The following is a 52,072-nucleotide window of genomic DNA, read 5'->3' as shown; positions in this document are numbered from 1 at the left end:
CCGAAATCTTTTTGTTTTTTTCATTTTATTGATAGGGTTTCACCCTATCCTCTTATAAGTCGTCCCTTCGGGACTCCACGTTTATTTTTTCAAGGTTTCTTTCAACACCTTTAATTTTCCGTCGATTGGCTGATCAATTTTTAATCCTAAAATATCAGCAACTAAAGGATAGACATTCACATTCGCAAATTCATCGATCACAACATTAGTTTTAAATTCCGGTCCCCATGCAAAAAAAACGGCTTTCATTTCCGGAACTAATTTTGGATCATAACCATGTTTTCCTATAGATGTAGATTTTCCTTTTGGCAAAAATACTTTCGGAGCTTTCGGAACTAAAAGAATTTGTCCTATTCTATCGTATTTATCATCTCTTGTTGCAAAATGAAGATATTTTGGAAGTTTTTTATCCAGATAAACTTCGTAATCATCTGTTTTATTGGCTTTCAATTCTTTATATGTGCTTTTGATATCAGCCGGATTTTTAACATAAACTCTTAACAAAGTCTGAGAATTGTAAATATCAAACTTATCCTTATTTAAAAGCATTGCCGGAATTTCTAAAGGATTTCCACCATCAACTTTTATCATTCCATGATCTGAAACAAAAACAAAATTTACATTTTTTAACCCTAAATCATTTACTTTCTTCACCAAATCTTCAATTGCTTTATCAATCAAATGAACAGCATCTTCTGTTTCTTTTGTGTCCGGTCCGAAATGATGCCCGCTTCCATCCACTTCAGGAAAATATAGAGAAATAAAGTGCGGTCTTTTATCCATCGGTAATTTCAGCCAATTGATTACTTTATCCACTTTTTCAGAAGGTGAAAATTTTTCGTGATAAGGATAATAATAAGTAGGTCTTTTTCCTCCAGCATCACTTGCAGAACCCACCCACATTAAAGAAGCAGAAATCATTCCCTGTTTTTCGGCCAGTCCCCAAAGTGGAGTTCCGCCGTACCAGCTTCCGTCTTCCGCATTTATTTTATCGCTCATCGCGTAAGCTTCTTTTCTTTTATAATCGTAAAAATAATTATCAACTAAACCGTGATGAGAAGGATACAATCCTGTAATCAAACTCCAGTGATTCGGAAAAGTGATACTCGGATAACTCGGAATCATTGCTTTTGCCTGAACTCCTTCATTTGAAAATTTTAAAAGATTTTCTGCATTGTATTTTTTAGCATAATCATAACGAAAACCGTCTGTAGAAATCATAATCACATAAGGCTTTGTTTGGGCCTCGACACTATTATATCGATTGGGAACAACAACCTGAGCCGTATCTGCATTCCCTTTTTGAGCAAAAACTGTCAACGAAAAAATCAACAGTAAAAATTGTAATCTTTGCTTCATTATTTAAATTTTCAGCAAAGTTACTTCCTGTACTCCTGACAGAAAAGTTTTACGGATTAAAATAAATTTAAATATGATAAATCCGTTCCTCATTTAAAAATTCAATCATTATTAATAAACACAAAAAAATGTTCATCAAATTGATTTAATAAACATTTTTATGATGATAGGATGTATGTTCTTAGAACTCAAATGAATTCGCTTCTAATTTATTAATTTTTCTCTGTTTAACAATCTGGTAAACAGAACCTGTGATAAAAAGCGCAAAAATAACCAGCAAAGTTTTACCAATCAGAGGGTCATTGATATCTTTAGCCAAAGGATGCCCAATCGGAATTCTGGTCAATGTTTCATTTACGGTAGGAAGCATCGACAAAAGAAAACTGAAAGACATCAGAAAGTTTTCAAAATAACGTGCCTTGTTATTTCCTCTTCTTTTGCGGTGAAGGTAAAATGCAACCGTTACCAGGGTCAGAATTATTAATGAAAGCACATGTCCTGCATTAAAACCACCATGCTTAGAAATTCCTAACGCGGTAAGCGAAGTAATAATGGTAAAATAAAAGTATAGTTTACCCGTAATATGGTCTAAATTAATTTTACCATATCTTATAAATGATATTAAAGCTGATACAATGGCAATAACGCCAATTATTGTATGGAAAATTCCCAAATTTGATAGTCCCATTTTAGTATTTTTTGAATTTGTAATGTTCTGAAGTAATTGTTGTGCTGGTCAGTACTTATTTAATTTGAGAGATCAAACGTGCTTCTGAACTGATGGGTATATTTAACACCTTAGAAATTAAACAATTCTGTTCTGCAGCTTTTGTGATTGCTTCAAATTCATCCGCGTTGATCCCGGAAACAGAACCTGTTATTGAAAGATGCACAGAGGTAATGCTAAAACCTTCCATTATTACAACAGCTTCAGTGTCTAAAGATTCAAGATTGAGCCCTTTTTCTGTAATGGCTAAACTTACTGCCATTGTAAAACAACCTGCATGTGCAGCCGCCAACAATTCTTCCGGATTTGTGCCTGTTGTATCTCCTTCAAAACGAGTTTTGAAGCTGTAATTTGTTTTATCTAAAATTTTACTTTGTGTAGTCAGTTCGCCTTTCCCTTCTTTAAGGTTACCCGACCAATGTGCTTTTGCTGTACGTTTCATTTTTTCTGTTTTAAAATTGACTGTCATTATTGACACTGCAAAATTGTAACAGATTCAAGAAAAGAACTTTGCGAATCAGCTCAATTATTTATCATTTTGGTTCAAACGGTATTTTGTGGGCGAAATATTGTATTTTTCGCTGAAACTTCTGGTGAAATTGGCAAGATCATTAAATCCGCATTCAAAGGCAATATCAGAAATACGTTCATTAGAAACCGAAAGCAATTCGGCAGCTTTTTCAAGCTTTTTGGTTTTAATATAATTGGCGGGTGTGTCGTTGTACAATTTTGCGAATTCCCGTTTGAAAGAAGAAACACTTAGATTATTATGCTGAGCCAGCTCTTCAATCGTTAACTGCGAAAATAAATGAGCTTCAATTATCTGCTTGAAGGTATAAGTGGTAGGTGAAAAAAGCTGTGATAATATAATCTGTATTGCTTCTACATTACTCGTTTGTGAAAGTAAAAGTATAATTTCCTTTAATTTCAGTACTAAAATCTCCTCATTTACCAAAGATGGGTTTTCGAAATAAAATAATAATCCTTCAATATATTTTTGAATTAAAAATTCATTGCTTATTTTTTCAATCGACTTATTTGAAACTATATTTTTTTGCGATTTGAGCAATAAAGGCAATTCTTTATCATAAATTTTTTTGAGAATATCCGGATGGAAATTAATAATCACGATCTCATTATTATTTTCCAAATTATCATTACTTATCTGCTTATCAGAATTGATACAATTTTGGAATAACGAATGTTTTCCGGGAAGGTTTATTTTTTCGTCATCCAGTTTGTACTGCATTTCACCTTCCAGCATATATAAAAAACAGGCATTATCCGTAATAGGAAAGTCAAATTTAAAGGGTGATTTTAAAACTAATTTGTGTAATAAAGGTTTTCCGAATAAGTCATATTTTTTATGGTCGATTATCATAATCCTATAATTTTAATTAGCATATTTCTTCTTGCAAACTTTATGAAAACAACAGATTGATATTGTAAAATGTGAGTAAATTTATTTAAATACTTTTAAACATAAAAACTTATATTTTATAACTTAAAAATCCTGAAAACCTTACGGTTTCCAGGATTCTTGATAATTTACAATATTGACTATAATTTATTCCTTGATTAATTGTTCAAATGAAGTTGATCCGTCTTTCAGCGTAATTTCCAGGTAATAATTTCCTGACTTAAGATCAGAAACATTAATATCTTTTCCTTCCACTTTTAATGTTTTCACTTTTCTTCCTGTTGATTCAAAAATATCGACAGATTTTATTTTATCTGCATTTTTGAAATTTACAATTTCTCTTGTCGGATTTGGATATAGAACAACTTTTTTGCTTTCTGCAACTACATCATCCGTTGCCAATACAGATCCCATTGTCAATGTAGCATATCCTCTGTTTCCACCACCATGATATCCTGATGATAGTGCTGTTGTAGGACCTTTAGCAAAGAATATATCAATTGAACCTGCAGCATTGGCAATTGCAGTGTCACCTGAACCACCTGTAAGAGATCTTGTAGCAACTACAGTTCTTATGCCGCTTGCTGTAGTGTTGGATGTTTGTGTCCAATCCTGAGATGCATCAGCAGAAGGTGTTACTCCTACTCCACTAAATGTATAATCTCTATTTGCAGAAGAATTATAAATAAATCCATCTGCTCCGGCTGCCATCCCACTGTTTCCAAAACCGATTCCAAGGTAAGATGTATCTGCACCAGTTAATGTAAGGGTTACCTGAGTTGGCGATGTTACCAACTTTACAGTCATCCCGGTTGATCCCAGATTCACTGTTCCTGATGAGAAAAACTGAGCTCCAAGTGAACTTGCAAGAGCCATTGATACGATTAGTAAAACTTTTTTCATATTTTAATTTTTAAGTAGGTTAATGATTTCTTTATTATTTGTTTGTAGAGCGTATTCAAAAGGGGTCATCCCTTGAGAATCTTTTATAGATTTATCGGCTTTATGTTTCAGTAATAATTCCGTTAATTCTTTATTACCGAATTTTACCGCCCAGAATAAAGGAGTCGATCCTGTGGCATCCGTGATATTTGGATTTGCATTTTTGTTTAATAAATGCTCCACCAAATTCTTATTATATTTCACCGAAAGCCCCGCCAAAGCAGTACCTTCCTGGCTTTTATAATTAACGTCTTTTACATTATCTATCAAAAAATCAGCCACTTCTACATTTCCTTTATAGCATGCTAAAATCAGTGGTGAGAAGCCGCTTTCATTGGTTTGATTGATAATATCCGGATTCTGTTTCATCAGTTCTTTTACTTCAGCGACAGTTCCGCTTCTTGCAATATCAAAAATAGATTTTGCCTTTTCCTGAGCATACATTACCGTAAAACTCAGAAAAATACTCATTAGTACAATCAGCTTTTTCATTGTTTTAACAGTACATAATTATATTGAACATTTACACTTTCGGCAATCTTTTTAGTTACCATTTTTGGAATCGTAACTTTATGATCTGCAGGTCTTGCTACAAATCCTCCAGCCATATAAATTTTCCCGTCTTTGGCATAAATTGCAGCAGTTGATGTGTAAGCTTTATCTACCCCATGAAAATTTAAAGTTCCCTGAACTGTATATTTTTGTGGTGAAGCAGAAAGTTTATTTTTATCAAAATTCACAATCTTACCTGTAAAAGTTGTTTTTGGATATTTCCCCGTTTCCGCATAGCTTTCGTTGAAATGCTCTTCCATTAATTTAGTTTTAAAATGAAAGTTTTTAACAACAGAAACCGATGCAAAATCTCCGGTATCAGCATTAATGACAGCCACATTGTTGTCATCCTGCGCAAAAACGTCTTCAAATAAAGGTACAGACGCTTCGAACGTTACTTTCCCTGTTTTAGCCACATATTTCTGAGCAAAAGCAAGATTAGTGAAAAATAATGCTACAATAATTAAAACTAGCTTTTTCATATTAATTCTTTTAATTTTCAGTAAGCCCGTCGGCTTTCCATTTTGTGAAAATATTGATTTGTGATGGTGATAAACTTCCGCCCTGAGGCATTTTCTGAGGATCTCCGTTTGGTCTTCCTATCCTGTCTATGATGTTGTCGATATTATTTTTCACCTGAGTATAGTTCGTCCATGGCTGATATGAAGCTGAACCTCCCGGTGCATGACAGCTAATACAATTGGCATCGATGATGGGTTTCACATCCTTGGTGTAAGTTACCTGCTCTGTAATAGGAGTGTTATCTGAGATTTCTTCATAGGTTCTGCTTTCACAAGCAACTAATAAAATCGCCGATGAAATGATGTACATAAACTTTTTCATAATTAAAAGACTCTATAAAGATTAAACCCAAAGAAAATCTGTCCCTTTTCCCACTTTCCGGATGCATTTGTTAAATAACCAATGTCTGAATTGAGCTGGGAATTCGTAAATAAAAGCTGGAAAACGTGTCCCCCGGTTTCTATATCCATCCCCAAAGAGAGAGGATTTTTATAAAAACTGTGATTGTCGAAATTTACAAAATATTCCGCATTGATGGAAATTCTTTTCGAGATCTTATAACGACCTCCCAATCCCGTTAAAAATTGATTTTTGTCTTCAATTAAAGGTTCGTAAAGATTTTTGTGAACATAAGAAGGCGTTAACTGTAAAGAAAAATCATCACTGAACCTTCTCGAAATTAATGCCTGAGTAAGATAAGAAAGCCTGTCCCCAAACTGAAGATGTGGATAATTGTCTTTGCTAAGATCTGTGTTCAAAGCCACAACATTGTATCCGACAATATTAACCGGGAAATTATCGCTTTGCTTAACTAAATTGTACTTTGCACCACCTTCAAAAGTTTTCTGATTGGTTTCCCGCGAAAAATTTAAAGAAAGTCCGTCTGTAACGCCGTAGATTACACCTAATTTTGTTGAGGCATCATCTAACCCGAAGAAATCTTTAAACCCTTTGCTTACATCCCCGAAACGGTGAGCTACAACAATATACCATTCATTTTTTGCAGAAAGCTTTGTAGATTGTCCTGTAACGATCTGCAGTGCCTTAAAGGCAGGTGGGGAAGTTTCGGTGTTTTTGGTTTGAATAGTGTCAATATCTTTCAGCAGATCTTCCTGTGCAAAGACAAGACCTGAGGCAAACATTGACAAAAATAAGAGAGTTTTTGTCATACACATTTATTTATAAAATATTAGTATGACAAACTTATAGACTTATGATTCCAAAATCGTGTGATAAAAGTCACCGACTAAATTGTTTTTATCAATGATAATCTTAAAACATTTAAAACTTTATTTATTAGTCTTGTCTAACATTTTCATTTACCCGTATTTTTATCCCTTCTTTTGTTTGCATTATTTCTCCTTCATTTTCAATTTTTTTCAAGACACGGCTCACCACTTCTCTTGAAGTACCCAAATTATTGGCAATTTCTTTATGAGTAATTTTAATGGGATTATTTCCCGTTAAAAAAATCTGTTGCTTAATGTAATTTAAAACTCTTTTGTCCAGCTTATGAAAAACCGCATCATTCACCATATTCATGACATCTGCAAATCTTTTTTCGTATTCGCTGTAAAAAAGTCTGTTGATCTGTGGAAATTTAATCAGCCACTCATGAATTACGGAAACAGGAATTAGCATTACTTCTGAATCTTCTTCCGCAACGGCATAAATCCTGCTTACATAATCGGTAAAAATTGATGAAAAGGTCATTAAACAGCTGTCATTTGTTCTTAAATAATAATAAATAAGCTCTCTTCCATCGTTTAAAGTAAACACTCTAATTGAACCTTTTATTAAAAATGGCACAAATTTGTTCTTTTGTCCTTCCCTTACAATTTCAGTTTTTGCTTTAACATCTGTAATTATGGCGTGCTTATTAAGTTCATCTAAAAAGTCGGCACCCAAAAAGCCAAATTTATTGAGAATAAATTGATTATTTATCATATCCGTTATATCATATCTAAAAACAAATTTAAAAAAATATCAATATAAAAATGACGAGAATGAATTAACAATTTTATTATATAAAGAAAAAACTGCTTCATTTTTCATGAAACAGTTTTTTTAAGTTATAATCTGTATTTTAAATTCAAGCCATAAAAGAAATAGGCTTTGTTTGGACCAGGATTGAGATCCGTTGCGAGTCCTTTCGGGTAACCATTCCCTGTATCCGAATCATTAATACTGTTTCCTAAGAACAGGAATGTATAATTGATCTGATTGGTTAAGTTATTTCCCATGATATAAGCATCAAGATCAAATTTTCCAAAAGATTTTTTATAACCTAATTTTGAATTAAGCAAGCCAAAACCTTTTACGAGATTGGTATTTGCAAAATCTGTGTATACATTGCCCAGGTAATTATATGTATTTATGAGATAAAAGCCTGGTTTTGTATATAAATCCAAACCGACAGCATATTTATTTCTAGGAACCCCGACAACAGTTTCATGATCATAAATTTGTTCACCACCCAATAATCTTGTTTTAAAATCTTTATATTTCGCATCATAATAAGAAAGATTCACAAAAGGTACGACTCTGCTAAGGAACGAATTATCGTTTTTATACTGGTATCCAATACTTACTTCCAAACCACTGTTTTTCTGGCTTCCTGTATTTGCCCAATACGTTTGGTTATTAGAATTAGGTATCGCCAATTGTGTTAATTTATTAGAATAATCTATTCTGAACAAAGAAACCTGATAATCCAGCTTGGTGTCTAATAATAATCCGTGTACACTGAAATCTAACATTTTAGCGCGTTCAGGCTGCAGATCATTATTAGCGGTATTTGTATAATTTATAAAAGATGAACTTGCTGTAGGAGCATTATACCCTTCACTGTAACTTAGATTAAAAATCTGATGCTTCCATTCTTTTTGTAAGGCAAAATGTGGAGTATAAGCTGTTTCATACTGTTTTCCGAAAGACTGATCTTTTTTTCCTGCAATTAATCCGGGAAGCGCATACAAATCCTTTCTGTCATAATTAGTTTTATTCGCGCTTATTCCTGCAAGTAAAGTTAGGCTCCAGGGTTTGTACGTTACATAATCTATTGCAAAATAAGTTGCCTGATTATTATTATACTTAAAATAAGAAGCTCCGGATATTCCAGTAGTTTCCAGCGGATTTGTAATCGACCCTGTAAAACGGTAGCTTGAAGTTGTAGACATTGAATTCTGGATCTCGGTACCAAAATCTAATCTGTTTTCGAAGTCTTTGAATTCATTTTTTAATGTAAATGTGGAGCGCAATCCTACGTTTGGTGAACTTGTTACTCCGTAAGCTCCTGCAGAAATACTTTCTGTATTTCCATTATAATAAAATAAAGTCGTATAATTTCTAAGGTTCGGAAGAATATTAACAGAGTTGCTAAGTCCCACTCTGGTAGATTTTATCTTTGTTCCCGAATTTTTACGAATATAGGCAGGATTTCCGTTATCAATTCCTGCGTAATAATCATCATAAGAAATCTGTCCCGATGTGTGTTCGTAAGAATAAGCCTGGCTTCCAAAGAAACTCAGTTGATCGTTTTTTCCAAGCTTCACAGTTCCGTTTACGTTAAAAAAGTTTTTTAAGCCACTTCCATTCGGTCTGTAGCCATCGGTTTCAAGATGACCGTAAGCTGCGTTAACCGAATAGTTTTCATCAGCGACATTCAGCTGAGTGCGGGACTGAAATGTTTTAAAAGCTCCCACTAAAGCATTTTCGGAAACTGTAACTCCTTTTGTAAAATCAGGACGTGTATAAAAACGAACCACTCCGCCTACTCCGCCGCCATACATTGTTGCTGCAGGACCTTTGATAACCTCAACATTATTTACATACGCAAAATCTACATCATCCAAAATGGTGATTCCTTCAGCATTCGTTAATGGCATATTATTCCAATATGCTTTTACTCCCCAGTTATTGAACTTCTGGTCGTTTCCATATCCACGAACAACTAACCTCTGACCTCCGAAATTAGTTCGCTTATCAACCTGTAATCCTGGCATTGTAGATAAAGTCTGATCAATTGCTGCCGGATTGTTTCTGTTTAATTCTTCTTCCGAAAGTGTTTCTACAGATTGTGCGTGTCTTTTAAATTCTGCACTTTCCTGTTTTATTTTTTTTCTTCCCTGGATAGCAACCTCCTCTATTTCTGATGATTGCTGGGCATTTGCGATTGCACAGCTTAATAAAGCTGCAATGCATATATATTTTTTCATTGATTAAAAATTAATTATTTGTCGATTAAAAGTTTTCTAAAAGTTTAAACCCATTCTTCCGGAGGCGGAATTATAATTGACAAGCAAGATGTATTTTCTAATCTTTGTAAATATTCTGATTTTAATTTTAAGTAAAAATTGAAAGACCACAATTCTTCACAACTAAGAAAAGCGAAAGAATTTGAGGTTTTCATTAGTTTTTCCCTTTGTAAAGGCACTTCGAAATGTCTCCATGCATATACTTTTTTGGTCACGAAAAACCCAGAGAATTTCAATATGGAATTAAGAACTATATCTTTTTTATCCAGATAACAATAAAAATATTTAGTTCCGTTTATAAAATTAATGTCGATGACATCATAAGAAAAACCGTTAAGTGTAAATTCTTTTTCTTCTTTCCATTCGGCTTTCATTAGATCTTTTTCAGAAAAGCAGATCGTTTCCGATGTGTTAAATGTATGTTTTAAAATATGATACTGTGTTTTTTCGTATACTTCACTTTTGATATAAGAAACAACAGGATGAATCATATTAAAAAATACGATAACTAAAGGAATAAATAAAAATATAAAGAATATTTTTTTATGCAAATGAAAAAAATTATTGTCTTCGAGGAATTAATTCTCCCTCAGGTTCTACCGAAACAAATTTCGGAATATTTATTTTGTACGTTTTTTTAGAATTGTTTATCGTATACACTATCCAATTATCTTTTGGATCCAGAATGAGAGATTGTTTCGGATTTTCGACAGTTGATCCGGAAGGCGCATTTTCAAAATTATCTGCCTGATCTGTACTTTGTAAATTACCTTTTATGGTAATCATATTTCCAGAATTGGTTTGAGTAAAACTGATGGTATTTCCTTCGGCTTTCAAAGATGTTACACTGATATTATCCCTGCTGTTTTTTGGTTTTAATGTAACCGTATAAACCGTTCCTCTCACTCCCGGTCTTCCTCCAAACCAATCTGTTTTTTGCGCAGAAACTACAATGACACGATCCTGATATAAGGAGGAAACCGGCGCTTTACAGGAAAACGCCAGTATCCAAAATATGATTATAAATAGCTGATTATTCATTTTTTAATCATCTTCTCCATCATCGCTTACTTTGCCTAAAACCAAATAATTTCCACTGTAAATAACTTCACCTTTGGATTCAGCTTTCAGGATGTAATTTCCGGGAGTTAATCTTTGTCCAAATTCTTCATCAGATTTTACATTTTTCTTGCTGTAAACTAATCTTCCTGAGGCATCAAAAATACTTATATCCACAGAATTGTATTTAGCAGAATCAAATCTTAAATGCGAAATCCCTTTTGAAGGATTCGGATATATTCTCGTTTCGTTTTTTTTAGATTTTACATCTCCGGTTGCTAGCGTAACCGTAGTGTTTTGGGTAGTCCAAGCTCCTCTTCCGTAAGTAGAAACCAAAACCGTTCTTGTTGCAGGTCTGTAATCTAAATTGGTAACTCTTACATTGCCAATATTTCCGCTAATGGAAGCCCAGGTTGGCGAAGCAGAAAGGAAATTTGTTGTTCCCCATACTCCCATTTCTGTACCTACGATTGCTTCATTGGCGTCATCAGGATTTCTTAAAACTGTTCTTACCGGCATATCAGGAAGATTTCCTTCTTTATTTTGCCATGTTGCCCCTCCGTCTGTGGAATAGAAAATACTTGTAAGATTATAGTTGGATAATGTTACAATAATTTCGTTTTCACTGGCTCCAAATTCTATATCAGAAATCGTTCCTACCGCTGGCGTTGTAATTGCAGTTGAAACATATGAAGTCGTATTAGCATTTGTTATTTTAAAGATTCTTCCCAGATTAGTTCCTACAAGCAATGTTGTAGAAGCAGTTGTGTAAGGAGAAACCTTCAGCCAGGAAATCTGCTCGTTGGTTTGTGCGGTTCCGACTGTAACGGTATTATTGGTAAATGTTGTCGCGGTAGCAGATAAGCCACTTGTCCTGAATAAAGTTAACCCTGAACGGTAAGAATAGAAAACATTATTTATTCTGTCTAAAGCAATCTCATTTACAAAGTGTCCGTAAGCATTTCTATTAGCACTAGAGATAAGATAATATGTACTGCTTGTCAATAAATAATGATTATTGTAAACATAACTTGCAATTTCATAATTATCCTGATCGTCATATTCTGTATACATTCCGTCTCCGGAAGTTGCACTCTGGCTGGTTAAAAAATTATTTGCCAGCGGAACGCCATACAACCACCAAGAACCGTTATCCTGAGCACCAGCCAAAAGTTCTTCATTAGAAGGAGTTTTAATAGGATTCAGCATTGCACTATAAAACTGTGTAACATTGTATCTTGTATTTCTTGCAGCAAAACCTCCTGTTGTTCCGATAGTGTTTTTATTAGCCGCAAAATAAATTCCACCATCATTTCCAAACATCATCTGGTTGGTCGAATAATTATTAAAAGGATTAAAAACTATTTCGTGCTGATCTGCGTGTACCTGGGAAACCTGCAGGTTTGCCATATTATTATTATTTGACCATTTTGAAATCTGCGCCCAGCTTACACCCCCGTTTGTAGATTTGTACAAATCAATTCCTCCTATATAAACGATATTGTCATCCAAAGGATCTGTGGCAATTATCAAGTCATAGAAAGACTGTCCTCTTGTAAAATCGTTTGCAGGAATACTTGTATCTGTGGCGGTAGGAAGCGTAATAACCGGCGTTGTATCATTAGTAGCCTGCCAAGTTGTACCACCATCCGTAGATTTTGCAATTCGAATTGGCTCCGAAGTACTGTTTGCTCCCTGCATGAATGCATAAACTTTATTAGCATCTGTTCTGGAAAGTGTAAAATTAACTCTCGAACCAGAATTTCCAACATTATAAACTTCGTTGAAAGTATTTCCATCTGCGGATTTTAAAATTCTTCCTCCCGAATCTATGTTAGAAAATCTTGAAGATCGGGTAGAAACCCAAACAGAATTATCTGCTCCAATTTCTATTTGCTGAATAGAATATCCTGTGGAACTTGTTGTATTTGTGGTTGTATTAAATGCTAATAAACTGGTGTTTTTTGTAAATGTGGCTCCATCATTCGTAGATTTGTACAATCCTGCCTGATTTAATCCATGCCATGCTCCATCATTATAATTACCGCTTACTCCTGCATACACTTCGGAAACACCTGCATTATTTCTAACTTTGATATCATTAATATAAAAGTTTCCACTTCTTGTAGTTCCGGAATACGTTGGCGGAATCGTGAAAATTTGTGTCCAGGTACTTCCTCCGTTTGTAGATTTCCAAATTCCCGAACCTATCGCATCAGATGTAGAAGATTCTCCTGTTCCAACATATAAGATTTGAGGATTATTTGGATCAAAAGCCATACAGGCAATGGAAGTATTTGCCCAAAATGTACTTAACGGCGTCCATTCATTCGTACTTACAGAAGGATCCTGATTTACCCAAAGACCACCGGAAACTCCTCCTGCGAAAACTCTTTTACCTGTAGGATCATTTGGATCAAACATTATAGCCCGGGTTCTTCCTCCTACGCTGTAAGGTCCTCTTTCTATCCATGGCTCATTTACTATTTTTCCTGTAGAAGATCCGCTTGTAGTGATAAAAGACATTGGCTTTGAAGGAGCATATTTTCCTTGAGCAATTTCCTGATTCAGCTTGGCAAGTTTATCAAAATTGGTTCCTCCTGTAACGGGATCCATTGTTCTTTTATAATCTTCTTCATTATAAAGATCAGGTGGAATTCCTGCCGATTTTGAAAATTTATGCTGCTTCTTTAAGCCTTTATCGTATTTAGAATATAATTCCTGAAGATGCTTTTGATTAGCTTGAAGTGCATTATCTTGTGCATACAGGTTTCCCGCCATGCATAACATAACACCAAGAATAGTATATCGTTTCATTTTTTATACTTTTCCACAAATATACTTAACTATAACAATAATCATATTAATTTTCATAAAATCTTATAAAATAACAATTTTTATACTATAAAATTTGATATTATGTTAAATTAAAAACATAAAAAATGCCCCAATAAAAATTGAGGCATCTTATTTATGTTAAGAAAAATCTTAAGCTTGTACGTTGTTACCACCTAATACGAAAGGCTCAACTTCTTTGATCTCTCCGAATTGTTGCTCGTAGTTAGTGATGTTTTGTTGAAGAGCAGAAAGTACTCTCTTAGCATGAAGAGGAGCAAGAATGATTCTTGATCTTACTTTAGCTTGTTGTACACCCGGCATTAACTGGATGAAATCTACTACGAATTCAGATGGAGAGTGGTTTACTAAAGCAAGGTTTGCATAAACTCCAGCAGCTACCATTTCGTTTAATTCGATGTTGATGTTTCCGTCTTGCGGATTTTGATTGTTGTCCATTGTTATAAAATATTTTTTTATTCGAAATTTTGAGGTTGTGAAAATATAAAAATAAATCCAAACCTCAAATTTCCGAATCATTAATTTTAGTTAAGATCTTCAAATTCTTTTTTAGAACCTACGATCACATTCTGATATTCCTTAAGACCTGTACCTGCAGGAATTCTATGTCCTACAATTACATTTTCTTTAAGACCGCTTAAGAAATCTATCTTACCAGCAACCGCTGCTTCGTTTAGAACCTTAGTCGTTTCCTGGAATGATGCTGCAGACATGAATGACTTAGTCTGAAGAGCTGCTCTTGTAATACCTTGCAATACAGGTGTTGCCGTAGCAGGTAAAGCTTCTCTTACTTCAACTAATTTTTGATCTTCACGCTTCAACTTAGAGTTTTCGTCTCTTAATTCTCTTGCAGTAATCATCTGACCTGGTTGGAAAACTTTAGAATCTCCAGCTTCAGTAACTACTTTAAGACCGAATACTCTGTTGTTTTCTTCCAAGAAGTCATACTTATGTTCAAGAGCACCTTCAAGGAACTGAGTATCACCTCCATCAACGATAGATACTTTCGTCATCATCTGTCTTACGATGATTTCGAAGTGCTTGTCATCGATTTTTACCCCTTGTAGACGGTAAACTTCCTGAATTTCGTTTACTAAATATTCCTGAACCGCAGTTGGACCTTTAATTCTTAAGATATCGTCCGGTGTAATAGAACCGTCAGAAAGTGGAGAACCTGCTCTTACGAAGTCATTCTCCTGAACTAAGATCTGGTTTGATAATTTAACCAAATAAATTTTTCTTTCACCAGTTTTAGCCTCAACAATCAATTCACGGTTACCTCTTTTGATTTTTCCATAAGAAACTACCCCATCGATCTCTGTAACAACCGCCGGGTTTGAAGGGTTTCTTGCTTCGAATAATTCGGTAACTCTCGGAAGACCTCCGGTGATATCCCCTGTCTTTGCAGCTTTTCTTGGGATCTTGATTAAAACTCTACCAGCTTTAATTTTTTCACCATCGTTTACCATTAAGTGGGCTCCTACCGGTAAGTTGTATGCTTTCTGCTCAACACCTTTAGAATCTACCACCTTCAATGTAGGTACGGCTTTCTTATTTCTAGATTCAGAGATTACTTTCTCTTCGAATCCTGTCTGTTCGTCAATTTCCAATTGGAATGAAATACCCTGGATGATATCTTCATATTCTACCTTACCGGCAGTTTCAGCAATGATAACCGCGTTATACGGATCCCATTTACAGATAACATCTCCTTTTTTCACTTTATCACCTGGTTTTACAGCTAATATAGATCCGTAAGGTACGTTGGCAATCATTAATGGAGTTCTGGCTTCATTATCAGCAACCAATCTAAATTCTGTTGTACGAGAAACTACTACTTCTGCAGTATTACCGTTTTCATCCTCAGAAGTAATTGTTCTTACTTCATCCAGCTCAACGATACCGTCTCTTCTAGCTACAATAGATGGGTTTTCTGAAACGTTTGTTGAAACCCCCCCTTGGTGGAAAGTTCTCAATGTTAACTGAGTTCCCGGTTCACCAATAGATTGTGCACCAATTACACCAACAGCCTCACCCATATGAATAGGTTTACCAGTTGCTAAGTTTCTACCGTAACATTTTGCACAGATACCTTTCTTAGCCTCACAAGTAAGTGGTGAACGAACTTCGACAGCTTCTAATCCTGTTGCTTCAATTCTCTTAGCCAAAGCTTCGTTGATAATCTGATCTGCTTCAGCGATTAACTCGTCTGTTTCAGGATCATAAATATTGTGTAGAGAAACTCTACCTAAGATTCTTTCAGAGATTTTTTCAACGATCTCGTCATTTTTCTTAAGCGCAGTAACTTCTGTACCTCTTAAAGTACCACAGTCGTTTTCTGTAACGATAACATCCTGTGCAACGTCTACCAATCTTCTCGTTAAGTACCCAGCATCCGCTGTCTTAAGAGCGGTATCCGCAAGACCTTTACGAGCACCGTGAGTAGAGATAAAGTATTCTAAGATGGAAAGACCTTCCTTAAAGTTTGCAAGGATCGGGTTTTCGATAATTTCCGCACCGGTAGAACCAGCTTTCTGCGGTTTTGCCATCAAACCTCTCATCCCTGATAACTGACGGATCTGTTCCTTAGAACCCCTTGCTCCAGAGTCAAGCATCATGTATACAGAATTGAATCCACCTTGGTCAACTTTCATTCTGCTCATGATCATTTCAGTCAATCCTGCGTTTGTGTTTGTCCAAACGTCGATTACCTGGTTATAACGTTCTGTATCGGTAATTAGACCCATGTTATAGTTGGCTCTAATTTCGTCAACAGTTTCAATAGATGTAGCGATCATTTTCTTTTTCTCAACAGGAACAACGATGTCACCTAATGAGAATGAAAGACCTCCTTTGAATGCATTTGAATACCCTAAGTCTTTCATTGCATCCAAGAACTTCACAGTTGTAGGGAAATCTGTATCAGCAAGTACTTTACCAATAACATTTCTTAATGATTTCTTAGTAAGAAGTTCATTAATATATCCTGACTGTTTAGGAACGATCTGGTTGAATAAGATTCTACCTACAGAAGTTTCGATCAATTTTGTTGTAATTTGACCATCTTCTTTTACCGGTAGTCTACATCTTACCTTAGCGTTCAATGAAACTCTACCTTCAGCATAAGCGATTTCCGCTTCTTCCGGAGAATAAAATGCTAAACCTTCCCCTAAAACTTTTTTCTCCTCTGTAGAGCTTAATTCTTTAGTCATGAAATAAAGACCAAGAACCATGTCCTGAGAAGGCACCGTGATTGGAGAACCGTTTGCAGGGTTCAAGATATTCTGAGAACCTAACATCAATAACTGAGCTTCCAGAATCGCTTCAGGACCTAACGGTAAGTGTACCGCCATCTGGTCACCATCGAAATCGGCGTTGAAGGCTGTCGTTACTAATGGGTGTAGCTGGATTGCTTTACCTTCGATCATCTTAGGTTGGAAAGCCTGAATACCTAGTCTGTGAAGCGTAGGTGCTCTGTTCAATAGAACAGGGTGACCTTTCATTACACCTTCTAAGATATCATATACTACCGGTTCTTTTCTGTCGATAATTCTCTTTGCAGATTTTACTGTTTTTACAATACCTCTTTCAATTAGTTTTCTAATGATGAATGGTTTGTAAAGCTCAGCTGCCATATCTTTAGGAATACCACATTCGTGAAGCTGTAAGTTTGGACCTACAACAATTACCGAACGCGCCGAGTAATCTACCCTTTTCCCTAGTAGGTTCTGACGGAAACGACCTTGCTTACCTTTCAATGAATCTGAAAGTGATTTCAACGGTCTGTTTGATTCAGATTTTACTGCAGAAGATTTTCTTGTATTATCAAATAATGAATCTACTGATTCCTGAAGCATACGCTTCTCGTTTCTCAAGATTACTTCAGGAGCTTTGATCTCCAATAATCTCTTTAAACGGTTGTTTCTGATAATAACTCTTCTATAAAGGTCATTCAAATCGGAAGTTGCGAAACGCCCTCCATCCAATGGAACTAATGGTCTTAGTTCTGGTGGTATTACAGGAAGCACACGCATAATCATCCACTCCGGTCTGTTGATCATTCTAGTGTTAGCACCTCTCAATGCTTCTACAACGTTCAATCTTTTCAGAGCTTCAGTTCTTCTTTGCTTAGAACCTTCGTTGTGAGCTTTGTGTCTCAAGTCGAAAGACAATGCATCAAGATCGATTCTTTTTAATAATTCCTCAACAGCTTCAGCACCCATTTTAGCGATGAATTTGTTTGGATCAGAATCATCAAGATACTGGTTCTCAACCGGAAGAGTCTCCATAATATCAAGATACTCTTCTTCTGTTAAGAATTCCATATTTTCAAAATCAGAACCGTCTAATTTTTTAGCAATACCCTGCTGAATCACTACATATCTTTCGTAGTAGATAATCATGTCTAATTTCTTAGAAGGAATTCCTAAAAGGTAACCGATTTTGTTTGGTAAAGAACGGAAATACCAGATGTGAGCAATAGGAACTACCAAACCAATATGGCCGATTCTTTCTCTACGCACTTTCTTTTCCGTAACCTCTACACCACAACGGTCACAAACGATCCCTTTGTAACGAATTCTCTTGTATTTACCACAAGCACATTCGTAATCCTTTACAGGACCAAAGATTTTTTCACAGAACAAACCGTCTCTTTCAGGCTTATGCGTTCTGTAGTTGATAGTTTCCGGCTTAAGAACCTCTCCTCTCGACTCCTGAAGAATCGATTCCGGTGAAGCTAAACCGATGGTTATTTTATTAAATCTACTTGATTTATTTTTATTTGACATTTTTTAGATTTTAGATTTTGGATTATAAATTTTGGATTAAAAATTCTGAATTGATTCAAAATTCAACACTCAAAATTTAAAATTATTCCTCAAGTCTTACATCAAGTCCAAGTCCTTGTAACTCGTGAAGTAATACATTGAATGATTCCGGAATACCAGGTTCTGGCATAGATTCACCTTTTGCAATTGCTTCATAAGTTTTTGCTCTACCAATCACGTCATCCGACTTCACAGTAAGGATCTCTCTCAAGATATTTGATGCTCCAAATGCTTCAAGCGCCCAAACCTCCATCTCTCCGAATCTCTGACCTCCGAACTGAGCTTTACCTCCTAACGGCTGTTGAGTAATCAATGAGTAAGGTCCGATAGAACGTGCGTGCATTTTGTCATCAACCATGTGTCCTAATTTCAACATATAGATGATACCCACTGTCGCAGCCTGTGTAAATCTTTCTCCGGTACCACCATCATAAAGGTGAGTGTGACCGAATTTAGGAACTCCTGCTTTCTCAGTATATTCAGTGATCTGATCAAGAGTTGCCCCATCAAAGATTGGTGTAGCGAACGTCAATCCTAATTTCTGACCAGCCCATCCAAGAACTGTTTCATAAATCTGACCGATGTTCATACGAGAAGGTACCCCAAGTGGATTCAATACGATATCTACCGGTGTTCCATCTTCAAGGAATGGCATATCTTCTTCACGAACGATTCTTGAAACGATACCTTTGTTACCGTGACGTCCTGCCATTTTATCCCCTACATTCAGCTTACGTTTTTTAGCGATGTAAACCTTAGCCAACTTCATGATCCCTGCAGGAAGCTCATCTCCGATAGAAATTGCGAATTTCTCACGGTTTTTAACTCCTTGAATATCGTTGAATTTGATTTTATAATTGTGAATTAACTGTTTGATTAATTCATTCTTATCGTTATCAACCGTCCAGTCTGAACCGCTAACGTTTACATAATCTTCAACTGAAGTCAATAATTTGTGAGTGAATTTTACACCTTTTCCGATGATTTCCTCATCAAGGTCGTTGGTAACTCCCTGAGAAGTTTTACCACTTACCAGTGTATTTAATTTTTCAATTAAAGTATTTCTCAACTCATCAAACTTAGCCTTGTAAGTGTTTTCAATCTCTTCAAGCTTAAGTTTTTCTTCAGTTCTTTTCTTTTTATCTTTAATATTTCTAGAGAACAATTTTTTGTTGATCACAACACCTCTTAATGAAGAGTCAGCTTTCAATGAAGCATCCTTAACATCACCGGCTTTGTCACCAAAGATCGCTCTAAGAAGTTTTTCTTCAGGAGTCGGGTCAGATTCACCTTTTGGAGTAATCTTACCGATCATAATATCTCCAGGCTTCACTTCAGCACCAATTCTGATCATACCGTTTTCGTCAAGATCTTTAGTAGCTTCTTCAGAAACGTTTGGAATATCTGCCGTCAATTCTTCCATACCTAATTTGGTATCACGAACTTCAAGAGAATACTCATCCACGTGGATTGAAGTAAACCAGTCTTCACGAACAACTTTTTCATTAATTACGATCGCATCCTCAAAGTTGTATCCTTTCCAAGGCATGAAGGCAACCACTAAGTTTCTACCAAGAGCTAATTCTCCTTTTTCAGTAGCATAACCGTCGCAAAGTACTTGTCCTTTCTCAACTACATCACCTACTCTTACGTTTGGCCTTAGGGTAATTGTTGTGCTTTGGTTGGTTTTTCTAAACTTAGTAAGGTTATATGTTTTAGTAGCAGATTCGAATGATACTAAATTCTCATCTTCACTTCTTTCATATTTAATAGTGATCTTATCAGCATCTACATATTCTACAGTACCTGTACCTTCAGCATTGATCAAAATTCTAGAATCTTTCGCAACTTGCTGTTCCAGACCTGTACCTACAATTGGAGCTTGTGGCTTCAATAAAGGAACTGCCTGACGCATCATGTTTGATCCCATCAATGCACGGTTTGCATCATCATGTTCCAAGAAAGGAATTAATGAAGCCGAAATACCAGAAATCTGGTTTGGTGCAACGTCGATAAGATTAACCTGAGATGGCTCAACTACCGGGTAGTCGCCATCTAATCTTGCAATAATTCTGTCTGTTAAGAATTCACCGTTATCATTCAACTCAACGTTTGCCTGAGCAATTACTTTGTCTTCTTCGTCTTCTGCATTCAGGTAAATAGGATCAGCAGTAAGATCGATCTTACTATCTTCTACTTTTCTATATGGAGTTTCGATGAAGCCTAGTCTGTTGATTTTAGCGTAAATACCTAAAGATGAAATCAAACCGATGTTTGGTCCTTCCGGAGTTTCAATCGGGCAAATTCTTCCGTAGTGAGTATGGTGAACGTCACGAACCTCGAAACCTGCTCTTTCTCTTGATAAACCACCAGGTCCTAGGGCAGAAAGTCTACGCTTGTGCGTGATTTCTGATAGAGGGTTGGTTTGGTCCATAAACTGAGAAAGCTGGTTGGTACCAAAGAACGAGTTAATTACAGATGTTAAAGTTTTAGCATTTACCAGATCAAGCGGAGTAAATATTTCGTTATCTCTAACGTTCATTCTTTCCTTGATTGTTCTGGCAATTCTTGAAAGACCTACACCGAACTGTCCTGCTAATTGCTCACCAACAGTTTTAATTCTCCTGTTTGATAAGTGGTCGATATCATCAACCTCAGCTTTAGAGTTTACAAGCTCGATCAAGTGTCTTACGATCGCAATGATATCTTCTTTTGTAAGAACCTCAGTTGTAGTTGGGATATTAAGACCTAACTTTTTGTTTAGTCTGTAACGTCCAACTTCACCAAGTGAATATCTTTGCTCAGAGAAGAATAATTTTTCAATGATTCCTCTTGCAGTTTCCTCATCTGGCGGATCTGCATTTCTCAACTGACGATAAATATACTCTACTGCTTCTTTTTCAGAGTTAGTAGGGTCTTTTTGTAATGTATTTTGGATGATAGAGAACTCGTTGCTGTTTTCTTTGTGAATCAGGATAGATTTCACACCAGCATCAAGAATAAGATCTAAATGTTCTTTTTCAAGAATTGTTTCTCTGTCTAGGATGATTTCGTTTCTTTCAATAGAAACAACCTCTCCCGTATCTTCGTCTACGAAATCTTCGAACCAAGTGTTCAATACTCTCGCAGCCAATGTTCTTCCTTCCACTTTTTTAAGGGCAGCTTTAGAAACTTTCACTTCTTCAGCAAGGTCGAAAATCTGAAGAATATCCTTATCAGATTCATAACCGATAGCTCTTAACAAAGTAGTTAATGGTAACTTTTTCTTACGGTCGATATACGCGTACATTACGCTGTTGATATCTGTCGTAAATTCCATCCAAGATCCTTTGAAAGGGATAATTCTTGAATAATACAATTTTGTTCCGTTTGCGTGGTAAGTCTGTCCGAAGAATACACCAGGTGAACGGTGAAGCTGCGTAACAATAACTCTTTCAGCACCATTGATGATGAAAGATCCACTAGGCGTCATGTAAGGAACCGGCCCTAAATATACATCCTGAACCACCGTTTGGAAATCCTCGTGTTCAGGGTCTGTACAATACAATTTAAGTCTTGCTTTAAGAGGAACTGAATATGTCAATCCTCTTTCCACACACTCATCGATTGAATAACGTGGAGAATCTACCAAATAATCTAAGAATTCCAATACGAATTGGTTTCTAGAATCGGTAATCGGGAAATTTTCCTGGAAGGTTTTGTACAAACCTTCGTCAGTTCTGTCTTCAGGAAGCGTATCAAGCTGGAAAAACTCACTGAAAGACTCGATTTGGATATCCAAGAAGTCCGGAGTGATGATTTTCCCTTTCGCTGAAGAGAAGTTAACTCTCTGATTTCCCCTAATTGTAGGTGTTGTTTTACTCATAAAACTTTTAAGAAAGGTTAAAAAATATTTTGATTTATAAAAAAATATCAGAAAGCAAGAAAGAGAAAAGAAAAAAAGGTAAAAGACCTTATAATGTTTGGCGCTATTAGAATAGTCTTTATTTTTTTCTCTTGATTCTCAGAATCTTATTCCTAACTGCAACGCTGGTATATCTTTTCACAGCGTAATGCAAAATATTTTTATTACTTTTGAGGCAGAGTCGCCGCAATATCTATACACACGAAATCCCCTTCATTATTATGAAAGAGGTGATATTCAATATTTTATAGATTTACAAACAATTATTCGCGCCAAAAGAGGAGCAAAGATACAAAAAAAATATCACATCACAAACTAAAATCACTTCATTTTGAGCTGTTTAAATATTCCAAAATATGAAAAGGCTCTCCACTATTGAATAATTCTAATATTTAAAATTATCAAATAATACCTGAGATTAATTTTTGAATTAAAGAAAATCAAGTATTAAGATTATTTTTTATTCCAACAAAAAAACCACTCTTTCGAGTGGCTCTTTCAGTAGAAACGTTGCTTTAAGAGAATTATTTCACGATAACCTTATATGACTTTACTGTTTCTTTCGTTTCTACCTTTATGATATACATACCTGTAGGCAAAGAAGATGTGTTTATTTCAGCATCTTTTGAGAATTTGCCTGATTTGATTAATTGTCCTTGAGCAGAAAACAAAGTGTATGTTCCTTCTTCTGCCGATTTTATATTTAAATTATCACCCGATTTTACAGGATTCGGATAGACTTTAATGTCATTCGCAACAGATTTCACTTCTGAAATTGAAGATTTTGCCATCAATCCGCTGTTTTTTGCGAAAGAAGCATAAGGAGAAAGGGGTGAATTCGGAGAACCTTTTTTAACAAGATCTGTATCTACAACCGCTTGAATTCCATCTGCATCCGCATCATTAATTGTTGAAATAAATCCACCGCCTAAAACATCAAGATTGTCTTTTCCGATAACATAAAGATCAAAATCAACATTATTAGATTTTATATCAATGAAATCGGGTTTGTCGTCACCATCCGTATTTTTTAATGGATATTTCATAATTCCGGAATCCGGTGAAGTTTCCAAAACATCTGCAATTCCGTTGTTTCCTGTCATAACATTAGCGTCAATAATTCCGTTGTGATCTGTATCAATCTGATCAATTACAGAAGTTGGGATTCCTGATTCAAACAAATCTAAAATTCCGTCATTATCAGAATCAAGATCAAGATAACTTGAAATTCCATCACCCAATTCGGCAACAATTAATTTATCCCCATCTACATCATCATCTTCGAATTTTCCGTTTCCGTTAAGATCTTCCAAAGCATCTGGAATTCCGTCATTATCAGAATCTCCATCACAAGCATCCGGAACTCCGTCTGTGTCTGTATCCAAGATCGGTGATTTGTCATTTATTACAGAACAACCTTCTGCACAATCCGGAATACCATTCCCATTATTATCAATACTGTCATTTCCATTAGGACATTTATCATTACAATTCGGAACTCCGTCTTGATCATCATCCAACTGAACAAAAGCGTTATAAATGTAATATTGTTGAGCCAACGTGATTCCGATTCCGGGATTGATCTCGATTTTCATTCTGTCAAACGGTTTTGTAGCCGTAAAACCTACATAGAACTGATTCGTCGCCGAAGTAAAGAACTGCCCACTGAATAATCCGCCGGCAGTTCGGGTTTCTGTAGCTGTTGTGCCTTTATAAAAAGTAATTGTGATATAATCTAAAGCATTAACTGTAAACAGATTCGCGCTTTTTGTCAAAGTAAATCCGCCAAAAGTTCCTGAAGGATATTCCCCTGTGTTACTTTTTACTGTCAACCTAACTGTTGGAAGCAAAAGATTAATCGGAGAAAAATTTACCGTTGCAAAATTTGTAGTATTCGTATCAACTACATTTCCGGTGTTTGTAATATTTGTTAATCCGAAAAGAGTTCCGGAAGCTCCTGTCCAAGATGCACCGGGTACAATATCTCCCAATTTCGTTGTTCCTGAAGTCTGAATATATTCGTTACAATCGCAACCCTGAGGTTCTTCAAATGCGTAGAAAACTTTCAAAGCACCCAAATTAACACCAAGAGTCTGAGTTACTTTTAATCTAACCTCGTTAAAAGGTTTTGTAGTTGTAAGGGAAATTTTTTGTTTGTTTGAACCAAATCTTAATACTTTAATATTAATTAGCCCGCCCCCATCAGACAAATTTTTAGAGTCTTGCAGCTGACCGAATAAATAAGTTTCAATCGTTATATTTTTCAAGAATTCAGCACTTAATAATTTACCCTGATCATCAGGTTCAATTACAAATCCAGCTTTATTTCCTGAAGGATAGATCTGGTTTTTATCAAGAACACCAACAGAATAAGATCCCAGTAATCCAGCAGGCAAAACAATAGAACCATAAGAATTTTTATCTCCGTCACCAATTTTTTCCCTGTCATTCACATAAGAAAGCGGTGCTAAGAAATTACTGCTTCCTGAAATATTTCCATCTACACCGTTTCCTGCAATGATATCATCGCAGATTCCGTTATTTTCAACAGGAACTTTGTTCGGATCGAAAGCGAAAGCATAATATATATTCAAAGCACTGAAAACAGAAAGCACATTTATCTGATATAATCTTATTTCATCAAATGCCTTTGTAGTTTTAAAATGTAAGAAAATCCTAGTCTTTGTCCCTCCAAAAGCCGGAACCGATAATAAAGTAGAACTGTTTGAACTTTCCTGAAGAACTCCTGCTTTATATGTACTTATTCTCAAATTACTTAAGAAACTCGCCGTAATCACGCTTGTTCCCAAGTCTACGTTAAATCCTGTAATGAATCCTGCAGGATATATTGTATTTGTATTTTTTACAGAAATACCATTTCCACTTACCAAAGTAGCAAAGCTACCCATACTTACGCTGTTATCAAGATTTGCATCAATAACAGGATTCATGCTACCGTTGTAACAAGCAAGGCAAATACCGCTTCCGTTGACTGGTTTTGCTTCCACACCCATTCCTCGAATTGGCGTGTAGCCTTGTCCGAAAGCCATCACAGACATTGCCAACAACATCAGCAAAGCCGTAATTTTTCCAAATAATTTTTTTGTCATTTTTTTAAAGTTATTTATGTTAGAGTTCGTGTTTTTTTAAAGTTGTTGCCAAGTGTAAATACCACCGGATATTTTACAGCCGTAAAAATTACCTGAAGTTGAAGTTTTTCCATAAACAATTGTTCCTTCATTACTGGCGTTACAATCCGTTGAAACCGGAGGGTTGGCCGTTGCAGGCTTTATTAAAATACCTCTGCTTACTTCTAAATCAGGAATATTCGTAGAACTTGGCGTCATATTGATTCCGACATCCGTAATTGCAGTTCCTATTACTCCCGGTCCTGAAAATGCATGCGCCGTATTGGCATAAACTGTTTGATTGGCAATTGTAGCGCTTGCATTTAAGCCAAAAGCAATCGCTCCGGCTGCTCCACTTGCTGTATTGGCATTACCGAAAGCATAATTATTCATCGTAACATTATTCCCTGTTCCGAAAGCAAAACCTCCTGAATTTGCATTTGAATTTCCTACATTAATTCCACTTACATTTGCACCTGAATTTCCATTGTTATTGCCTAAAACTACTGTGTTTGCGCCCGTTGCAAAATTTGTATTCCCAATAACTTTTGCTCCACTCAAAGCACTGTTTCCGGATCCTATTGCCGCTCCAGGAAAATTGGCAGCTTGTGCCGCAACAGTATTGTCTTTTCCTAAGGCAATATTTGAGGAGGAATTGTTTGATAATGTATTATTTGAACCCCAAGTTATCGAAGCATAAGGCGCAGCAGTATTTGCATTCCCTCCCTTTAAGTTTCCACTAACATCAAGAATTGCTTTTACAGAATTATTTGTTCCTAAAACTAAGTTCTGATTATCTGTTGTTCCTAAAAAGTTTCCAGAAGAAATTGAAGTCCCTAAAGCATCCGTTGTCGCCGCTGTTCCGGTATTGCCCGTAATTTTCCAGTTAGAAGACTGGCTTGGAGCTACCTGAACCCAAACATTTCCATCGAAATAATAATAACCTGAACTTTTCACATTAATTGTCTGACCAGCCGGAGCACTGTCTGCTACTGTTACATATACCATTGCTCCTGTCTGAGCTGTTGTATAGTTTTTTGCTCTCAGTTGAATACCTGTAAGTCTGGGAGCAATTATCCCATCAAGCTTACCTGAATTCGCAGGAAAACCAACTACATCAAGGGTAGCCTGTCCTAAATTTGTATTGATACCAACTTGAGCATTTGCGGTAAATCCAAAAAATGCCAAGATTGTCAATCCGAATAACTTGTCTTTCATTTGTAATAGTATTTGTTGTTTTTTATGTGTGTTTTTTGGAAAAAAGACAGAATAATAACAGTTTCATTTTTTAATAAAATGAAATTAATAGATGGTGTGTGCAGTATAAATTATCTTAAGCTTACAATATGCTTATGACTTATGAACTGGTTTCCTAAATATTTTGGAAAGATTAGATTCTTTAATAATCCTAAAATTGAAAGATGCGTAACTTTCGTGTTTAATCTTAATTATTAAAATTAAACCACAGAGCAAAGCCAAAGCATTGCCTTGAAGAAAATAATTTGTATCCAATGTGTGTCTTTTTTTCGATACAAATATAATATATTTTTATTAAAAACACATATTTGTTATTAATTTATTTGATTAAAAGCAATGTTTAACATAAAACAAACAAATTAAACAATCATAAATTAAAAATAATTTAATCATAATAAAATACAGCTTAACTAGTAATAACAATAATGAATTATCTTTAAGAAAAAAAATTACAGTATTTAAATATGTACATAAAAAAAGCCTGAGCAAATTGCTCAGGCTTCATATTTTTAGGGTAAACTAGAATTATTTCAATTCTACTTCAGCACCAGCTTCTTCTAATTGCTTCTTAAGCGCTTCAGCTTCGTCTTTAGAGATACCTTGCTTAATAGCAGCAGGAGCTCCGTCTACGATATCTTTAGCTTCTTTAAGACCAGCACCAGTTAAATCTTTTACCAATTTAACGATAGCTAATTTAGATGCACCTGCAGACTTAAGAATTACATCGAATTCAGTCTTTTCTTCAGCAGCTTCAGCACCAGGACCAGCCATTACTACTGCAGCAGCAGCAGGCTCAATTCCGTACTCATCCTTAAGGATAGTTGCTAATTCGTTTACGTCTTTTACTGTTAAGTTTACTAGCGTTTCAGCTAAATTTTTTAAATCTGACATTGTTGTAATGTTTTTTGTTGATTATGTATTTATTTTTTGAGTATAATTATTCAGCAGCTGGCGTTTCGTCAGTGCTTTCTGCAGCAGGAGCTTCTGGAGCCGCTTCAGCAGGAGTTTCTTCTACAGCAGGTGCAGCTTCTTCAGCTTTAGCCTCTACTGTTTCAGATTTGTTTTGAAGAGCAGAAACAACTCTCTGGATTGGAGACTGAAGTAATCCGATGATTTCTCCGATCATTTCTTCTCTAGACTTGATGTTAGCAAGTGCAGCTAAGTTTTCGTCACCAACATAGAACGTTTCCTGAACAAAAGCAGACTTCAATGCCGGCTTCTCTTCTTTCTTTCTGAACCCTTGGATTAATTTAGCAGGAGCGTTTGCCGTATCAGAAATCATTAATGCTGAGTTTCCTTTGAACGTTTCAAACATTTCAGAGTAATCTACTCCTTCCATTTGCTCCATTGCTTTTTGTAAAAGTGTATTTTTTACTACTTTCACTTTAATATTCTGCTTGAAAGCCTGTCTTCTGAAATCTGATGATTTCGCAGCGTTCAAACCATCTAGATCTGCTACATAAACTACTTTAGCATCCTGAAGCAAATCTTTGATCTCTTGTATTGCTACAACTTTTTGGTCTTTTGTCATTGTCTTAAGGATTATTATTAGTTAACAGATTTAGTGTCAATTGCGATACCAGGACTCATTGTAGAAGACAAATAGATGCTTTTTACATAAGTACCTTTAGCAGCAGTCGGTTTCATTTTAATCAAAGTCTGGATCAATTCCTGAGCATTTTCCTTGATTTTAGCAGCATCGAAAGATACTTTACCAATACCAGCGTGGATAATACCGTACTTGTCTACTTTGAAATCAATTTTACCAGCTTTTACTTCAGTTACTGCTTTACCAATTTCCATAGTTACAGTACCTGATTTAGGGTTAGGCATTAAACCTCTTGGTCCTAAAACTCTACCCAAAGGTCCTAATTTACCCATAACAGCCGGCATAGTAACGATAACGTCAACATCTGTCCAACCGTCTTTTATTTTTTGTAAGTATTCGTCTAGACCTACATAATCAGCACCAGCTTCTTTAGCTTCTGCTTCTTTATCCGGAGTTACTAAAGCCAATACTTTAACATCTTTACCAGTACCATGAGGAAGAGATACAACACCTCTTACCATTTGGTTTGCTTTTCTCGGATCTACACCCAATCTTACAGCAATATCTACAGAAGCATCAAACTTTGCAGTGTTCACTTCTTTTACAAGAGCTGAACCTTCTTCAAGGTTATAGATTCTTCCTTTTTCTACTTTGCTTAAAGCTTCCTTTTGCTTTTTAGTCAATTTTGCCATTTCTATTAGTTTTAAGCGTTAAAAGTTGGTTTAGTTCCTGTTACTCTTAATCCCATAGATCTAGCAGTACCTGCAACCATAGAAACTGCAGAATCCATTGTAAAGCAGTTAAGGTCAGTCATTTTATCTTCAGCGATTTTCTTCACCTGATCCCAAGATACAGCACCTACTTTGTTTCTGTTTGGTTCTCCAGAACCACCCTTGATTTTAGCCGCATCCATTAACTGGATTGCTGCAGGAGGAGTTTTAATAACGAATTCAAAAGATTTGTCTTCGTATACTGTAATTACTACAGGTAAAACTTGTCCTGGCTTATCTTGAGTTCTTCCGTTAAATTGCTTACAAAACTCCATGATGTTCACACCTGCAGAACCTAATGCCGGACCTACTGGTGGAGAAGGGTTAGCTGCGCCACCTTTCACCTGAAGCTTTACCATTTTAAAGACTTTCTTAGCCATTGTTTGTTTTTTAAATTTGAATAATTAATGAGTTTGGAAGCATTTATTATTCAGTAGGTTACCGCACTCACATAAAGTAAGCCTACTTTTCGGATTGCAAAATTATGAATTATTTTTGAAATAGCAAATTGATACTCCGTATTTTTCATAATTTTTTCATATAAAATAAAAAACCACTCATTTTGCAATAAGTGGTCTTATACTATTTTTAGTATTTATTATACTTTTTCTACCTGCATGTAGCTAAGCTCCATCGGAGTTTTTCTACCGAAGATAAGAACAGAAACTTCAATTTTCTTTTTATCTTCAAGAATTTTTTCGACTGTTCCGTTGAATCCGTTAAATGGTCCGTCGATTACTTTAACGTTTTCTCCCACTATGTAAGGAATTTCAACATCGCTTGCAAATTCTGATAATTCATCCATTCTACCAAGCATTCTGTTCACTTCTGATTTTCTCATTGGAACAGGATCTCCTCCTTTTGTTAAACTTAAGAAAGAAATAACTCCGGGAATATTCTTAATAGCATGAGGAATTTCCCCCATCAGATCAGCTTCAATCATTAAGTATCCAGGATAGTAAGGTCTCTCTTTAGGAACTTTTTTACCGTTTCTAATCTGAATAACCTTTTCCATAGGAATAACCACTTGAGTAACGTACTGCTCAAACCCTAAACGTTTGATTTCTGTCTCAATATAGTTTTTCACTTTATTTTCCTGTCCGCTGATAGCTTTCAGCACATACCATTTCAATTCGCTCATTATGGGAAAATACTTTTATTATTAATTGAACAAGTTGATTAGCATTCCTATTATGTTGCTGACTGCTTTAGAAAACAATTCGTCAACACCAAACGTAAATAATGCCAGAATAACTGTTGCAATAGTAACTACAATTGTAGAAGATTGCAGATCAGACCATTTTGGCCATTCAACTTTATGTCTGAATTCGTTATAAGAACCTTTTAAAAAATTGATTAATGAACTCATAATTGTATTTTGCACGGGCACAAGGATTCGAACCCTGATCAACGGTGTTGGAGACCGGTATCCTACCATTGGACGATGCCCGTAGATTAAAAGTTCCGTAAGTTTCCTTACGGAACTTTAATTATATTAAGATGATTAGTCTAAGATTTCAGTAACCTGACCAGCTCCAACTGTTCTACCTCCTTCTCTGATCGCGAATCTAAGTCCGTCGTTAAGAGCGATTGGCTGTAACAATTCTACTGTAATAGTTAAGTTATCACCAGGCATTACCATTTCTACACCTTCTGGTAAGAAGATCTCACCTGTAACGTCAGTAGTTCTTACATAGAACTGAGGACGGTATTTGTTGTGGAATGGAGTGTGACGTCCACCTTCTTCTTTAGAAAGGATATAAACCTCAGCTTTGAATTTTTTGTGTGGTTTAACAGAATCTTTCTTAGCGATAACCATACCTCTCTTGATGTCAGTTTTTTCAATACCTCTCAACAATAGACCTACGTTATCTCCAGCTTCACCTCTGTCTAGGATTTTTCTGAACATCTCAACTCCTGTAATAGTAGAAGTTAATTTTTCATCACCCATACCAACGATATCAACAGGATCACCTGTATTGATAACACCAGCTTCAATTCTACCTGTTGCTACAGTACCTCTACCTGTAATAGAGAATACATCTTCGATAGGCATCAAGAATGGCTTATCCTGATCTCTTACTGGAAGTTCAATCCAAGTATCAACAGCATCCATTAATGTTTCAACACTTTTGAACCATTTGTCATCAGAGTTACCATTTGTAGCTGCAGTAAGAGCTCCAAGTGCAGAACCTGCGATTACCGGAGAGTTATCTCCATCGTACTCGTAAGTAGACAATAGATCTCTAAGTTCCATTTCAACAAGCTCTAATAATTCCTCATCATCTACCATGTCAACTTTGTTCATGAAAACAACGATTCTAGGTACATTTACCTGACGACAAAGCAAGATGTGCTCTCTTGTCTGAGGCATTGGACCGTCAGTAGCAGCACATACAACGATTGCACCGTCCATCTGAGCAGCACCCGTTACCATGTTCTTTACATAATCCGCGTGACCTGGACAGTCAACGTGAGCATAGTGTCTATTTTCAGTTTCGTACTCAATGTGAGCAGTATTGATAGTGATACCTCTTTCTTTTTCTTCTGGAGCAGAGTCAATAGCAGAGAAATCTTTTTTCTCAGCAAGACCTTTGCTAGCCAATACAGCAGAAATCGCTGCAGTAAGTGTAGTTTTACCATGGTCAACGTGACCAATAGTACCAATGTTCAAGTGTGGTTTGTTACGATTAAACGTTTCCTTTGCCATGATTTAAATTATTTATTTATTGTTTATTCAAATTTTCGGTGTGCAAATATAATGAATTTTTAAATATCAAAGTCTTTTTATGAAAAAAAAATTCAATATTCAAATCAAATGAAGTACAAACCTTATATTTCAATGTATTGAGACTGCAAATTTACACATTTTTCTTAATTGAAAAAATCCTTATTCTATGTTTTATAAAAATAAAACCAATCCTATTAATAATCAGTACATAAAGAAATGATTATTATTTTTTATAACAAAAAAGTGCTAAAAAGTTGAACTAATAAATCTATATCTCATCTGATCTCGTATATAAAAACACAATCAAAATAAATATTATGAAAAAACTATTACACCTATCTCTCGCATTATTCGCATCTGTTATTTTATTTTCCTGTGATGATTCTGATGATATGAATATGTCAGGAAACAACAATACCGTACAAGGACCGGATCTTGTAGTTTACGGAATTACCAATGCAAATGAACTGGTAGCATTTAATGCTAAAAATCCGACGATGTCAATCTCAAAAACCGCTGTGACAGGTATTATGGCAGGTGAAAAACTGATGAGCATTGATTTCAGACCGGCCACCGGTGAACTTTATGCCTTATCTAATGCAAGTAAATTGTATATCATTAATACAGTTAATGCATCTGCAAGAATTGTAAATTCCACAGCGTTTAGTCCTGCAATCTCCGGAACTATTGCTTCTATTGATTTCAACCCTACCGTTGACAGAATCCGTTTGGTAAGCAATACAGGGCAAAATCTTCGTTTACACCCGGAAACAGGTGCTACTGCAGCAGCAGACATCAATATTACAGGTTCAGGAACACCTATGATTACAGGAATTGCTTATACGAACAGTAAAGCCGGAGCTTCTTCTACCATTCTCTATGATATTGATATGTCTTCGGGAAAACTTTTTAAACAAGATCCTCCCAACAACGGAACACTGGTTGAAGTAGGAAGTTTGGGAACAACTTTTACAGGGCAGGCCGCTTTTGATATTAATCCTGATAACAGCGTAGCATTATTGGCTCTAAATGATAAACTTCATTTATTAGATCTCACCAACGGAAAAACAAGTATAATTGGTTCGCTTCAACATTCTGTTATTGATCTTGCCATTCCGACTGAAGCCGTTGCTTATGCTGTGGATAATTCAAATACTCTTCAAATATTCAATCCTAACAGTCCGATGCCTGTTTCAAAAACGATCGCAGGATTGCAGAGTGGTGAAAATATTTTAGGAATTGATTTCCGCCCTTTAAACGGACAATTATACGCTTTAGGAAGCTCAAGCAGGATTTATACGATTAATTTAGGAACCGGAGCAGCAACACAAGTGGGAAGCTCACCGTTCTCAACATTATTATTGGGAACAGATTTTGGTTTTGATTTTAATCCAAGCGTCGACAAAATAAGAGTTGTAAGCAACACCGGACAAAATCTTCGTTTAGACCCTGTTACCGGCGGGATTACAGCGGTTGACACTACAATTAATCCTGCAGGAGCAATGATAAGCGCTGCAGCTTATACCAATAACTTTGCAGGAACAACCGCTACTACTCTATTTGTTATCGATCATAATACTGATAAATTATATCAGCAAAATCCGCCTAATAACGGAACTTTAGTAGAAACTGGTTCTTTAGGAATTAATATTACCAATGCCAATGGTTTTGATATCGGAAGCATGAGCCAGAAAGCATATTTAATGGCTTCGGTAGGTTCGGCTACAAAAATTTATACTATCAATACTACAACAGGAGCTGCAACTTCAGTTGCAGATTATCCAAATACTGTAAAAGCTTTTGCAGTGGGATTAGGGTTTTAAACTCATATATTTTTATTTCAATAATGGTGAAGCGCGGAAAACAAAGTTTTCCGCGCTTCGATTAATATAATAATTGAAAGAATAGTTAAATCTGCTGTGATTTTTTGGTTCTGTTGAATATCCAGAAAATGATTGGAAAAATTAATAATGTTAAAACTGTCGCCGTAATCAATCCTCCAATGATCACGATTGCCAAAGGTTTTTGAGATTCTGAACCGATACCAGTTGACAATGCAGCAGGCATTAATCCTATTGAAGCCATTAAAGCTGTCATGATTACAGGTCTGGTTCTTGATTTTACACCTTGCAATATGGATTCATCTAAATTTAATCCGTTTTTGACATTCTGATGGAATTCCGTGATGAGAATCACTCCATTCTGAATACAGATTCCAAGCAATGCGATCATTCCCACTCCTGCAGAAATTCCAAAATTGATTCCCGTTACATGTAAAGCGATAATTCCGCCAATTAACGCAAAAGGCACATTCGCCAAAACCAAAAGAGAATCTTTCATGTTTCCGAAAAGAATAAATAAAAGAAAGAAAATCCCTAAAATACTGATCGGCACAACCTGAGTCAATCGTTTTGAAGCCCGTTGCTGATTTTCAAACTGACCAGTCCAACCCACAGAATAACCATCCGGAAGATCAATTTTAGCGACCTCTTTTTGAGCATCTGCAATCGTACTTCCCAAATCCCGATCTCGAATTGAGAATTTTACCCCAATATATCTTTTAATATCATCTCTATAAATAAACGCTGCACCATTATCTTTTTCGATAGTACTGATTTCTTTTAACGGAATTTTTGCTCCGTCTTGCGTTGGAACCATTAACGCTGCGATATCATTTTCATCTTTTCTGTACTCCTGAGAATAGCGGAGACGAATCGGGAATTTTCTTTCACCGTCAAACATTTCTGAAGCTGTCTTTCCTCCAAAAGCCATTTCCAAAACCGCCTGTGCATCTGCAGGCATGACTCCGTAAGCTGCCATTTTATCTCTGTCAAGAACAACACTTACTTCCGGCTGACCAATATTTTTAATGATTCCGGGATCTTTTACCCCATCTACATTTTTAATTTGTTTTAAAACTTCCTCGGCTAATTTATCCAGCGTTTCAAGATTGTCACCATAGATTTTAATACCGTTTTCAGCTTTAAAACCAGCCACTGCTTCCGCAACGTTATCAGAAATCGGCTGAGAATAATTGAACGTAATTCCCTGATATGTTCTCAGCTTTTTATCAATTTCCTCAATTAATTCTTCGTAAGTAATCTTTCGTTTCCAATCTGCTTTTGGCTTAAGATTTACAGCAAACTGTACAAATCCAAATCCGTTCGGGTCAGTTCCGTCGTTGCTTCTCCCTGTCTGTGCGAGAACATCCGTCACTTCCGAGAAGCTCATAATGTCTTTCTTTAAAAGATCAGCAGTTTTTAATGATTCTTTTAATGATGAACTCATCGGCATTTCTGCGGTGATCCAAAGTGATCCTTCATTTAACTGCGGTAAAAATTCTGTTCCTAAAAACTTTCCTGAGAATAATGTAACTGCCAAGAATGAAATGGCAACAATTAAACTCATTTTTTTATGTCTAAAAGTATAGTTGAAGCCTTTTAATACAATTCTATCCCAAAAATTAACAAAAGGATTATTTTTTTCCTTCACATTTTTATTTAAAAGGATATGTGAAAGGACAGGAACCAATGTCAAGGTGAAAATCAAAGCACCCATTAATGCAAAACCTAATGTAAATGCCAATGGTGAAAACATTTTCCCCTCCACTTTCTGGAATGAAAAAATCGGGATTAATGAAGTGATGATGATTAATTTTGAAAAGAAAATAGCTTTTCCCAAACCGGTTCCTGTTTGCTTGATCCAACCTCCTTTTGCCATTTTATTGAACTTCTCATCGCCGTATTTATGTGCTTTGTGGTCGAGCATTACAAAAAGTCCTTCGACCATGACGACGGCTCCGTCGATGATGATTCCGAAATCGACCGCTCCGAGTGAGAGTAAATTTGCACTCATTCCTGCCATTTTTAAACATAAGAAAGCAAATAATAAGGATAACGGAATAATAATAGACACGATTAATGTCGTTCTCCAGTCTGCCATGAAAATCAAAACGATTACTGTTACCAGAATAATTCCTTCCAGTAAATTGTGCATCACGGTTTCAGTTGTGAAATCCATCAGATTATCGCGGTCGTAGAAAGTCACCATTTTCACATCTTTCGGAAGGATCTTTTCATTGAGTTCTTTAATTTTAGCTTTTACTCCAACCAAAACTTCACGCGGGTTTTCGCCTTTTCTCATTACAACAATCCCTTCCACCGTATCTTCCTGATTATTCAAGCCAGCCTGTCCTACTCTAGGCATCGAACTTTCGTGAACATCGGCAACATTTTTAACCAAAACAGGATTTCCGTTATCATTTTCGATGGTAATATTGCCAATATCTGCGACAGATTTTACCAAGCCAATCCCCCGAACAACATAAGCCTGTCCGTTTTTTTCGATAACGTCACCGCCGACATTTAAGTTACTCTTCGTTACAGCATCATAAACCTGAAGCGGGGTCAGATTATATTTATCCAAAGCTCTCGGATCGATACTTAATTCAAAAACTTTGTCCTGACCTCCGAAAACATTGATGTCCGCAACTCCGGGAACGCCTCTTAAAGCTCTGTCGATCACCCAGTTTTGCAAGGTTAATAATTCTCGGGAATCTTTCTTTTTACTCTGTAAAGTATATCTGAAAATCTCTCCGGTCGGTCCGTAAGGCGGCTGAACTTCGGGATCAACTTCATCCGGAAGACTGACTGTTCGCAATTGATTATTCACCTGATTTCTGGCAAAAGTATCGTCTACTCCATCGTCAAAAAGAATTTTAACAATGGAAAGTCCGAACATCGTGGTACTTCTCACGCTGGTTTTCTTCTGAACCGGACTCATCGCCAATTCGATGGGAGTGGTTACAAAACGTTCTACTTCTTCCGCACTTCGCCCATTCCATTGGGTTATGATGACAATTTGGGTATTGGTAACATCCGGAAAAGCTTCGATAGGCATATTTTTGAAACTTATAAATCCCGCGACCGCCAAAACAGCCACCCAAATAAAGGTAAATGCTTTATTTTTTAACGAAAAAGCAATTATATTTTTAATGAATTTATTCATGATAATTTTTTGATGATGATTTTCTGATAATTAAATTTTCGATTGTCATCCCTGAGCTCAAAGCAGCGAAGAGTCATTATGAACAAGGCTTCGAGAACCTCAGCCTGACAACACCGTTTAAAACAATCCAATTTGAAAGAAATAATCTTTACATTTTTAAAAGCTTAATCAAATCTTAATGGTTTAAAATAAAAATTTAACTATTCAAAGAGCGATAAATCAACAATTGATTATTCGTGATGATCTGCTCTCCTTCAGACAAGCCTTCGGAAACGTAAGTAATATCACCGACCTGTTTCAACACTTTTATTTCTTTAACCTTTACATCGGTTCTGGATTTGTAGATCACCACAAAACTTCTGTTATCATCAAAAATAACGGCTTTGGAAGGAATCGTTAAAGCCATATTATTTTCCGAGCTTGTAACTTTTATCGTTGCTTTACTGTCAGGAATCAACAATCCGTTCTTATTATCCAAAACAACTCTTGCCTGCATTGCATTTGTTTCAGGATCAATTATTTTAAAAATCTTGTCAATTTTTCCGTCAAAAACTTTGTCTGGATAAGACAATGTGGAAACCTGAGCTTTCATTCCCAGATTTATTTTATCAATATCAGATTCGTTGACATTCATGATTGCCCAAACATTGGTTGTATTGGCAACATCAAAAATATTCTCGCTTCTGTCGTTTCTCAGTTGCATATCTTTATTGATGTTTTTCTGAACGATGTATCCACTGATCGGAGCCACAACACTGTAGATATTTCCCTTCTTCACATTATAAACCGTACTCACCGCACCTGCTCTCTGCATTTGATCCTGCGCTTTCTGCAACTGGCTTTTGGCTTCCAGAACATCTCTTTCGGTATTCAGTTTTCCTTCGTACATTTCTTTTGCAACGCGAAGATTGTTTTGGGCAACAACCAAATCCGTTTTCGCATCACTTACATCTTTCTGAACTTCCGCCAACTCCGTACTTCTGATGGTAGCTAAAACCTGCCCTTTCGTCACATGATCTCCTAACTCTACATTTACGCTCAAAACATTCCCTCCGACTAGCGGATAAACATCAATATAGCTGTTTTTATCTGCCGAAATCTTTCCGTAAAAATTATAATCGTCTTCTATATTTTTTTTCTCAACTCTCGCCAAAGAAATAGACTGCAGCATTGTATTGCTAAGCTCAAAGCCTTTTTTCGCCTGTGGTTTTACCTCTTCCTCTTTTTTTGAGCAAGACAAAACTGACAAAGCCACCATTATCAGGATTATATAATTTTTCATATTAATAGAAGATTTTCGTTTGTATTAGTTGATTCAATTGTTCTGCCGACTGCATTATTCCGTTTTTCATATCATAAATCTGGAGAGCGGTTTCTCTGTAGCTGTCCATAAAGTCTGCAAATTCAATAAGACTGATGTTTCCTTTTCTGAAATTATTCAGCATTCCATTGTAGACCAAATCCATATTATTAAGATCTGTAGATTTTATTTCGGCTAATTGATCATATTGTGTTTTCCAGGTTTTGTATGCAGATTCAACTTTTGTTTCCAAATTTAATTTCTGGAATTCTGCATTTTTCTGATTTTGTTGAATCGCAAAATTGGCTTTTTCAGCATTTCCTTTATTTGATTTCCATAAAGGCAACGGAATTCCAAATATCAGATTGGCTTCATTTTTAAAAGTTCCTCCGTTTTGATCCCATCCGACACCAACATTTACATCAGGAACGTTCAGAGATTTTTGCCATTGAGCATACAACTTACTGTTGTCTATTAATTTTAAATTATATTGATAATCGGAATTATTTTCCAGTGCTTTTTTCTTGAGTTCGGTTTCGTCACCGAAAGGCTGAGAAGCCAGAATTTCTTTTGCTTCCGAATCTGAAAGCTGTGGGTTAATATCATCTGTAATTCCTGTAAGAACTTTTAAATTCTGTTCAAATTCCAGCATGTTTTTATTAATTCCGAGTTTGTCATTATTTAATTGAATAACGATACTCTGTAATCTCACTTCATCTTTTAAAGAAACATTTCCTTTTGCCGACTGTATTTTATATGCAGCCAAAAGATCATTCATATAACCCAATTGCTTATTGGTATTATCGAGCTTTAATCTTTCATAATAAAGGTTGAAATACGTTGTACGAAGCTGCGTCTTCAGATCCACCAGAAGTTGAGAAAACTGAAGCTGAGCCAGTTCTTTATTCGATTTTGCAAAAGCAATTTCGTTTTTCTTTTTACCACCCATATAAATTAATTGGGTAATTTCTGCTCCTTTTGCGTGACCTACGTCGAAAACTTTTCTGTCTTCAGGATTGTACGCATTGATTTGTCCGCTCAGTTGCGGAAGTTCCCAGATTTTAGCCTGCAAAATATCTGCATCAGCCATGTTGATGTTGTACTGTTCGGCGAGCAGTTGTAAATTGTTCTTCTGGAAGGCTTCTTCGCAATCCAAAAGCGACATTTGCTGTTGTGCCGTCACGAATGAGGAAATGACGACGAGCAGCCCTGCAAATTTGTTCATTTTATTGATTTTATGATACAAAAATGCCTTTCTGCTATTAAAATGCTCTTAAAGAATCCTTAAAAAAAAATTAAATTTAGTTTGGGATTACTTATAATAGGTTGATTTAATGAAACTTCGGTTAAAATACAAGTTAATATAAGCCTAGTTTATTTAAGTTTCCGACAGCGTTGTCAGACTGACTCACGAAGCCTTGTTCATAAAGACCCTTCGACTGTTTCGCACTCAGGGTGATATAGCAAATACAGATGTTTTGAAAGCTTATAAGTTTTAATGAAAATTTATTTATTAAAAACCACACTGAATTTATTTAATAAATCTGCCGGAGAGGAATAAACAATTTCGGCACCATGATATTCTAGAATTCTTTTAACAATTCTTAAACCAAGACCGGAACCGGAAATATTCTGAGAATTATTCCCTCGCATGAATGCTTCAAATAATTTTAACTGCTCTTCTTTGGGAATTGTATTTCCGTGAGAAATTACCTCAACGATGAGATTTTGGTTTGTTTCTTTAATTAAAACATCCACTTCCGTATCGTCAGAATACACTGCTGCGTTTTTGAACAAATTAATAAAAACAATATCCAGTAAAGACTGAACTCCTTTTATCGTTAACAAAGCATCTTCAGAAGTATCTTCAGAAATCAGGAAATCCATTTTAAGTTTCGGATAACTTTTTTCCACTGCTTCGAAAGACTCAAAAATAACTTCATCAATCCTTACTTCTTCGTAAATACTCTGAATATTTTCTTTGTCGAATTTCGTTAATAACAATAGAGAATTCGTAAGATCAGATAGTTGATAAACATCTCTCTGAATCTGTTTTAAAGAAGATAAAGTTTCCGGAGAATGCTGCTCAAGCTTGATTAAATTTTCCAACTGAAAAGCCATTCTGGTAATCGGTGTCCGGATTTCGTGTGAAGCACTTGCCGTGAAGTCTTTTTGCGACTGAAAAACATCATCCAATCTCGTAATCATTGTGTTGAAAGATCGTGCAAGAACATTGATTTCGTCGTTGGATTCTCTTACCGGAATCTGTGTTGTTAATTTGTGTGCTGTAACTTCTGAAATTTCCTGATTCAAATCTTCCAAAGGCTTCAGGAACTGTCCCATAAAATAATAACTAAAAAAACCGATAAGCAACGTGCTCATCACATAAGCCGTTATTAAAAGGTACTTCAGGTAAGCCAGCTTTGAATTTCCGTTGGTATCCAAAGCACTTGTAAGAATATAGTAGTTTTCGCCGTTGATGGTTTTGAGAGCTGCGTAAATTTCAGGCACTGTTTTTTCGGAATAGACGATTTTCTTTTCGTCGAGTTCTTTTAATAAGGTGCTGTCCCAGGTTACATTTCGATCTTTGATGGTGCTGTAGATGAGCTCTTTTTCATTATTAAAAATTAAGATCGTTTCATTTAAAAGAATATTATCCGAATTTTCATTAAAAAAAACAGGCGCTTCTTCTTCAAAATCTTTTGACTTCGCAATAAAATGGGACGTAAACTCCAATCTCTGTCTGAATCTTTCTTTGAATTCCTCTTTCCTGAAATCATTAAAAGACATATAAATCACCGCCATCACAATACCAAAAAGCAATGAAAAGGCAATACTGAGATTAAGTGCTATCTTTCGTTTTAAAGACATTCTATAACGGACTTAAGTAATACCCAAAACCTGAACGTGTATGAATAAGCTTTACTTTAAAATCTTTATCAATTTTCTTTCTTAAAAAATTAATGTAAACTTCGACAGTATTTGTATTTGTATTAAAATTATGCTCCCAGACATGTTCTGTAATCTGTTGTTTTGAAACCGTTCTTCCCTGTGCTTCTGCCAAATAAACCAATAACTGGAATTCTTTTAAGGTAAGACCGATTTCGTTTCCTCCACGATACACTTTCTGCTCGGTTTTATTAACAATTAAATCATCAATTCTCAGAATATCCTGATCAGTTGCATCAGAAGGTGCTTTTCTTCTTAACAGTGAATTGACACGCAACAATAATTCTTCAAACTGAAAAGGCTTCACCAAATAATCATCTGCTAATCTTGTAAAAGCATCTTTTTTGTCAGAAAGATCTCCATATGCAGAAATGATGATAATTGGTGTATTTTTATCGAAAGAACGGATGGTCTGACAAACATCCAGTCCGTTTATCTTCGGAACATTGATATCCAGCAGATACAAATCATAAGTACTGTTCTTTATCTGGCGCAAAAACGTTTCCCCGTCATAAATTTTATCACAGGTAAAATTATTTGATTCCAGAAACTTACACAGTTCCGCAGAAAGAATAAGGTCGTCTTCCAATAAAAGAATATTCATCAAAAATTATTTTATACGAATGTAACGAAAATTTTTATGATTGTAAAGGAAGAATGATAGAGTGGAGAATACTTTAATTAAATTTTAAGGTAGTTTTAAACCTCAAAAAGATTTTACTTTTTGTTTAAGTAAAAATTATCTTTGCATAAAGTTTTAAATAAAGATTCGAGAGCCTCAGCCTGACATCGGTAAATAATTTCGTTTTAAGAATTAGACATTATTAAAATCTTATAACTAAAATTTATTAAAAAAGCCTGAAATTTTATGCAAAAAAAATCCCGAATTTTCTTCGGGATAATAATGAGAGCCAACTACGGGACTTGAACCCGTGACCTCTTCCTTACCAAGGAAGCACTCTACCGCTGAGCTAAGTCGGCACTAAACAAAAAAATCACGCTAAGAATAGAGTGATTTTTGTTGAGCGGAAGACGAGGGTCGAACTCGCGACATTCAGCTTGGAAGGCTGACGCTCTACCAACTGAGCTACTTCCGCAATTTTGTTTCCAAAATCATTGGTAACGGTCTGCAAATCTAAGAAAACTTCTTGAGATCCGCAAGACTTTTTTTAAAAATATAAACTGTGGGAAGAGCAGGATTCGAACCTGCGAAGCCGAAGCAACTGAGTTACAGTCAGTCCCATTTAGCCACTCTGGAATCTTCCCGAATGTTTATATTAATGAGCCTCCAGAGGGATTCGAACCCACGACCCCGAGATTACAAATCACGTGCTCTGGCCAACTGAGCTATGGAGGCAATTTTAATATTCTGCCTGAAAGTTGTTGAGAAAATTCTACTCTATACTTTTCAGAAGTTTTTAAAAAAAAATCACGCTTTTGCAGTGTGATTATTGAGCGGAAGACGAGGGTCGAACTCGCGACATTCAGCTTGGAAGGCTGACGCTCTACCAACTGAGCTACTTCCGCAATTTTGTTTCCAAAATCATTGGTAACGGTCTGCAAATCTAAGAAAACTTCTTGAGATCCGCAAGACTTTTTTTAAAAATATAAACTGTGGGAAGAGCAGGATTCGAACCTGCGAAGCCGAAGCAACTGAGTTACAGTCAGTCCCATTTAGCCACTCTGGAATCTTCCCGAATGTTTATATTAATGAGCCTCCAGAGGGATTCGAACCCACGACCCCGAGATTACAAATCACGTGCTCTGGCCAACTGAGCTATGGAGGCATATAATTAAAAAGAATTCAAAAGAACGCTATTCCCTTTTTGCGAGTGCAAATATAGAACGGTTTTTTTGAATTCTCAAACTTTTTAATGACTTTTTTTATCTTTTTTTTCTACGCCAGTTCTTTTTTCTTGATTAATAGCTTTTTAGCAGTATCAACACACATGTCTAAACTTTCTTCAAAACTCGCAGATGTCTTTTTTACGACGATATCATCACCCGGAACCGCCAAAATAAGCTCAGCAGTTTTGTTTGCTTTATCTGCATTATTTTCCACTTTTAAAAAGATTTTACATTCCTGAATTTTGTCGTAAAAAGTATCTAATTTGCTTACTTTTTTTTCGATGTGTGATTCTAGTGGTTCGTGTGGAGTTAAACCAATTGACTGTACTGTAATCTTCATAATTCTTCTTTTTTAGACGCTCTTGGATGAGCCTGATTAAACACTTTTTTCAATTGTTCGATATTAGCATTCGTATAGACCTGAGTACTTGCAAGACTGGAATGCCCTAATATTTTCTTTACTTTGGAGATCTCCGCCCCATTATCCAAAACGTGAGTAGCAAAGCTATGCCGAAGGATGTGAGGACTTCTTTTTTCCTTTGTTGTTATAAGACTAAGGTACTTATTAACTACCACATAAACAAATTTTTCGTTGAGTTTTTTACCCTTCTTGTTTACAAAAAAATATGATTTATGCTCCGTCTCCGGTTTCCTTATTATCAGATAACTTTTAAGCAGATCCGACAAATTTTCGGATATAGGAATGTATCTTTCTTTGTTCCCCTTTCCTATTATTTTCAATTCATTTCCGCTTAAATTAACATTCTCAAAAGTCATACCACAAAGCTCAGCTTTACGAATTCCCGTCTGATACAAAACTTCCATAATACATTTCTCCAATACATCATGAACCTGATCAAAAACCTCATCATTAAGCTTTTGCATCTCTTCTTCAGACATAGGAATCTGCTTTTCGGGGTAAAATTTCAGGGAAGAAATATTTTCTGTGGGAGAAACTTTAATGTCACCAATTTTTAAAAGAAAGAGAAAAAAACTACGAAGGGAAGACAATTTCCGGTTGATACTTCTCTTTGAAATATTATTTTCGCTTAGCTCAACAATAAAATTCCGGATGACTTTTTTGTCTGCTTTGGAAACATCTTCGGAAGATTCTGTTTTAAGATAGAAATGGGAAAAATCTTCAAGATCTTTTCGGTAACTTGTAATAGTGTGAGGAGAATACCTCTTTTCGAATTGTAAATATTCTAAGAATTTGTCCAGCATCATATAATGTATAAAAACAAAAATTCACTCTTCAAATATAACTATTTAAAGAGTGAATTAGTATGTGGTTAAGAAAAATTCTTAAGCCTGTTCTTCTTTACTAAGATTTCTTTGCTTGTGAGCAGCTTTCAACCTAGCTTGTCTTAAAGTTACAGAAGGCTTAATAAACTGCTGTCTAGATCTCAATTGACGAACTGTACCCGTTTTATCAAATTTTCTTTTATATTTCTTTAATGCTCTGTCGATGGATTCACCATCTTTTACTGGAATTATTAACATATATTACATCTCATTTTGGATTGCAAAAATAGAACTTTTTTATTAAACCACAAAACTTTATTCCATAAAAATACTTCTTTTCGGATTTATTATTTTTTAGAAAAATTTTAATAAAAAGCACACTTAACAAATAATTCATACTGATTTTAGATAAATTATAAAATAAAATTCAATAAAATATATACTTTTGCATCCCTTATTTATTTAGATTTGTAAATTATTTTAAAATACTAAAAACCAACTAACTGTGAGAATACTATTTCGACCTATACCTTTACCTAAAGGATTTCCTTGCTAATAAAAGAAAAGTCTTTGATTTTCCAACTCAGCCCTTTAACTATAGAAAAAAAAATCGGCTTTACTACAAAAGATATTATCTGTGTAAAAAAATTACCCCCTTTTTCATTATGCTTAAAAAATTACTCTTTTCCTTGTTATTCATTCTTCATATTTCTGTTTTTGCGCAGGAAGACTGTGTCTCCGCGATTACAGTTTGTGGAAATTCAAGCATCAACTACACTCCGGTTGGAATTGGAAATACCAATGAAACTCTTGGAGGATGCCTTTCTTATGAAAACCATTCTGTCTGGTATAAATTTACAATCGCTACAAGCGGAACCCTTACATTCGACCTCGCTCCTACCGGACCTGTTGATTACGACTGGGCTATCTACGGACCCAACGTCACCTGCTCCAACAGAGGTACACCCGTAAGATGTAACGCTTCGGGATATTTCGCCAACACAGGAATGAACATGACCAACACCAACACGTCATCAGGAGCAGGAAATACAAATCCTTATTGTAAATATATGGATGTTCTGGCGGGTCAGACATATTATCTGTATATTGATAATTGGTCTACAACTGTTTATACATTTAATTTAACTTGGGGAGGAACCGCGACATTTGTTTCGCCTTTCACCAATTCTACTATTGCTCCAAATCCTTTTATTCCACCTGGAACTGCAGGACCAACGACAGGCTCTCCGAGAGAAATAAATATTTGTGGAAGTACTGCAAATTTCAACTTCAGTACTTTATCTGCGGGAATTTTGAACGGAAATCCTAATTTCTCCGTAGCTTATTACAGCACAGCCAATAATGCCGCAACAGGAACCAATCCTATTACTGCTCCAATTACCGTAAATACAAGTACCACTTATTATTACAACATAAGTTATCAAGATCCGAACAATCCGAATAATTCGATCAACTCCTGCAAACAGACTAATGCGATTGTTTTTAAAGATAAAAGTTTAACCGCTTCCATCACTGCTTCGGCAACAAAATTGTGTCCGAACGGAAATATTACTTTAACATCAAGTAATGCAACAGGAAATACATGGTCAACCGGAGAAACTACTCCTTCAATCACGGTGACAACTCCAGGAACTTATACTTTGACAAGCACGAATGGAATTTGTACAAGTCCACAAACTTCGGTAATTATTACCCAGGACACTGATCCCAATGTACAGATCAATGGAAACTTAACTCTGTGCGAATCTACTTCCACTACTCTTACCGCAACTTCAACAGGAACAGGAAACACTTATCTATGGTCAACGGGATCAACAGCAACTTCAATTAATGTTTCAACTCCAGGAACTTATACCGTAACGGTGAAAACTCCGGCAAACTGCCAATACACAAAATCGGTAACCGTAGTACAAGGTGTTGTTCCAGTTGTTCAAAATGCTACTTTAACAAACTGCTCTAATACAACAACTGCAACTTTTAATTTAACAACAGCCCAACCGAATATCAGTACAACTTCGGGAGTTACTTTTGATTATTATGTAAACCAAGCAGATGCTCTTGCAGGAAACACAAGTACAATCGCAACTCCGACAGCTTATCTTTCAGGAAACGCAACAATTTATGTAAGAGTAAAATCTACAACTTGTGCAAAAGTTGTTTCATTACAGCTGAATGTAACACAACTTGCATCGCCGACAATCACAAGCTCATCTCCAACAATCTGTTTCGGAGGAAATGTTATCCTTACTTCAAGCGTGGCAACAGGAAACACTTGGTCAAATGGAGCTACAACACAATCTATTACCGTAACATCCGGAGGAACTTATTCTTTAACAAACACCAATGGAATATGTACAAGCGCACCTGTTTCGGTTATTTTAACAGCCGAAAGCGATCCGAATCCTCAAATTTCAGGAAATCTGATTGTTTGCGGAGCTCCAACAACTTTAACTGCCACATCAAATGGAACAGGAAATACTTATACATGGTCAACAGGAGCTACAGGAAATACAATTTCTGTTTCAACACCGGGAACTTACACCGTAACAGTGAAAACTCCTGCGAACTGTCAGTATACAAAATCTGTGACTGTGACTCAGGGAGCTGTTCCTATTGTTCAGAATTCAAGTTTGAGTTTATGTTCAAATACAAATACGGCAACATTTAACTTACCATTATCTCAACCGAATATCAGTGCAACTTCGGGAGTGGTTTTCAGTTATTATTTAAATCAAACCGATGCTTTAGCAGAAAATACCAATACAATTCCAACTCCTGCAGCTTATACTTCAGGAAATGCCACAATTTATGTTTTAGTAAAATCAGGATCTTGCTCGAAAGTTGCAGAACTGCAATTAATTGTTAATGTAAAGCCAACTCCTACGATAACAACCTCATCGAATGTTATCTGTAATAATACTCCGGTAACTTTAACATCAAGTTCTGCAACAGGAAATACCTGGTCAAACGGTGCAACAACACAATCAATTACTGTATCAAACCCAGGAAACTATACTTTAACTTATAATAACGGAACCTGTACAAGTGATCCTGTTTCTGTTACGATCACGCAAGGTGTTGATCCAAACGTACAGATTACGGGAAATCTTAATTTCTGTCAAGGTTCTTCAACAACTTTAACTGCCACAGCCAACGGAACAGGAAACACTTTCCTTTGGTCAAACGGAGCTACAACAGCAACAACTACAGTAAATACTTCAGGAACGCATACTGTAACCGTGACAACTTTAAACGGATGCCAATATATAAAATCTGTAACGGCAACGATGGATCCTGCGATTATTGTTAACATCAATGCTCCGGGACAGATTGATTGTGCAAATTCGCAAATTACATTGAATGCAGTAGCTTCAGTTTATCAACCAGGTTCAATATTCTTATGGACTGCAACAGGCGGCGGAACTATTGTTTCGGGAGCCAATACATTAACTCCAATTGTAAATAATGCAGGAACCTATACCTTAACAATAACCAGCGCAACTCCGAATGGATGTACAAAACAAGGCTCTGTAACAGTTATTAAAAATATTACACCTCCAATCATCAGTGTTTCCGCTCCAAAGTTAAAAATCTGTAAAGGTGAATCTATTACACTGACAGCAATGGGAGCAAGTACTTATACTTGGACAGGATTGACAGGAAACGGAAATACTCAAACTGTTTCACCATCTTCAACAACGACTTATACCGTAACAGGAATTGGGACAAATGGCTGTTCAGCAACAAGCTCGGCAACAATAACAATTACTGTAGTTCCTGAAATTATTTCAACACTACATAATATTGAAATCTGTAAAGGAGACAAAGGAATTTTAGATGCCGGAACCGGACCAGGCTATTCTTACAGCTGGAATACAGGTACTACAACCCAAACTACCAGTGTAGATACGCCGGGAACTTATTCGGTGACCATCAGTAATGGAGTTTGTTCAAATATATTTACCGCAACTGTCGGATATATTGTAACACCACAAATTTCTGAAATAATCTATAACAATAATATTCTAACAATCATAGTTAAAAATAATGGAAATGTTCCTTTGGAATATTCTATTGACGGAGGAGTAACTTGGCAAGCATCAAGCACTTTCAGTGTTCTTAAAAACACGCAATATTCGATTCGAGTAAGAAACAGAGGTGCGACTTGTGATACCACTGCAGAATATTACACCTTCTTTATGGCAAATGTGATTACACCAAACAGTGACGGAAAAAATGATGTGATTGATTTCAGCGAGATCAGCAAATACGGAAATTTTGAAGGTGGTATTTTTGACAGATATGGAAAAGCTGTATTTAAACCAAGTACAAAAACACCAATTTGGGATGGAAAATATCTTGGAAGACCTTTACCTACAGAAACTTATTGGTATAAATTACAATGGGAAGACAGAATTACAAAAAAACCGGTTCAGCTTTCCGGATGGATATTATTAAAAAACAGAGATTAATTATAGAAAGTGTCAGAAAATTCTGGCACTTTTTTATTCCCAAAATACCCCGAATAGAATTAATATTAAAAAAAGCAACAAACAATGTTAATGGTATTTGAACAAAAGTACTATCTTTGCATTCACTTTATTCATGGGGTTGACTGGTTTCGACAGCAAGACCAATGGGTAAGTAAGCATGCAGAGAACCGTAGCGCGATCTCTTTAATCCCTTGCTACAAAACTTTAACTGGCAACGAAGAGTTCGCTCTTGCAGCTTAATATCGAAGTATAGTAGATCAAGCGTTTTCCCGAAGATAGTAAGGAAGCAAGATATTCCACAATCGCCCTGTTCTGCGGCGTTTGATTTTGGGATATAGGAATGCAGAAATAAGGCTTTAGAAGCTTCGGATAAAGCACGAAAATCTAGAAGATAAGCTGGAAGTTGGGCGTCTGCTCTCTGCCTCCAGTCGAAAATAAATAGTAGAATAAGCATGTAGAAATCTTATGTATTGCTTGTTTGGACGAGGGTTCGAATCCCTCCAACTCCACTTAAACCGCCTATTTTAGGCGGTTTTATTATTTTTAAAGCAACATTTAGGCAACAATTTGGTTTTTCTTCAAATTTTAGAATGTTATATTTTATCTTTTATCCAACAAATAAAAACATCTTGTAATCATTAAGCAATCCTGTTTTACACAAGATTATTATATCCAAAAACTAACAAAATCATATACACAATCAACAACCGATTATAGGTAATATCACATCAACCAGAAAGCAAAGAAAAAAGTTGAAAAATCTATTTTCAAAATGTAAATCGAAGATACCCCCATGCAGTTTTAAAAGTCATTTCCTTTTGATAATGAAGGGGGTATATTTAGTACACTGAACCTATTCTCTTGAGTTTACATATTTTTTTCAACAAGTGGTTAAGTACCTGAACATGATTTAAATAAATTTTGCTACAAATGCTTTAATTCTTATATTTACCTTTTGTCGAAATATGCCACATGATTTTGAAATAGATAAAGATCGTTTAAGAGAAATTGAGGTTTTGCTACCTCGATTAAAGCACTCTGTTTTGCCAACTAAAGTAATTAAATGGTTAGAAAATTTCAACAAAAATGAAGTCAAAAGTATGCTTGATTTACTCAGTGTCTTTGAATATATTTCATATAATGAATTTTTAGCAAGATTAGATGATTTATTTGCTGAACTATTATTAAAAATCCCCAATAAGAAAGATGAAATTTTAATATACCCCTTCGGAAAATTTGGGAAAAGCGGAATATTTGTTACTTATCCAATTGCTAAAACAAAAGCCTTTGAAAAAAGGAAACACTATATTGAGATTTCAAATGATGTTAAAAATTTAAAATTTTCCAATATTAAACATATTGTTTTTCTTGATGACTTTATAGGTACAGGTAATACTTTTATAGACTTTTATAATGAAAATTTAGATTTGCAAAACTTCATAATTGATAATAAAATAAACTCATTACATATTCTTGCTTGTATATGTATGAAAAAAGCAGAAGCTAACATAAAATCTAAACTACCTTCAATAGAAGTAATTGCTGATTTTAGAAACAAAATGTTAGTTCGTTCTGAAACACCACTACATATTTTTAATTATAGAGATTTTATAAAAATTAAATCTATTGTAGAAAAATATGGAAACAAATTTAATTATACGTTTGACAAAAAAAAGGTTGTCTATGGTTATGGTGAATCACAGTCATTTGTATCCTTCTTTCACTCCACACCTAATAACGCCTTATCCATTATTTGGAATGACAGGGATAATTGGACACCACTATATCCAAGAACTGCAATCACTAAAATGAGTGAAGCAAGAGAATTTAAAAAGGAAGTTTCTTTCTATATTAATATTTGTAATAAACTTGGAATTGATATTTCCAAGACCCTTTTGAATTTTGGAAAATATTTTATTAAATCGCAAGATGAATTAAATAATACTAAACAAGACCACTCAATAATACTCTTACTTTTTCTGAAGAATTTGAAATACGAGGATATTATAATTTGTCATATCTTGGGTTTATCTAAAAGTGAGTTAAATTTAGTATATGATGAGGCAAAAGATTATGGTTTAATAGATTATTCAAATAAAATCACTATAGAAGGCATGAATTTTATTAAAAGGCTAAAAAGCTTAGGCAAAAGAGATAAAATCAGAAGAGAGAACAATCATAACTTAGCAATTGAAGAAGTATCATATATACCAATAATGCTTAATGGAACGACATAATTTGTTAGCATAAAAAACCTTCAGGTTTTACTCGGTGCATTGTATCGAGGTTTATTAAGGTAAGTTTATGATTGTGGATAAGCAGCAATATTATTTTTGGTAATGCTGAATTTTCTCCCTCGTCATTCCTTTCCTAAAAATCCAACATTGTCAAGAATATTATTTAACATTCAAGAAAGAAGTAACAAATATGTCGTTTCCATTTAAGCAGTTCATAGAAGAAGCCAAGCTACAAGGCAAATCAGATAAATATATTGAGGAGTGTGTTTCTTACATAAATAAATTAGAATTTGGTGGTTTTCCTGTTATTTTTTCTACCGTCCATTTAGCTATATTAATGAAAATTCAATCGGATTATCTTAATTTTTTAATAGGAGAGAGAAAACCTCAGCAATGGACACCAAAAGGCATTTTAGAAAGAAGTATTCCACCTTGGAGAAATACAGAATTTAGAAACCATACGGATAACTTTCAATTCAAGATTTATAAATATAAAAAATTTGTAATAAAAAAGAAAAGAGGAGGCTACAGAGAGATTATGGCTCCAAATAGAGATTTAAAATATATTCAAAAATGGATTTTGATAAATATATTATCAAAATATAAATTAAGAGATTCATGTAAAGGCTTTAGAAGTGGAATATCAATTTATGATAATGCAAAAGTTCATGAATTTTCAGATAATATATTAAAAGTTGACTTATTAAAATTTTATGATACAATAACAGAAAAAAGAATATATGGTGTTTTTCATTCATTAGGATATGCAAAAAATTTATCTTTTTCTTTGGCAAAGATTTGTACTTTCTCTCATGAAAAAAAATTTTGGGACTCTCTAAATGCAAACGAGCAGATTCTTTTTGCAGAGCATTTAAAACTTAATCCTCCAATATTACCTCAAGGTTCTCCATGTAGTCCTATGTTAGCAAATATTGTTGCAACAAATATGGATTATCGGTTTGAAAAATTAGGCTTAAAGCTAAATTTTGAATATAGCAGATATGCAGATGATTTAACCTTTTCAATCAAAAAAGGAGGAAAGTTACCACCAATAAAGTATGTAAAAAAAATTGTTGAAGAAGAAGGTTTTTTTGTTAATGAGGATAAAATA

The 52,072-nt window shown here is 35.4% G+C and carries 38 protein-coding genes, 8 tRNA genes and 1 other RNA gene (1 of these 47 only partly in view); 5 read left to right on the top strand and 42 right to left on the bottom strand.

The window, feature by feature from the left end; all coding sequences use genetic code 11:
• Window positions 1–81: 81 nt before the first annotated feature.
• The 27 genes from ABD745_RS01100 to tuf form a co-directional block, all read right to left on the bottom strand.
• Window positions 82–1,359: an alkaline phosphatase family protein gene (locus tag ABD745_RS01100; RefSeq protein WP_344823896.1), complete on the bottom strand. Its 1,278-nt coding sequence runs from the start codon at window positions 1,357–1,359 to the stop codon at window positions 82–84.
• Between the two features lie 181 nt (window positions 1,360–1,540).
• On the bottom strand, window positions 1,541–2,047 hold the full coding sequence (locus tag ABD745_RS01095; RefSeq protein ID WP_344823892.1) for a hypothetical protein: 507 nt from the start codon (window positions 2,045–2,047) through the stop codon (window positions 1,541–1,543).
• 55 nt (window positions 2,048–2,102) lie between these two features.
• Window positions 2,103–2,528, bottom strand: coding sequence for an OsmC family peroxiredoxin (locus ABD745_RS01090; protein WP_344823889.1), 426 nt, complete (start codon window positions 2,526–2,528; stop codon window positions 2,103–2,105).
• An 84-nt stretch (window positions 2,529–2,612) separates the two neighbouring features.
• A complete protein-coding gene (locus ABD745_RS01085) occupies window positions 2,613–3,467 on the bottom strand; it encodes a helix-turn-helix domain-containing protein (protein ID WP_344823886.1) in 855 nt (284 codons plus the stop codon).
• A 186-nt stretch (window positions 3,468–3,653) separates the two neighbouring features.
• Window positions 3,654–4,409, bottom strand: coding sequence for a T9SS type A sorting domain-containing protein (locus tag ABD745_RS01080; protein ID WP_344823883.1), 756 nt, complete (start codon window positions 4,407–4,409; stop codon window positions 3,654–3,656).
• 3 nt (window positions 4,410–4,412) lie between these two features.
• Window positions 4,413–4,940, bottom strand: coding sequence for an ankyrin repeat domain-containing protein (locus ABD745_RS01075; protein WP_344823880.1), 528 nt, complete (start codon window positions 4,938–4,940; stop codon window positions 4,413–4,415).
• Window positions 4,937–5,482 carry a YceI family protein gene (locus ABD745_RS01070; RefSeq protein ID WP_344823878.1) on the bottom strand — a complete coding sequence of 182 codons (546 nt, stop codon included), beginning with the start codon at window positions 5,480–5,482 and terminating at the stop codon, window positions 4,937–4,939. The genes ABD745_RS01075 and ABD745_RS01070 overlap by 4 nt, the downstream gene beginning before the upstream one ends.
• Window positions 5,483–5,492: 10 nt before the next feature.
• On the bottom strand, window positions 5,493–5,843 hold the full coding sequence (locus tag ABD745_RS01065) for a hypothetical protein (protein WP_047399361.1): 351 nt from the start codon (window positions 5,841–5,843) through the stop codon (window positions 5,493–5,495).
• 2 nt (window positions 5,844–5,845) lie between these two features.
• A complete protein-coding gene (locus tag ABD745_RS01060; protein ID WP_344823868.1) occupies window positions 5,846–6,691 on the bottom strand; it encodes a DUF5777 family beta-barrel protein in 846 nt (281 codons plus the stop codon).
• Between the two features lie 127 nt (window positions 6,692–6,818).
• Window positions 6,819–7,469, bottom strand: coding sequence for a Crp/Fnr family transcriptional regulator (locus ABD745_RS01055; protein WP_344823865.1), 651 nt, complete (start codon window positions 7,467–7,469; stop codon window positions 6,819–6,821).
• Between the two features lie 125 nt (window positions 7,470–7,594).
• Window positions 7,595–9,739 (bottom strand): TonB-dependent receptor, encoded by a 2,145-nt coding sequence (locus ABD745_RS01050; protein ID WP_344823862.1) that lies wholly within the window; start codon window positions 9,737–9,739, stop codon window positions 7,595–7,597.
• Between the two features lie 44 nt (window positions 9,740–9,783).
• Window positions 9,784–10,269, bottom strand: coding sequence for a hypothetical protein (locus ABD745_RS01045; protein ID WP_344823858.1), 486 nt, complete (start codon window positions 10,267–10,269; stop codon window positions 9,784–9,786).
• Window positions 10,270–10,339: 70 nt separating this feature from the next.
• The gene (locus tag ABD745_RS01040) at window positions 10,340–10,819 is read right to left on the bottom strand and encodes a hypothetical protein (protein ID WP_344823855.1); all 480 of its coding nucleotides are present in this window, start codon (window positions 10,817–10,819) and stop codon (window positions 10,340–10,342) included.
• A 3-nt stretch (window positions 10,820–10,822) separates the two neighbouring features.
• A complete protein-coding gene (locus ABD745_RS01035; RefSeq protein ID WP_344823852.1) occupies window positions 10,823–13,654 on the bottom strand; it encodes a T9SS type A sorting domain-containing protein in 2,832 nt (943 codons plus the stop codon).
• 171 nt (window positions 13,655–13,825) lie between these two features.
• A complete protein-coding gene (locus tag ABD745_RS01030) occupies window positions 13,826–14,131 on the bottom strand; it encodes a DUF3467 domain-containing protein (protein WP_034702050.1) in 306 nt (101 codons plus the stop codon).
• Between the two features lie 86 nt (window positions 14,132–14,217).
• The gene (rpoC, locus tag ABD745_RS01025) at window positions 14,218–18,483 is read right to left on the bottom strand and encodes a DNA-directed RNA polymerase subunit beta' (protein WP_344823848.1); all 4,266 of its coding nucleotides are present in this window, start codon (window positions 18,481–18,483) and stop codon (window positions 14,218–14,220) included.
• 82 nt (window positions 18,484–18,565) lie between these two features.
• Window positions 18,566–22,387, bottom strand: coding sequence for a DNA-directed RNA polymerase subunit beta (rpoB, locus tag ABD745_RS01020; RefSeq protein WP_344823846.1), 3,822 nt, complete (start codon window positions 22,385–22,387; stop codon window positions 18,566–18,568).
• Between the two features lie 563 nt (window positions 22,388–22,950).
• Window positions 22,951–25,536 carry a T9SS type A sorting domain-containing protein gene (locus ABD745_RS01015; protein ID WP_344823843.1) on the bottom strand — a complete coding sequence of 862 codons (2,586 nt, stop codon included), beginning with the start codon at window positions 25,534–25,536 and terminating at the stop codon, window positions 22,951–22,953.
• Between the two features lie 36 nt (window positions 25,537–25,572).
• Complete coding sequence (locus ABD745_RS01010; RefSeq protein ID WP_344823840.1) at window positions 25,573–26,772, bottom strand: hypothetical protein; 1,200 nt, start codon at window positions 26,770–26,772, stop codon at window positions 25,573–25,575.
• Between the two features lie 564 nt (window positions 26,773–27,336).
• A complete protein-coding gene (rplL, locus tag ABD745_RS01005; protein WP_047399349.1) occupies window positions 27,337–27,702 on the bottom strand; it encodes a 50S ribosomal protein L7/L12 in 366 nt (121 codons plus the stop codon).
• 46 nt (window positions 27,703–27,748) lie between these two features.
• The gene (gene rplJ, locus ABD745_RS01000; RefSeq protein ID WP_344823833.1) at window positions 27,749–28,342 is read right to left on the bottom strand and encodes a 50S ribosomal protein L10; all 594 of its coding nucleotides are present in this window, start codon (window positions 28,340–28,342) and stop codon (window positions 27,749–27,751) included.
• Between the two features lie 17 nt (window positions 28,343–28,359).
• Window positions 28,360–29,052, bottom strand: a complete 693-nt coding sequence (gene rplA / locus ABD745_RS00995; RefSeq protein ID WP_062697382.1) for a 50S ribosomal protein L1 — start codon at window positions 29,050–29,052, stop codon at window positions 28,360–28,362.
• Between the two features lie 11 nt (window positions 29,053–29,063).
• Window positions 29,064–29,510, bottom strand: coding sequence for a 50S ribosomal protein L11 (gene rplK, locus ABD745_RS00990; RefSeq protein ID WP_047399346.1), 447 nt, complete (start codon window positions 29,508–29,510; stop codon window positions 29,064–29,066).
• A 218-nt stretch (window positions 29,511–29,728) separates the two neighbouring features.
• Window positions 29,729–30,271, bottom strand: a complete 543-nt coding sequence (nusG, locus tag ABD745_RS00985; RefSeq protein ID WP_027388021.1) for a transcription termination/antitermination protein NusG — start codon at window positions 30,269–30,271, stop codon at window positions 29,729–29,731.
• A gap of 21 nt (window positions 30,272–30,292) precedes the next feature.
• Complete coding sequence (gene secE / locus ABD745_RS00980) at window positions 30,293–30,499, bottom strand: preprotein translocase subunit SecE (protein ID WP_047399906.1); 207 nt, start codon at window positions 30,497–30,499, stop codon at window positions 30,293–30,295.
• 12 nt (window positions 30,500–30,511) lie between these two features.
• Window positions 30,512–30,582, bottom strand: a tRNA-Trp gene (locus ABD745_RS00975).
• Window positions 30,583–30,634: 52 nt separating this feature from the next.
• Window positions 30,635–31,840 carry an elongation factor Tu gene (gene tuf / locus ABD745_RS00970; protein ID WP_047399343.1) on the bottom strand — a complete coding sequence of 402 codons (1,206 nt, stop codon included), beginning with the start codon at window positions 31,838–31,840 and terminating at the stop codon, window positions 30,635–30,637.
• Window positions 31,841–32,178: 338 nt separating this feature from the next.
• On the opposite strand from tuf, the gene ABD745_RS00965 reads away from it, so the two are divergent.
• A complete protein-coding gene (locus ABD745_RS00965; RefSeq protein ID WP_344823811.1) occupies window positions 32,179–33,684 on the top strand; it encodes a DUF4394 domain-containing protein in 1,506 nt (501 codons plus the stop codon).
• An 85-nt stretch (window positions 33,685–33,769) separates the two neighbouring features.
• On the opposite strand, the gene ABD745_RS00960 is transcribed toward ABD745_RS00965, so the two are convergent.
• The 15 genes from ABD745_RS00960 to rpsU all read right to left on the bottom strand — a co-directional run bounded on the left by ABD745_RS00960 (window position 33,770) and on the right by rpsU (window position 44,468).
• Window positions 33,770–36,868, bottom strand: a complete 3,099-nt coding sequence (locus ABD745_RS00960; RefSeq protein ID WP_344823808.1) for an efflux RND transporter permease subunit — start codon at window positions 36,866–36,868, stop codon at window positions 33,770–33,772.
• A 196-nt stretch (window positions 36,869–37,064) separates the two neighbouring features.
• Window positions 37,065–38,150 carry an efflux RND transporter periplasmic adaptor subunit gene (locus ABD745_RS00955; RefSeq protein ID WP_344823805.1) on the bottom strand — a complete coding sequence of 362 codons (1,086 nt, stop codon included), beginning with the start codon at window positions 38,148–38,150 and terminating at the stop codon, window positions 37,065–37,067.
• Between the two features lies 1 nt (window position 38,151).
• Window positions 38,152–39,393, bottom strand: coding sequence for a TolC family protein (locus tag ABD745_RS00950; RefSeq protein WP_344823802.1), 1,242 nt, complete (start codon window positions 39,391–39,393; stop codon window positions 38,152–38,154).
• Window positions 39,394–39,674: 281 nt separating this feature from the next.
• Entirely contained in the window at window positions 39,675–41,039 is a 1,365-nt protein-coding gene (locus ABD745_RS00945) for an ATP-binding protein (protein ID WP_344823799.1), read from the bottom strand.
• A 1-nt stretch (window position 41,040) separates the two neighbouring features.
• Window positions 41,041–41,721 (bottom strand): response regulator transcription factor, encoded by a 681-nt coding sequence (locus ABD745_RS00940; RefSeq protein WP_344823796.1) that lies wholly within the window; start codon window positions 41,719–41,721, stop codon window positions 41,041–41,043.
• A gap of 305 nt (window positions 41,722–42,026) precedes the next feature.
• Window positions 42,027–42,098: transfer RNA gene (locus ABD745_RS00935), tRNA-Thr, on the bottom strand.
• Window positions 42,099–42,141: 43 nt separating this feature from the next.
• Window positions 42,142–42,214: transfer RNA gene (locus ABD745_RS00930), tRNA-Gly, on the bottom strand.
• Between the two features lie 88 nt (window positions 42,215–42,302).
• Window positions 42,303–42,383, bottom strand: a tRNA-Tyr gene (locus ABD745_RS00925).
• Between the two features lie 17 nt (window positions 42,384–42,400).
• Window positions 42,401–42,474: transfer RNA gene (locus ABD745_RS00920), tRNA-Thr, on the bottom strand.
• 97 nt (window positions 42,475–42,571) lie between these two features.
• Window positions 42,572–42,644, bottom strand: a tRNA-Gly gene (locus ABD745_RS00915).
• A gap of 88 nt (window positions 42,645–42,732) precedes the next feature.
• A tRNA-Tyr gene (locus tag ABD745_RS00910) sits at window positions 42,733–42,813 on the bottom strand.
• Between the two features lie 17 nt (window positions 42,814–42,830).
• A tRNA-Thr gene (locus ABD745_RS00905) sits at window positions 42,831–42,904 on the bottom strand.
• 110 nt (window positions 42,905–43,014) lie between these two features.
• On the bottom strand, window positions 43,015–43,305 hold the full coding sequence (locus ABD745_RS00900; RefSeq protein ID WP_047399334.1) for an HPF/RaiA family ribosome-associated protein: 291 nt from the start codon (window positions 43,303–43,305) through the stop codon (window positions 43,015–43,017).
• Window positions 43,302–44,189: a tyrosine-type recombinase/integrase gene (locus tag ABD745_RS00895; protein ID WP_344827170.1), complete on the bottom strand. Its 888-nt coding sequence runs from the start codon at window positions 44,187–44,189 to the stop codon at window positions 43,302–43,304. The genes ABD745_RS00900 and ABD745_RS00895 overlap by 4 nt, the downstream gene beginning before the upstream one ends.
• Window positions 44,190–44,270: 81 nt before the next feature.
• On the bottom strand, window positions 44,271–44,468 hold the full coding sequence (rpsU, locus tag ABD745_RS00890) for a 30S ribosomal protein S21 (protein WP_047399333.1): 198 nt from the start codon (window positions 44,466–44,468) through the stop codon (window positions 44,271–44,273).
• Window positions 44,469–44,899: 431 nt separating this feature from the next.
• On the opposite strand from rpsU, the gene ABD745_RS00885 reads away from it, so the two are divergent.
• From ABD745_RS00885 to ABD745_RS00870, 4 genes are all read left to right on the top strand, one after another.
• Window positions 44,900–48,703: a T9SS type B sorting domain-containing protein gene (locus ABD745_RS00885; RefSeq protein ID WP_344823787.1), complete on the top strand. Its 3,804-nt coding sequence runs from the start codon at window positions 44,900–44,902 to the stop codon at window positions 48,701–48,703.
• 135 nt (window positions 48,704–48,838) lie between these two features.
• Window positions 48,839–49,236, top strand: a transfer-messenger RNA (tmRNA) gene (gene ssrA, locus ABD745_RS00880).
• 453 nt (window positions 49,237–49,689) lie between these two features.
• Window positions 49,690–50,961 carry a phosphoribosyltransferase-like protein gene (locus ABD745_RS00875; RefSeq protein ID WP_344823783.1) on the top strand — a complete coding sequence of 424 codons (1,272 nt, stop codon included), beginning with the start codon at window positions 49,690–49,692 and terminating at the stop codon, window positions 50,959–50,961.
• A gap of 190 nt (window positions 50,962–51,151) precedes the next feature.
• A protein-coding gene (locus ABD745_RS00870) for a reverse transcriptase family protein (protein WP_344823780.1) crosses the window boundary here: on the top strand, window positions 51,152–52,072 show its 5' portion. The gene runs 297 nt beyond the window's last position; the window shows 921 of its 1,218 coding nt (coding positions 1–921); the start codon lies at window positions 51,152–51,154; its stop codon lies beyond the right edge, outside the window.

Origin of the sequence: Chryseobacterium ginsenosidimutans, assembly GCF_039536845.1 — a bacterium.
GTDB classification, from domain to species: domain Bacteria; phylum Bacteroidota; class Bacteroidia; order Flavobacteriales; family Weeksellaceae; genus Chryseobacterium; species Chryseobacterium ginsenosidimutans_B.
This window is presented reverse-complemented; position numbering and strand designations above follow the sequence as displayed.

Coding starts and splice junctions, on each gene's coding strand:
- ABD745_RS01100 (WP_344823896.1), bottom strand. CDS start 1,359: ATGAAGCAAAGATTACAATTTTTACTGTTGATTTTTTCGTTGACAGTT.
- ABD745_RS01095 (WP_344823892.1), bottom strand. CDS start 2,047: ATGGGACTATCAAATTTGGGAATTTTCCATACAATAATTGGCGTTATT.
- ABD745_RS01090 (WP_344823889.1), bottom strand. CDS start 2,528: ATGAAACGTACAGCAAAAGCACATTGGTCGGGTAACCTTAAAGAAGGG.
- ABD745_RS01085 (WP_344823886.1), bottom strand. CDS start 3,467: ATGATAATCGACCATAAAAAATATGACTTATTCGGAAAACCTTTATTA.
- ABD745_RS01080 (WP_344823883.1), bottom strand. CDS start 4,409: ATGAAAAAAGTTTTACTAATCGTATCAATGGCTCTTGCAAGTTCACTT.
- ABD745_RS01075 (WP_344823880.1), bottom strand. CDS start 4,940: ATGAAAAAGCTGATTGTACTAATGAGTATTTTTCTGAGTTTTACGGTA.
- ABD745_RS01070 (WP_344823878.1), bottom strand. CDS start 5,482: ATGAAAAAGCTAGTTTTAATTATTGTAGCATTATTTTTCACTAATCTT.
- ABD745_RS01065 (WP_047399361.1), bottom strand. CDS start 5,843: ATGAAAAAGTTTATGTACATCATTTCATCGGCGATTTTATTAGTTGCT.
- ABD745_RS01060 (WP_344823868.1), bottom strand. CDS start 6,691: ATGACAAAAACTCTCTTATTTTTGTCAATGTTTGCCTCAGGTCTTGTC.
- ABD745_RS01055 (WP_344823865.1), bottom strand. CDS start 7,469: ATGATAAATAATCAATTTATTCTCAATAAATTTGGCTTTTTGGGTGCC.
- ABD745_RS01050 (WP_344823862.1), bottom strand. CDS start 9,739: ATGAAAAAATATATATGCATTGCAGCTTTATTAAGCTGTGCAATCGCA.
- ABD745_RS01045 (WP_344823858.1), bottom strand. CDS start 10,269: ATGATTCATCCTGTTGTTTCTTATATCAAAAGTGAAGTATACGAAAAA.
- ABD745_RS01040 (WP_344823855.1), bottom strand. CDS start 10,819: ATGAATAATCAGCTATTTATAATCATATTTTGGATACTGGCGTTTTCC.
- ABD745_RS01035 (WP_344823852.1), bottom strand. CDS start 13,654: ATGAAACGATATACTATTCTTGGTGTTATGTTATGCATGGCGGGAAAC.
- ABD745_RS01030 (WP_034702050.1), bottom strand. CDS start 14,131: ATGGACAACAATCAAAATCCGCAAGACGGAAACATCAACATCGAATTA.
- rpoC (WP_344823848.1), bottom strand. CDS start 18,483: ATGTCAAATAAAAATAAATCAAGTAGATTTAATAAAATAACCATCGGT.
- rpoB (WP_344823846.1), bottom strand. CDS start 22,387: ATGAGTAAAACAACACCTACAATTAGGGGAAATCAGAGAGTTAACTTC.
- ABD745_RS01015 (WP_344823843.1), bottom strand. CDS start 25,536: ATGACAAAAAAATTATTTGGAAAAATTACGGCTTTGCTGATGTTGTTG.
- ABD745_RS01010 (WP_344823840.1), bottom strand. CDS start 26,772: ATGAAAGACAAGTTATTCGGATTGACAATCTTGGCATTTTTTGGATTT.
- rplL (WP_047399349.1), bottom strand. CDS start 27,702: ATGTCAGATTTAAAAAATTTAGCTGAAACGCTAGTAAACTTAACAGTA.
- rplJ (WP_344823833.1), bottom strand. CDS start 28,342: ATGACAAAAGACCAAAAAGTTGTAGCAATACAAGAGATCAAAGATTTG.
- rplA (WP_062697382.1), bottom strand. CDS start 29,052: ATGGCAAAATTGACTAAAAAGCAAAAGGAAGCTTTAAGCAAAGTAGAA.
- rplK (WP_047399346.1), bottom strand. CDS start 29,510: ATGGCTAAGAAAGTCTTTAAAATGGTAAAGCTTCAGGTGAAAGGTGGC.
- nusG (WP_027388021.1), bottom strand. CDS start 30,271: ATGAGCGAATTGAAATGGTATGTGCTGAAAGCTATCAGCGGACAGGAA.
- secE (WP_047399906.1), bottom strand. CDS start 30,499: ATGAGTTCATTAATCAATTTTTTAAAAGGTTCTTATAACGAATTCAGA.
- tuf (WP_047399343.1), bottom strand. CDS start 31,840: ATGGCAAAGGAAACGTTTAATCGTAACAAACCACACTTGAACATTGGT.
- ABD745_RS00965 (WP_344823811.1), top strand. CDS start 32,179: ATGAAAAAACTATTACACCTATCTCTCGCATTATTCGCATCTGTTATT.
- ABD745_RS00960 (WP_344823808.1), bottom strand. CDS start 36,868: ATGAATAAATTCATTAAAAATATAATTGCTTTTTCGTTAAAAAATAAA.
- ABD745_RS00955 (WP_344823805.1), bottom strand. CDS start 38,150: ATGAAAAATTATATAATCCTGATAATGGTGGCTTTGTCAGTTTTGTCT.
- ABD745_RS00950 (WP_344823802.1), bottom strand. CDS start 39,393: ATGAACAAATTTGCAGGGCTGCTCGTCGTCATTTCCTCATTCGTGACG.
- ABD745_RS00945 (WP_344823799.1), bottom strand. CDS start 41,039: ATGTCTTTAAAACGAAAGATAGCACTTAATCTCAGTATTGCCTTTTCA.
- ABD745_RS00940 (WP_344823796.1), bottom strand. CDS start 41,721: ATGAATATTCTTTTATTGGAAGACGACCTTATTCTTTCTGCGGAACTG.
- ABD745_RS00900 (WP_047399334.1), bottom strand. CDS start 43,305: ATGAAGATTACAGTACAGTCAATTGGTTTAACTCCACACGAACCACTA.
- ABD745_RS00895 (WP_344827170.1), bottom strand. CDS start 44,189: ATGCTGGACAAATTCTTAGAATATTTACAATTCGAAAAGAGGTATTCT.
- rpsU (WP_047399333.1), bottom strand. CDS start 44,468: ATGTTAATAATTCCAGTAAAAGATGGTGAATCCATCGACAGAGCATTA.
- ABD745_RS00875 (WP_344823783.1), top strand. CDS start 49,690: ATGCCACATGATTTTGAAATAGATAAAGATCGTTTAAGAGAAATTGAG.